The sequence below is a fragment of the Mesorhizobium sp. P171375 genome, assembly GCF_057786075.1.
In genome coordinates this window covers 2,032,359-2,090,029 of the sequence record NZ_JBYNWF010000001.1, presented here as the reverse complement: position 1 = coordinate 2,090,029, position 57,671 = coordinate 2,032,359, and the positions used below count along the sequence as shown (strand labels likewise).

The 57,671-nt window shown below is 59.0% G+C and carries 41 protein-coding genes and 6 pseudogenes (2 of these 47 cut by a window edge); 18 read left to right on the top strand and 29 right to left on the bottom strand.

Annotated elements, in window-relative coordinates:
• The 4 genes from ACYHH6_RS10015 to ACYHH6_RS10000 all read right to left on the bottom strand — a co-directional run.
• Window positions 1-1,191, bottom strand: partial view of a class I tRNA ligase family protein gene (locus ACYHH6_RS10015; RefSeq protein ID WP_352558869.1) — the 5' portion only. Its footprint begins 813 nt before the window's first position; 1,191 of the gene's 2,004 nt are visible here — the first part of the coding sequence; it begins with the start codon at window positions 1,189-1,191; its stop codon lies off the left edge, out of view.
• A 322-nt stretch (window positions 1,192-1,513) separates the two neighbouring features.
• A complete protein-coding gene (locus tag ACYHH6_RS10010; protein WP_352592409.1) occupies window positions 1,514-2,293 on the bottom strand; it encodes a phytanoyl-CoA dioxygenase family protein in 780 nt (259 codons plus the stop codon).
• Between the two features lie 493 nt (window positions 2,294-2,786).
• On the bottom strand, window positions 2,787-4,091 hold the full coding sequence (locus tag ACYHH6_RS10005; protein WP_352592412.1) for a lysine N(6)-hydroxylase/L-ornithine N(5)-oxygenase family protein: 1,305 nt from the start codon (window positions 4,089-4,091) through the stop codon (window positions 2,787-2,789).
• Window positions 4,092-4,100: 9 nt separating this feature from the next.
• On the bottom strand, window positions 4,101-4,484 hold the full coding sequence (locus ACYHH6_RS10000) for a hypothetical protein (protein ID WP_352592415.1): 384 nt from the start codon (window positions 4,482-4,484) through the stop codon (window positions 4,101-4,103).
• Between the two features lie 1,119 nt (window positions 4,485-5,603).
• Here ACYHH6_RS10000 and ACYHH6_RS09995 point away from each other — a divergent pair.
• Complete coding sequence (locus tag ACYHH6_RS09995) at window positions 5,604-6,005, top strand: hypothetical protein (protein ID WP_352592418.1); 402 nt, start codon at window positions 5,604-5,606, stop codon at window positions 6,003-6,005.
• A 147-nt stretch (window positions 6,006-6,152) separates the two neighbouring features.
• Complete coding sequence (locus tag ACYHH6_RS09990) at window positions 6,153-6,848, top strand: OmpW/AlkL family protein (protein ID WP_352522144.1); 696 nt, start codon at window positions 6,153-6,155, stop codon at window positions 6,846-6,848.
• A 373-nt stretch (window positions 6,849-7,221) separates the two neighbouring features.
• On the opposite strand, the gene ACYHH6_RS09985 is transcribed toward ACYHH6_RS09990, so the two are convergent.
• A complete protein-coding gene (locus ACYHH6_RS09985; protein WP_023690571.1) occupies window positions 7,222-7,440 on the bottom strand; it encodes a helix-turn-helix transcriptional regulator in 219 nt (72 codons plus the stop codon).
• Between the two features lie 122 nt (window positions 7,441-7,562).
• On the opposite strand from ACYHH6_RS09985, the gene ACYHH6_RS09980 reads away from it, so the two are divergent.
• The gene (locus ACYHH6_RS09980) at window positions 7,563-7,829 is read left to right on the top strand and encodes a DNA -binding domain-containing protein (protein ID WP_352522143.1); all 267 of its coding nucleotides are present in this window, start codon (window positions 7,563-7,565) and stop codon (window positions 7,827-7,829) included.
• Window positions 7,830-8,087: 258 nt separating this feature from the next.
• Here ACYHH6_RS09980 and ACYHH6_RS09975 read toward each other — a convergent pair whose 3' ends face one another.
• The 5 genes from ACYHH6_RS09975 to ACYHH6_RS09955 all read right to left on the bottom strand — a co-directional run bounded on the left by ACYHH6_RS09975 (window position 8,088) and on the right by ACYHH6_RS09955 (window position 15,168).
• The gene (locus tag ACYHH6_RS09975) at window positions 8,088-9,281 is read right to left on the bottom strand and encodes an IS256 family transposase (protein ID WP_352592423.1); all 1,194 of its coding nucleotides are present in this window, start codon (window positions 9,279-9,281) and stop codon (window positions 8,088-8,090) included.
• A gap of 930 nt (window positions 9,282-10,211) precedes the next feature.
• On the bottom strand, window positions 10,212-10,940 hold the full coding sequence (locus ACYHH6_RS09970; protein ID WP_435053462.1) for a LuxR family transcriptional regulator: 729 nt from the start codon (window positions 10,938-10,940) through the stop codon (window positions 10,212-10,214).
• 501 nt (window positions 10,941-11,441) lie between these two features.
• Window positions 11,442-12,461, bottom strand: a complete 1,020-nt coding sequence (locus ACYHH6_RS09965; RefSeq protein WP_352592427.1) for a GlxA family transcriptional regulator — start codon at window positions 12,459-12,461, stop codon at window positions 11,442-11,444.
• 35 nt (window positions 12,462-12,496) lie between these two features.
• Window positions 12,497-13,606, bottom strand: a complete 1,110-nt coding sequence (locus tag ACYHH6_RS09960) for a mandelate racemase/muconate lactonizing enzyme family protein (RefSeq protein WP_352522263.1) — start codon at window positions 13,604-13,606, stop codon at window positions 12,497-12,499.
• 8 nt (window positions 13,607-13,614) lie between these two features.
• On the bottom strand, window positions 13,615-15,168 hold the full coding sequence (locus ACYHH6_RS09955; RefSeq protein ID WP_352522265.1) for a trimethylamine methyltransferase family protein: 1,554 nt from the start codon (window positions 15,166-15,168) through the stop codon (window positions 13,615-13,617).
• A gap of 470 nt (window positions 15,169-15,638) precedes the next feature.
• Between ACYHH6_RS09955 and ACYHH6_RS09950 the strand changes: the two genes are divergently transcribed.
• The 3 genes from ACYHH6_RS09950 to ACYHH6_RS09940 all read left to right on the top strand — a co-directional run bounded on the left by ACYHH6_RS09950 (window position 15,639) and on the right by ACYHH6_RS09940 (window position 18,686).
• Window positions 15,639-16,574 carry a glycine betaine ABC transporter substrate-binding protein gene (locus ACYHH6_RS09950; protein WP_352592431.1) on the top strand — a complete coding sequence of 312 codons (936 nt, stop codon included), beginning with the start codon at window positions 15,639-15,641 and terminating at the stop codon, window positions 16,572-16,574.
• Between the two features lie 81 nt (window positions 16,575-16,655).
• A complete protein-coding gene (locus ACYHH6_RS09945; protein ID WP_352522261.1) occupies window positions 16,656-17,807 on the top strand; it encodes a quaternary amine ABC transporter ATP-binding protein in 1,152 nt (383 codons plus the stop codon).
• Window positions 17,808-17,840: 33 nt separating this feature from the next.
• Entirely contained in the window at window positions 17,841-18,686 is an 846-nt protein-coding gene (locus ACYHH6_RS09940; protein ID WP_023690615.1) for an ABC transporter permease, read from the top strand.
• A gap of 37 nt (window positions 18,687-18,723) precedes the next feature.
• Here the strand turns inward: ACYHH6_RS09940 and ACYHH6_RS09935 are convergent, their stop codons facing one another.
• Window positions 18,724-19,488 carry an SDR family NAD(P)-dependent oxidoreductase gene (locus ACYHH6_RS09935; RefSeq protein ID WP_352522260.1) on the bottom strand — a complete coding sequence of 255 codons (765 nt, stop codon included), beginning with the start codon at window positions 19,486-19,488 and terminating at the stop codon, window positions 18,724-18,726.
• A 9-nt stretch (window positions 19,489-19,497) separates the two neighbouring features.
• Window positions 19,498-20,265, bottom strand: a complete 768-nt coding sequence (locus ACYHH6_RS09930; RefSeq protein WP_352522259.1) for an SDR family NAD(P)-dependent oxidoreductase — start codon at window positions 20,263-20,265, stop codon at window positions 19,498-19,500.
• 330 nt (window positions 20,266-20,595) lie between these two features.
• Between ACYHH6_RS09930 and ACYHH6_RS09925 the strand changes: the two genes are divergently transcribed.
• Window positions 20,596-21,510 carry a LysR substrate-binding domain-containing protein gene (locus ACYHH6_RS09925; protein WP_352592437.1) on the top strand — a complete coding sequence of 305 codons (915 nt, stop codon included), beginning with the start codon at window positions 20,596-20,598 and terminating at the stop codon, window positions 21,508-21,510.
• Here ACYHH6_RS09925 and ACYHH6_RS09920 read toward each other — a convergent pair.
• The 4 genes and pseudogenes from ACYHH6_RS09920 to ACYHH6_RS09905 all read right to left on the bottom strand — a co-directional run.
• A complete protein-coding gene (locus tag ACYHH6_RS09920; RefSeq protein ID WP_352592440.1) occupies window positions 21,507-22,829 on the bottom strand; it encodes an NAD(P)/FAD-dependent oxidoreductase in 1,323 nt (440 codons plus the stop codon). The two genes, ACYHH6_RS09925 and ACYHH6_RS09920, sit on opposite strands and share 4 nt — an antisense overlap.
• A gap of 13 nt (window positions 22,830-22,842) precedes the next feature.
• A complete protein-coding gene (locus ACYHH6_RS09915) occupies window positions 22,843-24,369 on the bottom strand; it encodes an aldehyde dehydrogenase (protein ID WP_352592443.1) in 1,527 nt (508 codons plus the stop codon).
• The gene (locus ACYHH6_RS09910) at window positions 24,347-25,291 is read right to left on the bottom strand and encodes a dihydrodipicolinate synthase family protein (RefSeq protein WP_023690608.1); all 945 of its coding nucleotides are present in this window, start codon (window positions 25,289-25,291) and stop codon (window positions 24,347-24,349) included. The genes ACYHH6_RS09915 and ACYHH6_RS09910 overlap by 23 nt, the downstream gene beginning before the upstream one ends.
• A 463-nt stretch (window positions 25,292-25,754) precedes the next feature.
• Window positions 25,755-25,952: pseudogene (locus ACYHH6_RS09905) on the bottom strand (transposase); the annotation flags it as partial.
• 206 nt (window positions 25,953-26,158) lie between these two features.
• Here ACYHH6_RS09905 and gabT point away from each other — a divergent pair.
• The 6 genes and pseudogenes from gabT to ACYHH6_RS09875 all read left to right on the top strand — a co-directional run bounded on the left by gabT (window position 26,159) and on the right by ACYHH6_RS09875 (window position 32,544).
• The gene (gene gabT / locus ACYHH6_RS09900) at window positions 26,159-27,454 is read left to right on the top strand and encodes a 4-aminobutyrate--2-oxoglutarate transaminase (protein ID WP_352522255.1); all 1,296 of its coding nucleotides are present in this window, start codon (window positions 26,159-26,161) and stop codon (window positions 27,452-27,454) included.
• Window positions 27,455-27,816: 362 nt separating this feature from the next.
• Window positions 27,817-29,009, top strand: a pseudogene (locus ACYHH6_RS09895) (SAVED domain-containing protein).
• A gap of 13 nt (window positions 29,010-29,022) precedes the next feature.
• Window positions 29,023-30,165, top strand: coding sequence for a nucleotidyltransferase domain-containing protein (locus ACYHH6_RS09890; protein ID WP_352592448.1), 1,143 nt, complete (start codon window positions 29,023-29,025; stop codon window positions 30,163-30,165).
• Window positions 30,166-30,234: 69 nt separating this feature from the next.
• Window positions 30,235-30,618 (top strand): annotated as a pseudogene (locus tag ACYHH6_RS09885) (E2/UBC family protein); the annotation flags it as partial.
• A 670-nt stretch (window positions 30,619-31,288) separates the two neighbouring features.
• Window positions 31,289-32,017 (top strand): ThiF family adenylyltransferase, encoded by a 729-nt coding sequence (locus ACYHH6_RS09880; RefSeq protein ID WP_352592451.1) that lies wholly within the window; start codon window positions 31,289-31,291, stop codon window positions 32,015-32,017.
• A complete protein-coding gene (locus ACYHH6_RS09875) occupies window positions 32,014-32,544 on the top strand; it encodes a Mov34/MPN/PAD-1 family protein (RefSeq protein WP_352522251.1) in 531 nt (176 codons plus the stop codon). The genes ACYHH6_RS09880 and ACYHH6_RS09875 overlap by 4 nt, the downstream gene beginning before the upstream one ends.
• Window positions 32,545-32,949: 405 nt before the next feature.
• On the opposite strand, the pseudogene ACYHH6_RS09870 reads toward ACYHH6_RS09875, so the two are convergent.
• The 3 genes and pseudogenes from ACYHH6_RS09870 to ACYHH6_RS09860 all read right to left on the bottom strand — a co-directional run bounded on the left by ACYHH6_RS09870 (window position 32,950) and on the right by ACYHH6_RS09860 (window position 36,833).
• Window positions 32,950-34,144 (bottom strand): annotated as a pseudogene (locus ACYHH6_RS09870) (IS256 family transposase).
• A gap of 198 nt (window positions 34,145-34,342) precedes the next feature.
• Window positions 34,343-36,556, bottom strand: coding sequence for a N,N-dimethylformamidase beta subunit family domain-containing protein (locus tag ACYHH6_RS09865; protein WP_352593651.1), 2,214 nt, complete (start codon window positions 36,554-36,556; stop codon window positions 34,343-34,345).
• Window positions 36,546-36,833 carry a N,N-dimethylformamidase alpha subunit family protein gene (locus tag ACYHH6_RS09860; RefSeq protein WP_488481995.1) on the bottom strand — a complete coding sequence of 96 codons (288 nt, stop codon included), beginning with the start codon at window positions 36,831-36,833 and terminating at the stop codon, window positions 36,546-36,548. Before ACYHH6_RS09860 ends, ACYHH6_RS09865 begins: the two co-directional genes overlap by 11 nt.
• A gap of 638 nt (window positions 36,834-37,471) precedes the next feature.
• Here ACYHH6_RS09860 and ACYHH6_RS09855 point away from each other — a divergent pair.
• Window positions 37,472-38,758 carry an ATP-grasp domain-containing protein gene (locus tag ACYHH6_RS09855; protein ID WP_488481990.1) on the top strand — a complete coding sequence of 429 codons (1,287 nt, stop codon included), beginning with the start codon at window positions 37,472-37,474 and terminating at the stop codon, window positions 38,756-38,758.
• Window positions 38,759-39,021: 263 nt separating this feature from the next.
• Window positions 39,022-39,159, top strand: a pseudogene (locus tag ACYHH6_RS09850) (aminotransferase class III-fold pyridoxal phosphate-dependent enzyme); the annotation flags it as partial.
• Window positions 39,160-39,404: 245 nt separating this feature from the next.
• On the opposite strand, the gene ACYHH6_RS09845 reads toward ACYHH6_RS09850, so the two are convergent.
• The 7 genes from ACYHH6_RS09845 to ACYHH6_RS09815 all read right to left on the bottom strand — a co-directional run bounded on the left by ACYHH6_RS09845 (window position 39,405) and on the right by ACYHH6_RS09815 (window position 49,628).
• Entirely contained in the window at window positions 39,405-41,432 is a 2,028-nt protein-coding gene (locus ACYHH6_RS09845; protein ID WP_352522299.1) for a CocE/NonD family hydrolase, read from the bottom strand.
• 253 nt (window positions 41,433-41,685) lie between these two features.
• Complete coding sequence (locus ACYHH6_RS09840; RefSeq protein WP_352593483.1) at window positions 41,686-43,308, bottom strand: ABC transporter substrate-binding protein; 1,623 nt, start codon at window positions 43,306-43,308, stop codon at window positions 41,686-41,688.
• Between the two features lie 877 nt (window positions 43,309-44,185).
• Window positions 44,186-45,187 (bottom strand): ABC transporter ATP-binding protein, encoded by a 1,002-nt coding sequence (locus tag ACYHH6_RS09835; RefSeq protein WP_352593476.1) that lies wholly within the window; start codon window positions 45,185-45,187, stop codon window positions 44,186-44,188.
• Entirely contained in the window at window positions 45,184-46,197 is a 1,014-nt protein-coding gene (locus ACYHH6_RS09830; protein WP_352522296.1) for an ABC transporter ATP-binding protein, read from the bottom strand. Before ACYHH6_RS09830 ends, ACYHH6_RS09835 begins: the two co-directional genes overlap by 4 nt.
• Complete coding sequence (locus ACYHH6_RS09825; RefSeq protein WP_352522295.1) at window positions 46,194-47,087, bottom strand: ABC transporter permease; 894 nt, start codon at window positions 47,085-47,087, stop codon at window positions 46,194-46,196. Before ACYHH6_RS09825 ends, ACYHH6_RS09830 begins: the two co-directional genes overlap by 4 nt.
• Before the next feature lies 1 nt (window position 47,088).
• Window positions 47,089-48,027, bottom strand: coding sequence for an ABC transporter permease (locus tag ACYHH6_RS09820; protein ID WP_352522294.1), 939 nt, complete (start codon window positions 48,025-48,027; stop codon window positions 47,089-47,091).
• A gap of 17 nt (window positions 48,028-48,044) precedes the next feature.
• Window positions 48,045-49,628 carry an ABC transporter substrate-binding protein gene (locus ACYHH6_RS09815; protein WP_352522293.1) on the bottom strand — a complete coding sequence of 528 codons (1,584 nt, stop codon included), beginning with the start codon at window positions 49,626-49,628 and terminating at the stop codon, window positions 48,045-48,047.
• Window positions 49,629-50,443: 815 nt separating this feature from the next.
• Between ACYHH6_RS09815 and ACYHH6_RS09810 the strand changes: the two genes are divergently transcribed.
• A complete protein-coding gene (locus ACYHH6_RS09810; protein WP_352593471.1) occupies window positions 50,444-52,468 on the top strand; it encodes a CocE/NonD family hydrolase in 2,025 nt (674 codons plus the stop codon).
• A 695-nt stretch (window positions 52,469-53,163) separates the two neighbouring features.
• Here ACYHH6_RS09810 and ACYHH6_RS09805 read toward each other — a convergent pair.
• Together ACYHH6_RS09805 and ACYHH6_RS09800 are read right to left on the bottom strand one after the other, a co-directional pair.
• Window positions 53,164-53,328: a hypothetical protein gene (locus ACYHH6_RS09805; protein WP_352593468.1), complete on the bottom strand. Its 165-nt coding sequence runs from the start codon at window positions 53,326-53,328 to the stop codon at window positions 53,164-53,166.
• A 278-nt stretch (window positions 53,329-53,606) separates the two neighbouring features.
• Window positions 53,607-53,777, bottom strand: a complete 171-nt coding sequence (locus tag ACYHH6_RS09800) for a hypothetical protein (RefSeq protein WP_352593465.1) — start codon at window positions 53,775-53,777, stop codon at window positions 53,607-53,609.
• Between the two features lie 126 nt (window positions 53,778-53,903).
• Between ACYHH6_RS09800 and ACYHH6_RS09795 the strand changes: the two are divergent.
• A pseudogene (locus tag ACYHH6_RS09795) lies at window positions 53,904-55,033 on the top strand (IS256 family transposase).
• Window positions 55,034-55,180: 147 nt separating this feature from the next.
• Here the strand turns inward: ACYHH6_RS09795 and ACYHH6_RS09790 are convergent.
• Complete coding sequence (locus ACYHH6_RS09790; protein ID WP_352522290.1) at window positions 55,181-55,909, bottom strand: SDR family NAD(P)-dependent oxidoreductase; 729 nt, start codon at window positions 55,907-55,909, stop codon at window positions 55,181-55,183.
• 657 nt (window positions 55,910-56,566) lie between these two features.
• Between ACYHH6_RS09790 and ACYHH6_RS09785 the strand changes: the two genes are divergently transcribed.
• Window positions 56,567-57,671, top strand: the 5' portion of a protein-coding gene (locus ACYHH6_RS09785; protein WP_488481989.1) for an ATP-grasp domain-containing protein. The gene runs 185 nt beyond the window's last position; only the first 1,105 of its 1,290 coding nucleotides appear in the window; the start codon lies at window positions 56,567-56,569; the stop codon falls past the right edge of the window.

Below are 57,671 nucleotides of genomic sequence, written 5' to 3'. Positions count from 1 at the left end.
GCTGCCGGGCATCTCCGCATTCCAGTCGCGACCCAGCGAGCGGCCGAGCGCCTGGATGTTGTAAAGAAAACCGAAGGCCATCTCCGGCCAGACCCAGATCACTTGCCCCGGGAACCCTTCGGCCGGCAGGCCCCAGTCCGAGGGGTGGGTAATGGGTACTGAAAATCCGCCGCGTTGGCGTAGGCGCGCGAAGAGATCCAAGATGCGTAGCGGGACGCCTGATGCCCTTAGATGCCGGTCGATAAGGTCGTAGCAGCGGTCCAGGGCAAGTTCCGGACGGCGGAGGGAGCCGACCAGCGGCGCTTCGGCAGACTGCCGTGACCGCGCTGCACCCAGGTCGTGGCAAAGGTTTGGGGCGCCGCATTCCTCGCAGATGTTGCCGGCGGCGGAGCCGCCGCAATCGGGGCAGAGGCCTCTAACATCCGGCTCATAAAGATAGTGGCCTGTCACAGCATCGAAAAGCGCGGGGCTCTGGCGCAGATCTACCGCCGTGCTGCTCAGAAGAGTTCGGAAACACGCGGCTTGAAATTCGCGGTAACCGTCATCGCCCATTGTGGCTTGGAAGCTGTGGACGTCACAATCGAGAAGTGCGAGCGTGGCGCGAATCTCGTCGGAATAGTAGCGCGCCACGTTTGCAGGCGTCCATTGATCGGTAGCGGCGCGTGTCGCGACGTAGCTCTGGTAATCGTCGCTTCCGGTCAGGTGATACGCCTCGACTCCTTTCATGCGCAGGAAACGGGTATAGACGTCAGCGCCGAAATAGGGGCCAGAAAGATGCCCCAGATGCAGATCGCCATTTGGCGTTGGTGGCGCGGAGAAGACGAAGGTCGGCCCGCGTGGAGCCGTGGTCTTTGCAGCGGCATCAAGGGCGGCCTCGCCGTCCCGCCAGTAGACATCGACGAAATCCAGGTCTTTGTTCCCGTCATTGCGCAGCACATGCGCTTCAAAAGGATGGAACAGGACGACGTCGCCGGCCCCGACCGAGATTTCCCCAAGGTCGGTGGTGACCTTGCCCGCACCAGACAGGACCACGAAGGCCTCGATTTCGTCGTGCCGATGGGGCTCGGATGTGACCCCGGGTCCAACCTTTCCGAACGAAAACCCCGTGCGAGCGCTGCCCGTTCCAAGCGTGGCCGTGTCGATACCGAACGCTCGCGACAGCTCCGTTCGAGAAAACGTGTATTTGCGCATGACAACGAACCTAAGCTGTTGAAGAGTGGGACGGACCTTCGGCTGCCAACGAACAGCCTCAAGTGCACTTCATGGAGAGAAACGGCAGTCCGACCCGTTGGCGGCCCGGCCAGGATAGTGCAGCTCTGGGCCGGGAGGCGGGCGACCAAAGGGGGGCGCTAGTCAGGCTGTAGGCACACAGAAGACCGCCTGCGACCACCTCCACAATCCACGTGCCAAAGCGTCCGATGCTCCGCGAGCTCGCAAATCAGACCGCCATACCGTCCGCTTTTTTGAGCGGTCGATCAGTTTCGTGTGCATGCCTCCGCCTGGCTGCGTGAGCTCAATCGCGATAGAAGATCCCATTTGGGGGCTTGAGATTGTCGAGATCGGCCACTTTGCCCTCGGGCGGGTTAAGGGCGCGCTTAAGCACGTTATATTCAGCGCGGGTCGGCCCACCGGTTGAGGCACGCTGGAACACCAAGTAGAGTGTCCGCCGAGAACGATTGCTTTTGTTCGGTCGTGAGTAGTGCGGTGCGTAATCGTCGAAGATGAAGATGTCGCCAGCCTTCCATACTACGGGTTCCCAGGAGAACGTTTCGGCGACTTGAGGATAGATCACCCCACCGGCATCCATGGGAAAGACCCCCTTTTTGTGGTTGCCGGGGCTGAAGAAAAGCCCGCCGTTTTCCGGGTCGGAGTCGTCGATGCCTATGGCAACCACGGCATGGACCATCCGGTTGGGGAGTTTGTGTGGAATGTGATAAATGTCCTGATGCGGGAGATAGCCGCCGCTGTCGGGGTAGTGGAAAATAAGCAACTCCTTGAGCCTGCGCGAATCTTCTCCAAGCAAATCATCGACTGCTGACTTTATGCGCTGATCTTCTAAGAGCAAACGAAGCAATGGATCATGGAAGTCGAGAAAATTCTCGATCTTGGATACGATCTTTCGATTGTCCGTCGTCTTCTCGAACCACATGAGCCATTTATCATCGCTGACATCCCAGCGTGAAACATCTTCGGCAAAATTAGAGATATCTTCCTGAGCCGCTGGCGCAAAGAAGCTTTCGAGCCTGACGTATCCGTCTTTCTGCCACTTGTCTCTTTGAGTATCAGTCAACATGCGAAAAGCCTCTGTTGGAAAGACTGGTTGGTCGGACCCCAATTAGGGCAGTCGGGCGCTGGCTAGTTGCGGCACGGAGACGCCCACGCATGTGGGACGGCGATGCTAAGTGCGTTCCGCTCCGACGGATTTTGTCCGGTGAAGCTCGGCGCGAGACTGCCTATGTCATGCTCGGCCGGGTCCAGGGCTTCGGTAAACTGGGCCGGATCAACCGCTTCACCCGGTCCAGCCACGACACGCATCGCTAAAGGCCGGCACCATCCGCTGACCGCCGACCCAGCCATGGCCCCCAAGATCACGGCGCTCTTTCGAGTGCGCGACCTGCCACGGCCTTGACAACGGTAGGGGAAATGTACGCCCCCAGAATAATGCGATGCGCCGCTTTGTCCAAGAACTTGTTCGGTCACGATGATATCGGAGAAGCCTCCGGCCTTCGCAGCGGAGGCGGACATCATTCCCAGGATGCCACCGCCGATGATCAGAAGTTTACGAGTCATATCCCGCTGCCCATTTCTTCGGCTACGGGGGCGGGCCAGCTCTCGATCGACGTATGGCTGATGAAGCCAGGATGCTCGGGGTTCGCGCATGGCGCGCGCCCAAGAAGGCTATCGAGGATGCGGCGCGCGCGCCAGGCCAGCAGGCTTAGGTTCGGATCGGCCAGGCCGCGCTGCCCGAGGCTCGCGTTTTGTACGAAGATGCGTCTGTCACGCGGTCCGTCCCAGCTCACCGAAAAATCCTCGCGAATAGCTAATTCATTGTCGATATGCTCCAGCCGGTGCGCGATAGGTTCCAAGAAGTCTGGGATCGCGTTCTCGTAACCGGTGGCCAGCACGACGATATCAGCCCTGACTTCTTCGACCTCGACCATGCCGTGCTGCAGGGTCAGCCTGTGACCCGCGCCGGCGTTGATGCAGTGCGAGACGGTGCAGCCCGGCCGCAGTGTGATGTCGGATCGGTTTGGCTCGAAAAATGCGTGGCGGTAGAGCGCCTGATAGATCGCCCGCAACGTGCTTTCTGAAATGCCGTCCGAGGCAAGCACGAAACGCCGCAGGAGCAGCTTACGCTGCGACTCGCTCATGGCCGCGAAACGATCCGAAAAGCAGGGCATGAACAACTCGTTTGTGAACGGGCTGTTGTCCAGAGGCAGATAGTTTTCGCGCTGCGAGACCCAAGTGATCGAGGCAGGCCGCCGTTCTTTCGGCAGGCCGATAAGATGCAACATCACCTCGGCTCCCGATTGTCCTCCGCCGACCACGCAGACATGCTTTCTCCGCACCTCAGGGTTGATGTGCAGTAAAACAGATGAGTGGAACAGGTTGCGTCCAGTCCAGCCCTGGAACTGAGGCGGAATTTGCGCCTGCTTGCCAATGCCCACCACGACGTCTCTGGCGCCGAGAACCGCCTTATCCGTCCGCACCCGAAACTCGCCGTCAAAGCGGATTTCGCGTACTGTCTCACCGCCACGCACAAGTGGGTTCCTGTGGAAGACCCAGTTTAGGTATTGTTCGAACTCCATTCTGAGCACGGCTTCGAACTGTGCGTTCAGGAAGTGATACAGACGCCCGTTCTCGTGCAGGAAGTTTACGAAAGTGTAGGCTGATCGCGGATTCACTAGAGTGATCAGGTCCTTGAAGTGGCTGACCTGGAGCTCCGAGGAATCGAATGCACTGCCTGGATGCCAGCGGAAGTCGACCTGCCGATCCAGGAACACCGCCCCTTGCCCAACTTGCTCGTGTAGCTGACACGCAAGGCTCAAATTGGACGGGCCAGCACCGATCCCAACGCAAGATAACTCCACTGCTTCCTCCTATAGAGTCTTCCCACTGGACGGCTTGTTCGCGGCGAATATCGGCCACAGCCATTGGGCCCCCTCGCGGACGTTCGGAGCACCGGTCCCGACCGGGTTTGCGAGAATTTGCCCAGCGCGTTCGCGTCGTCGAATGTAGACCGGAGCATTCCAGCGCGGTGAAATCGAGGGGTCAGGCCGGCGACGTGGGGCAACGACGTATGTCTTTCCGTTCGTCTGGATGCCCGCGTCGCCGTCACGCGAGACGCTTTGCAGGCCCATTAAGGTGTTTGAAGCCGGCCCAATCGCCGGCCCGACCATGACGCGCCGGCCTTTCGGCGGCTTGATGGCAGGCGAGAGCGCGGTGTTCACTACGGCGACGGCATATTCGGTGCGCTTGATCATGGACGACGTCTCGCTGATGCGTTCGCAGAGTCCCATGCATGGGCCGTGCCAGAGAAGGATTCTTTATTAAACAACGGGTTGGCGGATTTACGATCCTGTCCGACATCCGACATTGAGGGGGACGCTTCAGGGCGGCGCCCGATTTCCACTTCGGATAAAATAGTTTTCCGAATAGCTAATCGGGCACCCTCTGCATCAGAATACTTCTATCTTATGGGGACCAGCACAGTCTTCATGAACGGACAGTGCAGAACCCTGCGTCTCTGTCGGACAGATCACGATATGCCGTGTCCATCGAGCTCAGCAGTTGCAAGAGCTGCCAGATCCTTCGCCCTATCGTGCCGTTGCAATGGCTCGATCCCGACATCCTCGGAGGCCGCGATCACGAAGAGTGACGCAAACTCATGTCCGCCGCGAGGCCTCTCTCATGGGAAGCAATTCTCTTTCTTGGTGAAGGATCGATGCTCATGCTCAGATGGTCGCGGATGGGCGGATGCCCGGCCTAAGCGCATCAATGAATCTCTGTACAGATAGCCGGAACAGAATTGGTTATTCTGCCGGTCCAAAGCACGACGCCATTCCATCCCTGCGGCTCAATCCAGGCGGAGGGATGAGGCAGCAGTCTTTTGCGCGCCTACCGGTCGGCCAGGAATGGGAGCCCTCGTAAACGCAGGCATTCGATGATCGCTGCCGCGGAGCTCCTCAGGCGGTGCCGTGCCCGACACCGGCAACGTGGTGGTCGTCAATCGTCCCGTCGCCGATGTCGATCCGAAGCTCGGCCAGTTCGCGGTGAGCTTCACTGCTATTCCGCAGTGCCCACGAGCTCGCACACGAGATTCTATCAGGGCGGTCACGGCTGCACTCGTTGTCGGGTCTGCGACAAAGTCGACATGAGGCACACGGCAGTCAGAGCCATGTCATTGTTGTGAAATGGTTTTCTCGTTTGGCACGACACGTGCAAGACTATCCGCAAACGCGCTGCGGCAAGGACTGAGGAGAAATCATATCATGATCGAGCCCGCCGAACATGCAGTCGCAGCTGCGAAAACTGGGCCTTTCCGAGCCGACATGACGTTGCGGTTATTTTCCAGTCGACACCATACTTCACGATATCCGGACATGACCGTATTCGATTTCCAACCAACGCTGAATGCCCCGCACGATGATCCCTATCTTTGGCTCGAAGATGTGGAAGGAGAACAGACAATTGCCTGGGCCGCCAGCCAGGCCAGGACCCTGGGGCAGCTCGGTGGAACACAGTTCAATCGTGACCAAGACGCGCTGACAGCGATCTTCGACCGTCCCGACAAGATTCCCGTGTTCATGCGGTGCGGTCAGTACCTCTACAATTCTGGCAAGACGGCCAGAAATCCGCCCTCGCTGTGGGGCCGGGACCACCATTGCCGCCTACGCAGATCCTGCTCGCCACCACGAAGCGAGCCGAACGCGCCCACCCAGGCCACGCGCGTAAGATGGTCGCAAAGCTGCAGGCCTCTGGTTATCCCGCTTACTTCTAAGTGAGTACAGGTGGATGATTGCGAGCACGGCGTAAATGTGTGTGCGCGGTCCCACGCACACTGCGCATGAGCGCTCCGCCAATATCACGCAATTCGAGCAAGACTTTTCGTAGTTCAATGCATTTTTTCTGAAGAGCAAGGAGACAATATCATGGCGAGAAACAAAATGCGGGCCGCGCGGGGAGTAACAGCGGCCGTTGTCCTCATCGTGATGGGACAGCAGGCCGTTGCGGCGGACCTTGCGCAAGCTGCTACCGTCCCGAAGGCAGGAGCCTTTGTCACGGAAGCGCCAAGCCCTTGGCAGATCCGGCTGCGTGGGTTGGGGGTCATCACTGAGGATTCGGGTCACGTCAATGCGGTGCCGGGCTCTGGTCTTTCCTATTCGGACACGTTGACGCCGGAACTCGATATCTCCTATTTCTTCACGGACAACATCGCCGCCGAGCTTATCCTCGGCACCACCTACGCCAACATCGAGGGCCAAGGAGCGATCGGCGCGCTGGGCAATATCGGCAAGGTCTGGCTGCTGCCGCCCACGCTCACATTGCAGTATCATTTTACCGATTTCGGGGCGTTCAAGCCCTATGTAGGCGCCGGCGTGAACTACACGATCTTCTATGACCAGGATGCCGGCAGCGCCGATGCTCTCAATGTTGAGAACACCTTCGGCACGGCGCTGCAGGTCGGATTCGACTACATGGTGGATCAGCACTGGGGTGTTAACTTCGACGTGAAGAAGCTGTTCCTCAAGCCAGACTTCGACGTCACCGTCGACGGCGCGAGGCAGACGGGGAAGGCGGAGCTTGATCCCTGGCTGATAGGCGCAGGTGTCACCTACCGCTTCTGATGCGCGACGCAAAGGTGCTGACAGCCGATCTGAGATGAAAGGGCGCCTCAGGCGCCCTTTCCACGCCGACTCTCCACGGGCGGAGTCGGCGTGGAACAGTAGAGGGTGGGGTGTAACCCCTCGGGCGGGGACAACGTCCGAACCTGAGGAACGGTCCTGATCAACTTTATGCAAATCTTCATCCAGCGCATAACAGCCGATTGTCGGGAGACTTGAAGAAGCCGTTATTCGGAGTCGGCGTCACCGATAGGCTGCCCGGCGCCAGGGGCCCGAAGCCGAACGGGACAAGATGGCTGGGCCTGCGAAGAAGACCGGCGCGGTTCCGCGATGTCACGCACGCGGGCCCGTAGCAATTACTTGAAAGTCGGGTGGGTCAGGTCTGTTTGTCGGGCCGAACCAGATCCGTGTGGCTGACGCCGAGAGCCAATGCCAGTTCATAGATCGTGATGATCGTCGGATTTCTTCGGCCTTTCTCTAAGCCGCTGATGTACTGCTGGCTGAACCCGGAAATCTCGGCAAGCTGCTCCTGCGTCAGACGCTTCCTTAGCCTGATGCTCTGCACATTACGTCCGACTAACCTGCGCATATCCATGCACGACAGCCAGCGGATTACGCAGCTTGAGTTTATCAACTATAATATGTAATCCACGTTGAGCATCTAAATCCGCTGGCGGAGGGCTTCGCGGAGGCCGTTTTCCGGAGGTATAACCAGCGATGTTACAGCCTAAGTCGAACACGCCAATTGCCGACGAAGTGCACTGGTCGGACAGCCTCACGGTCTACGATAAATCGCATTTCACGACTTATATGCGGCTCCTAGACGCCTCCGCCGATGATGCGAGCGAAGAAGAGATGGCCCACGTCATCCTCGGCATCGATCCAGCACGCGAACCGGAGCGCGCCAGGAAGGCTCTTCGTAGCCATCTCGACCGTGCGAACTGGATGGTCACTACTGGCTACAAGGAATTGTTCGCCGGCTGAACAATTACACCGTGCGCTCCATGTCCTGGATGGCGCGGCGAACGCCTCCACGCAGAGTCGGCAGGATGCTCACCGGCCGGCCTGAACCTGGCTCGCCGATCATGGTTTCGGCATTTCCCGTTCCACCCCCGGCAGGCGAACCGCCGAGGGCCCTGGAGGACGAGGCAGAGGCGACGGCCACGCGCTTGCGGTGGACACAAGGATCTGGCAGTCGGTTGTGTGCGTCAAGTTCTGCAAAATGGGCGATCATGAAACTGGTCATGCGGCTTGGCGTAGAGCGAGCTTCTTGTGCTCGCGCAGATCATCCATGTTGATATAGCGGTTGGCCTCCATCCAGTTTTCGTTGGTTTCGACGGCCAGCGCCCTGACCAGGCGCAGGCAGCTTTCGGCGTTCGGGAAGATGCGCACGACATAGGTGCGCCGGCGGATTTCCTCGTTGAGCCGTTCAAGCATGTTGGTGGACTTGAGGTGCTTGTGATGCTGACGCGGCAGCCGGAAGAAAGTCAGCGTCTGTTCTATGGCTTCTTCCGCCCAGGTGGTCAGCCGCGGGTAGCGGGCGGACCATTTGGACAGCCACGCGGCGAGATCGGCCTTGACCTCGGCGAGATCGCGCCGGTCGTAGAGCCAGCGCAGTTCCTGCAGACAATCGTCGCCGTGCTTCCTGGGCAGGTGATCGAGCGCGTTCCTGAGGAAGTGGACGTAGCAGCGCTGCCATGCTGCTTCCGGGATCACCTCGCCGATCGCCGCGACCAGGCCGGCATGGTCGTCGGACACGGCCAGTTCGACGCCCTTGAGACCGCGTCGTTTCAAGCCGACGAGGAAGTCCTTCCAGGCCGAGCGGCTCTCGCGATTGGCCATCTCCACGGCCAGGATCTGCCGGCGCCCGTCCCAGTCGATGCCGACCGCGATCAGCACCGCCTGGCTCATCACGATGCCGGCTTCGCGCACTTTCTCGTAGCGGGCATCGAGAATGAGGTAGGGGAATGGCTCCTGAAGCGGTCGTTCGGCAAACGCCTTCAGGCTCTCGTCCAAGCGCTTGTTGATGGCCGAGATCGACGAAGCCCAGAACGCATGACCGCACAGCTCTTCCGTGATCGCCTTGACCTTGCGGGTCGACACGCCCTGCACATACATCTCCGCAAGCGTCGCAACCAAGGCCCGCTCCGAACGCTGGTAGCGCTCGAACAGCTCGGTGGAGAAGTGACCCGCCCGGTCCTGTGGAACCCGCAGCTCAAGCTTGCCCACCCGGGTGACCAGGGTGCGGCCGTACCCGAGCGGATACCCAAGGCGCTCAGGCGTGCGTTCGCCCTTCGAAGCACCCAGCGCCTCCTCCATCTCGGCCTCGAGAACCTCCTGCATTACCGCACGGATCACTTCGTGCAGCCCCTCCGGGTTCGAAAGCAGAATGTCTTTGACGGCAGCGCTGGTCGATTTACCTTCTGTCTTGGTCATGGTGGCGTTCCTTCCAGGGAATCGGTGACGTTGAACATCACCAGCCTGCCATGACCGCCCTCTATCAGCGAATTTGCAGAACTCTCAGCACACTACCTGGCAGTCATCCGGGCGTAGCTAAGAAGATGATATACATTAAAGGCCCGCAGCCGGTGTCTCAACTGCCAGGCGGGCAGATCGATAGGGTCCATATGGCGACGTACGGATTGAGCACCACTCCTCGAAATCGGGGGTTGGAGATGTCGCCCATCACGCCTGAGAGAGTCCGCGAGACAGAATCGCCTCAACGCGCTAGGTCGACGCGCGACGCGACGATGGTGTGGTAGCCTTCCACCGGTCCGGCCGGCCGGCGGCGCTGCCTTCTGCCCAGTTCATGGCCCGGGCCCGCCAAGATCACGACGGCCCGACATCACATCGCCGCCTCATGAACCCGCCATAGCCGAACGGCATCCACCGTCTCGTTGGAGCCGTTGATATGCGGCCACGCCGCGGGTTTTTGTGTGGGTTCTCCGGTCCGCGCGGCCGGCGCGGCGAAGCATGCGCTCCATGGACAGATGGGTGACGGTGACAATTGGGCCGGCACAGCGGGACGGGCCGAACTCGATCATAGCTGTGAAGAGCATCGAGCGCACGGCGGTGCTTTCCCAGACGCTCGGTTCCTTGGGCGCCGTCTTTCCTTCCAACAGCACAAACAGTATCGCAAAACATGGTCGCCCCGCCCGACATTCGTCCGCACATCCGTGGGGCCTCCCCTTGAAAACGCGGTATCGTAGAGGGTGCATGTAATTCGTTGCCAAGTCAGTACCAACCAGCCGCAATAAGTGCATCATGATGCGTCTAGAGGAAGGGATGACCTTGCATTGGAGGCGAATGGCCAGCCGAAAACAGCCTTTGCTCATGCTCAATAGAACCAAAGACGAATTCAGCTTCTCAGAGAATTGAAGATCGTGATGAGGCCAGCAGGGCTACGGCCTGATCCTTGGTGTGCACGCCGAGCTTCTTCTTCACATTGTCGAGGTGGAAATCGACGGTACGCGGCTTGATGCCCAAGATGCAGCCGACAGCCCAAGAGGACTTGCCGCGCGCGGCCCATTGAAGGCATTCATATTCACGAGGTGTCAACGGAACGCCGTCCACTGTTCGATTGCCGGACAGCTTTCGACGAGCATAAATGTGAAAACATGTCGCCATGAGTTGGAGCGCCTGTTCGTATCGCCCAGCAACGCGCAGGGAGGCGGAATTGGGCTTATCAGCGGCAAAGGTCATAGCTGCAACACAGCCTCTGCGATCGATAATCGGGATTGTCAAACCGCACCGGATGCTGAACTGGGCCGCCTCATCGAATAGCTTCTCTTGAGCCGGCAACATCTCAATGCAACGCAAATCCGACCCCGGCCATTGAAACGGGGAGCCGCCACACCGCGCACGTATAATGACGGGATCGACTTTCTGATACTGGTTTTGCAGATAGTGAGCGGTCCAGGGAGGTGGATAATTTGAGATCAGCTTGGGCTCGCCACAAGACTGCAACGGCAAAGACAGATAGGCAAAGGTGAGTAGATCAAGTGCTGCGGCCGCCCCAGCCATGGCATCCCGGAAATCTGTTTCATCGACACTCTCCGACAACTTTTCAAGAAATGTCTCGAAGAGAGGCGGCATGTTCTTCGTCATTGTCCTCGCTCAATCGCTTTGTCCATCTGCTGCGCGCCATTCTGACCTGGAGACTCCGCCATAAGCCGAGCCTGCATAACTGCGGCCGGTCTTGGCGCTGCGTGATCTTCGCATAGTCGTCACCAACCGCAGCTGCGCTGGACTGTTCGAACGGCCGTCACGGAGAAGCTACAGCATCTTCCCAACGCAATAACGCAATCGGAGAGATCTTCTTGCGAAATGAAATCCTCGCCACCCCTGCATGGTACAATCGTGATCGTCCTGCGCCACCATCATCGGGGCGTTATCAAAAGCCCTCAATCAAATGGTCGCCCGGTGAACTTGGGTCGACAGAGAAGAGGACAACGGAGTAGGCGCATGTCGCCGTTTTGAGGCCAAAGATCCGGGCGTATTGTTGCAACGCTATCTGATTGTTGCTGGGCAGATCAACTCCGAACATTTGCCATGGATAGAGGGGCGCTGTTCTCCGCTAAATTCAAACACCAATTATCATCTTAAGCCGGGCCCAACCCAAGGCGGCACTATCGCTCGACACTGCTGCGGAGACATTCGATTGAAGGCTCTGAAGCACTTTGCGAAATGCGAAGCAGACGTAAACCCGCAGGCCATGGCAACGTCAATGATGGGCATTCGTGTGCCTTCGATCAGGCGCTTCGCATGGTCTGTGCGAATGCGGAGATAGTGACGCACTGGCGGAACTCCGATATGGGAAGCGAACAAGCGCTCCAGCTGGCGCCGCGATACTCCGGTCCGTTGCGCGACCTCCTCCATTGTCAGCGGGAACTCTACATTTTCCTCCATGATCCGCATTGACATCAGGAGCTTGTCGCTGACACCCGCAAAGGCTAGACCCGACGGCCCGGTCTGGCGGTTTGATCCTGAGCGCTGACCTTGGACAGTCGAGTGGCGGCAGACCTCCTGTGCAATATACCCGCCGGCATGGCTGCCGATCAGATCGACGGCCAGGTCAAAAGCTGCCAGTTCTCCTGCGCAGGTTGAAAACTGGCCGTCCTTGACAAACAGGGAATCGTTTATGCGGGGTTGGTTGAATACTTCGGCAAAAGCAGCGAGCCGCGACCAGTGTATCGTGCAGCGTGTACCTGCCAGAAGCCCCGTACGAGCGAGCAGCCATGTCGCTGTCCCCACCGCAGATATCGGCACCGCGCGACGCGCCATCGTTCGCAGAAATCCGTTGAGCTCAGGCGTCAGTTGCTGTTCTACCGGTTCGCCCGTTACGATAGCGAGCTGGTTCGGTCTTCGATCGTCGGAGCCGAAAACCAGTTCGTCTATCGTGACATCAACAGCAACCGAAAGGCCGTTGGCGCCCTCGATCGGCCGAGCGTCAAGCCCCGCGATGCGCCACCGGAACAGCGGCAGGCTCGACACCGTGTTTGCGATGCGAAAGGGTTCAATATAGGCGTGAAGCGACAGGTGCGAGAACCCGGGTAAGACCAGAACCACCAGGTCAAACGGTCGATCGGCCGCCGCCGGTTTCTTCGGCGTGGCCAACGACGTGATTGCTCTAACGTTGGCGGGTGCGTTCACTAGGATCCGTACGTGGCTACTGGCTGACCGAACATGCCGGGTTCCGGTTTGATGCCGAGGCCGGGCAGTTGCGGTACGGCGATGTGACCGTTTTCGATGACAATCGGATTCTTCGCGTCGAAATGTCCTTCGATATATTCCTGCGCGATCCAGGCGCCCTCAAAACGGCGCGGCTCCACAGTGGAACCTAAGTGCACGCAAGCCGCCGCGATTATGTCGCCACCCCATGCGTCATCACAACTGTGCGGTAGCGAGCGGATGGCGCAAACGTCGCGGATTGTCGCCATTTTGGTGAGGCCGCCGAGACGCGTGACCTTGAAGCCGAAGCCGTCCGCTATGCCGAGGGAGATCGCCCTGAGTACTGCGTTCTGATCTTCGGTGCTCTCGTCCAAATATACCGGATGCGTCACCCTGCCCTTCAGGGTGGCGATCTCATCCATAGTATTGCAGGGTTGCTCGAAAACGAAGGGGATCGCGTGGCAAAGCCGGTCAAGATGAATGGCGGCAGCGACAGTGAGCCCCCTGTTGCCATCCACTGCGAGACGCGCTTTGTAGCCTACCGTTTCCCAAACCTTGTGAATCGAGGCCACATCCTGTTCGAGATTCCGCCCCGAGATTTTGACCTGCAGGCGTGGATAACCTGACTTCACCTTGTCGGCGGCTATCCTGGCCGTTTCGTCAGGCGGGCCAACAATGAGCGAATAGTAGGCCGGAACACGGTCGACGAGCGCGCCTCCCAGCAGTGTCGAGACCGGCACTCCAAGCCGCTGGCCGAGAACGTCAAGGAAGGCTATGTCGAACGCTGCCTTGGCATAGCCATGCCCGTTCAAGCGCTCGTCCATGCATTTGGTGAGGAGCCTGATCGAGGCAATCTCGGCACCCATAAGACCTGGGGCGATCTCGGCAATCGCCGCGCGTGCGCCGAGCGCGTGATGCGGCTGATAAACCGGCCCGACCGGGCAGGTTTCGCCCCAGCCAGTCAGTCCGTCATCGGTGCCAATCTCGACTATAGTGCTGTCAAGCGCGTCTACGTCGTCGCTGGCCATTCGGTAGGTGCCACCTTTAACGGGTAGCTGGACCTTATAGACGTTGATCTGGTCAATGCGCATGAGGATGCTCAGTATTCCTCGTTGAGCGCGTCGACAGCGGGGATTTCCCGCGAGCGCCGATCGATATACGCGCGCAATTCCTCGTCCTTGGCGATGTCGAGCTTTGGTTCTTCATATTCGGCCAGAAGGCGGCGCGCATGCTCCAGGGCACGCTGCTTGATGTCCTTTGAGCCATCAGCGTACCACTGCTCAACCGAGTTATTGTCGAAGAGTTTCGGAATAAAGAAAGCCTTCTCGAAGTTCGCCTGTGTATGCGGATGGCCAAAGTAATGGCCGCCTGGCCCGACGTCGCGGATCGCAGCCAGGGCTTCATCGAAATCGTCCCACTGGATGCCTTGTGTCATGCGATAGCCCATCGCGCAGACTTCGGCGTCGACAACGAATTTCGCGATCGAGCAGTGCATGCCGGCTTCATTCCAGCCAGCAGAATGCCAAATGTAGTTTGCACCTGACAGCAGCACGGCCATCATGGTCATCGCACTTTCATAGCCAGCTTGCGCATCGAAGATCTTGGCGCCGCCAAGCAAGTTCGAAGTGCGCCATGGCACGTTATAGCGACGAGCCATCTGGCCGATCATGAAATTCATGAGCGAAATCTCTGGCGTTCCCGCCATCGGCGCTCCCGATTGCATCGACACGGTCGATAGGTAATGCCCATAAATCGCAGGGCAGCCCTCGCGCACCACCTGCGTGTAGGCAAGTGCGGAAAGCGCTTCCGCATTGAGCTGCGCCACTGCCGCCGCGGTCGAGGCTGGCGTGTTCGCGCCGCCGAGAACGAAGGGCGAGCACAAGACGGGCTGATTGCGCCGGCAGAAAGCTCGCATGCCGCCCAGCATGACCTGGTCCCACACCAGCGGCGAGTTGCCATTGCAGTTTCCGGTGGTGACTGCATGGTTCTCAAGGAAGCCTTCACCGAAAAGGATTTCGCACATGTCGAGCACGTCCTCGGCATTCTTGGGCGAGGTGGTCATGCCCATGAAAATCTTGTCGGAATGCTTTATTGACGAATAGGTGATGTGCAGGTGCCGGTGCGCGACGACAATGTCCATCGGTTCGACGATGTGGTGAGCCGACGAATGTAGCGCCGGCATCATATGGGCAAGCTTGTGGAAGGTCCCAAGGTCCGCGATCGTCGGGCCACGCCTCACATCATCGAGATCGCGCATGTACGGCGCGCCTGTCATGGGCACGAAGATTGATTTGTCGCCTCCGAGTTCGACATTCTTCGCCGGATCGCGCGCGAAATATTCGACGTTGGGGGGAATGGTCTTGATGAGCTCCATGACCAGGCCGCGGTCGAGATGAACGCGGTCATCGGCGCGCACGTCCGCTCCGACTCTCTTCCAGTCCTCAATCGCGATCGGATCGCGAAACACCACGCCTACTTCTTCCAGGATAGAGAGAGAAGCCTTGTGAATGCGTTCGACCTGCTCGGCATCCATCGGCTCTACCACCGGCAGGCCGCGCTTGAGCGTCGGCAACATGTCGACCTTTGGTGCGGTGCGGATCGTCCGCCTCGCTTCCCGCCCGCCTCTACGAGAGAGCTGTAGTTGAGCAGTCATGCCGGCCTCCAGACAAATATGTCGCGACCGAAACCGGACCGCACTCAACCATTGCCGGAGCTTTGAGCCTTGACCTACTGCAAAAGTCTCATGCGAGTGTTGACTAAAGGGCAGGCTGGGCCGCCGGCTCACTCACCCGGACTCGAGAGATGGTCGGGTGGAGCAGCGGCGGAGCTTTCCACGTCGCAGCTCAGCCTTACGGATACCGCGGAAACTTGGACGTAATCGGCCATGACCGTAGGCATCCCGACAGGCAGAGATGATGATGCATTGCCGCAAAGCGAGCGAACTAAAGTCAATCGGGAGGCGACTTTTTTGCGTCGGCTGGCTCCCGCGGTTCCGTGGTAGCACGTTTCTTGCTTGGTGCCGGGCAAGAACAGAATAGCCCATTCCCGGATCAGACGAGGTGAACAAAAACGACAACCTCGGACTCATCTAGGCATCAGATGGGTAGCGACAGGAGGATTTGAATGCCAAGGCCAAATCTCGTCAATAATGTACTCAGCGCGAGCACGTCGCGCAGAACCTTGCTGAAAGCAGGCGGCGCCGCCGCGCTTGTCATGAGCGGCCTGACGACGGGCGCCAGGGCCGACGCGTCCCGGCCGCTGGTCTATGCCTTCGCGGCATGGTCCGACGCGCTGGCAATCACCTATGTCGGCGCGAAGCTCATCGAGGACAATTTCGGCTACAAGGTCCAGCCGCTGCAGGCGGAGCCAGGCGTGATCTATGCCTCGCTTCAAACCGGGAAGGCCGACCTCTATTCGAACTCCTATATGCAGGGGATGGGCCCGCTGAAAGGCGCCTATCACGGCGGCCAGGCGGACTATGTAAAGAAAGTCGCCGGTTCCATCAAAGTCGTCGGCGTTGCGGAAGGCCCGATGACGCAGGGCCTTGCCGTTCCGGACTATGTAGACATCAAGAGCATCGCCGAGCTCAACGACCACGCCGACAAGTTCCCAGGCGGCATCATCGGCATCGACGCCGGCTCCGGCCTCATGCAGTCCGCGGATGCAACGGTGAAGGCTTACGGTCTCAAGCTCAATCTGGTCCCGGGCAGCGAAGCTGCCATGGAAGCGGCCTTCCAGCGGGCTTACTCGAAGAACGAACCAATCGTGGTCACCACTTGGGAGCCGCTCCCGATGTGGAGCAAATTCAAGATGAGGTATCTCGAGGATCCCAAGAAGACGATGATGTCAGAGCCCTTCTACTGTTTCCACGTTACGTCGAAGGACTTTGAATCGAACTTCCCGAAGGCCCAGGCATTTTTGACAAGGTTCCACATCCCGAATGGCGACGAAGCCAAGATCATGGGCTGGATCGACGGCGGGATAAAGCCTGAAGACGCCGCCTCAAAGTGGATCGGCGAAGTGAAAGGCAAGGGCATTATCGAGCCGTGGCTCGCCTGATCCCGAAGCACGCATCCTCCCAAGAGTGCGGGGTCCGCGCCGACCCTGCATCACCACCTGTATTATGCGCGGGAGCCTCGAATGAGCACGCGAAAGCCGGCCGTCGAGATCAAGGATCTCTACAAGATTTATGGCGGCAACCCCGAAGTGAAACTGGACAGACTGCGTTCGGGCGCCTGCGGCCCCGACGAGGGCGGCGGTTTCGTCGCGCTCAACAACATCAACATGACCATTGAAACCGGGAAAATCTTCGTCGTAATGGGTCTCTCAGGCAGCGGGAAATCGACCCTTCTTCGCTGCATCAACCGCCTTGTCGACCCCACTGCCGGCCAGATAGTGGTCAATAGGCAGGACATCACGAAAGCCGGCAAAAAGGAACTCCGCCAGATCCGCTCCAGCATGATCGGAATGGTGTTTCAACATTTTGCGCTCCTGCCGCACATGTCGGTCATCGAAAATGTTGCGTTTGGGCTCCGTGTCGCCGGGGTCGGACGCAAGGAGCGACGCGAGCGCGCAGGCAAGGCACTCGAACTCGTAGGGCTCAGCGGATGGGGCGACCGAAAGCCGTCCAACCTTAGCGGCGGCATGCGCCAGCGCGTTGGCCTGGCGCGTGCCCTGGTGATGGACACGCCGGTGCTACTGATGGATGAGCCGTTCAGCGCGCTCGACCCGCTCATTCGCGAGGAGATGCAACAGGAGTTGCTTCGGCTTCAGAGCACTCTGAACAAGACGATTGTCTTTGTGACACACGACCCAAACGAAGCGGCAACGATCGGTGACCGCATCGCTATTCTCCTCAACGGAGAGGTCGTCCAGGAAGGCCAGCCGATCGATATCGTGCTCTCCCCCGCCAGCGACTACGTCAGGGACTTCGTGCGGGGCATCGATGTCTTCAAGGTGCTGTCGGCTGGCCAAGCTATGGACGCCGTCTGCCCGCCGGTGGAACTGGCGAACAGGCCGATCTCGGAATGGACGAAACATCTGTCGAAAGACTTCGTAAAGCTCGCGCCCGACGATCTGGTCGCCCCCTATCTCGATGAGCTGGCGAAAGAGCAGCGCGCTTTTATCGTGGTTCAGAACGACGGAACGCCCGTCGGGACGGTTACCCCTAAGTCCGTTCTCAGAGCGCTCGCGGCCCATTCCTCGTTAGCCGGCGCGACGCCGAAGATCGAGAAACCGAAAGCTGCCGACACGACGAGGGCAAACGCCGTGGCAGAACGCGCGACACAATAACGATTCAAACGACTCTAGCTGAGGATCATGAGGATGGATTTTTCGGAGTTTGCAGGCACGGTTGCCGCGTCAATCGACGAGTTCACGTCCTACCTCTCAATGCATTTCGGATTTGTCTTCGATTTCATCTCGACCGTGATCCTGGGCATACAGCAGCCCTTGGCCACGGTCCTGACGAGTGCGCCGCCCTGGCTGAGCATCACGACCGTTATGGCCGCTGGTGTCCTGCTCGCGCGGCTCTCGCTGGCTATCCTCAGTGGATGTGGGCTGGCCTTCATCCTCGTCATGAATCTCTGGGCGCCGGCGATGGTGACACTGTCCCTGGTGCTTACGGCAGCCGTTGTCGCCCTGGCCATCGGGATACCAATCGGCATTCTCATTGCTGAATCGAAGCGCTTGAACGCGGTGGCTGAGCCAATACTCGACTTCATGCAGACGATGCCTCCGTTCGTGCTGCTCGTTCCAGCCGTGTTCTTCTTCGGCGTTGGAACGGTTCCGGGCATCGTTGCGACGATCTTCTTCGCCATGCCGCTGCCGATCAGGCTCACGGCCCATGGTCTCAAGATGGTTGAGCCGGAAATGGTCGAGGCGGGGGAGGCCTTTGGCGCAAGTCGCCTGGCCGTGCTGTTCCTGATCAAATTGCCGCTGGCGTTCCGCTCGATTATGGCAGGCGTCAACCAATGCGTGATGATGTCGCTATCCATGGTCATCATCGCCTCCATGATCGGCGCTGGCGGCCTGGGCGACGAAATCATTCGGTCGATCTCTCGTCTCCAGGTTGGGAGGGGCGTCGAAGCTGGCCTTGCGGTCGTTGTTTTGGCAATCCTGATCGATCGCATCACCAGGCGGATTAGCGAGAAAGTTGATCCGAGGGCCTGACAAACATGAAGCCCGGTCAATGGCGGGCTTCTCCTCGTCACGCAATCGGCAGTGGCAACTTCTTGGTGCGTCCCCCATCGATGACGTAGACCTGCCCGGTCACGAAGGAGCTTTCTTCCGAGGCAAGCCAAACGGCAAGGTTTCCGACATCAGTCGGCTCACCAAGACGTCCAACCGGATGCATTGCGAACAGTTCCCTGCGGACACGCGAACCGTCAGCCATGCTGTCGATGTAGATCTCACTGAGGTCAGAATTGATCCAGCCCGGCGCAATGGCATTGCACCGGATACCCTCGTGCCCATGGTCCACGGCGACGGCTGCTGTAAAGCCGTGAATGCCAGCTTTCGAAGCGGAATATGCAGGGTGACCCGGATTAGACGCCAAGCCTTCAATCGAGCCGATGTTAACAATGCTTGCAATGCCTCGCTTGCGAAGATGCGGCATTGCCGCCTTCGTTAACAAAAATGGGGCCTTGAGGTTGATCTTCATCATCTGGTCCCAGTCCGTCTCGGTCATTTCCTCGACGGTCTTCTCGAACATGATCCCGGCGTTGTTGACGAGGATGTCAAGGCCGCCAAATCGCTCGACGACGGCCTGAACGGCCGAAACGATGTGCTCGGAGTTCGCAAGGTCCGCCTTCACGTAAAAGGTGCGATCGTTGAGGATCTCGTCGGGTGGCGGGTTCCTCTGCACAATGGCAACCTTGGCCCCTTCCTCCACGAAACGTCGCGTGATGCCGGCGCCGATGCCACGGCCGCCGCCAGTGATGATGGCAATTCTTCCTGCAAGTCTGTCAGCCATGGGGTGTCCTCAATAGACCGGCTTGGCGCCGTTCACTTCAACGGCCGTGCCGGCGATGTAGCGGGCGGCATCGGAACTCAAGAAATACACCGCATCGGCGATGTCTTCCGGCTCAGCAATGCGCCCGAGCGGAACCGTCTTGTTGAGCTCCGCTATGGCAGTGTCGGGATTGAAGCCGCGCTTGGCGAAGCCCGTGCGCAGCATCGGCGTGTTGACCTCATTTGGACACACCGCGTTGACTCGTATCCGGTCACCGGCATGATCGCGGCCAAGGCACTTCGAGAACGCTGCTACTGCCGCCTTGCTGGTGCAGTAGGCGGGATGCCCGGGTCCGGGATAAAGTCCCCAGCACGATGCGATGTTCACGATCGCGCCGCCGCCGTGGCCCGTCATATGGCCGATCGCCCTTCGGCATGTGTAGAATATCGATGTGAGGTTGATGTCGAACGTCCGCTCCCAATCCTCATCGGTCGTCTCGAGGATATTGCCCCTCGTGATGATCCCCGCATTGTTGACGAGCACGTCCAGCCTGCCTGTGATCTGGATGGAATAGTCGATCAAATCTTCGCAATAAGCCTTGTTCCTGAGGTCGCCGGCCTTGCTCCAGACATTCTGTCCGATTCGATTGAGTTCGGCCTCGAGCTGGTCTAGGCCAGCCTGGTCGGCGTCTCCGGCAATCACATGAAAGCCGTTCGCGACGAACTGCTTGGAGATCGCTTGGCCGATACCTCCCGCCGCGCCTGTGATCACCGCCGTTTTCTTTTCAATGCCAGTCATAGCTCAAGCCATCTCTGAGAGGGAAAGTTAGGCTCATAATCTCTCAACGGCGGGCGAAGACCAGTGGGGCGGCCCTGCAAAAGTCTCACTCCCTTGTTGAGTAGTTGAGCCCAGATATTGCCATGGACATGCTAAGGTGTAGCTGCGTCGGACATGGGCTTGGGCAGCGTCGCAGATCGCGCAGCAGGGTGCGTACCGTTTCCCTATGTTGTGGAGATGGCTCGGGGATCGCAGCCATAGTCCGTCACTTATAAATGATTTGCCGATATCTTGGGGTTCGCTTGCCCAATCTGTCGCGCCGGGCGAATATTGAAGTGTTTGGAGCTTGAGATGGTCCGCCGCTACTATGACCTTCCGTCCCTGACTGCTTTGGCTGTTTTCGAGGCGTCTGCCCGGCACTTGTCATTCAAATTGGCTGCTGCGGAACTGAACGTTACTCCCGGCGCCGTGAGCCGGCAGATCAAGGCGATCGAGGACGAACTCGGAGTTCCGCTGTTTACCCGATTAGGAACCGGTGTGGCGCTGACAAGCGCCGGCGAAGACCTTTACGGCGTGTTGGCTACCGGTTTTTCGCGGGCCGCAGATATCGTCCGAAATGTGAAACACGGTGACCGTTCCAAGAACGTCACGCTGGCATGCACGGACGCCTTCGCGTCAACGTGGCTGATCCCGCGAATGCCGGATTTTTGGACGAGGTACCCGGATATCGCTGTTGACCACCTTATCTCGGACAATCCCCGCGATTACCGCCGCGCCGAGGTCGAATTGCGCATCCGCTACGGGTTCGGATCGTGGTCGAATGAAGATGCTGAGCTCCTTTTCAATGAAACAATCTACCCAGTATGCGGGCCTGGGTTTGCAAGCAGGCACCGCGATGCAACGGCGGAATCCTTGGCCGATCTTCCCCTGCTGCATGTAGATTGGGTGGATCCCGACTGGGCTGGCTGGGACGAGGTCCTCCGACGCGCGGGGGTCTCGAATGGTCCGACCCGCGGTCGGCGCTTCGGCAAGTTCTTCGTTGCGCTTCAGGCAGCTCAGGCCGATCAAGGGGTGGCTGTTGGGTGGCATCGCCTTGTCAAGGCGCAGATTGACGAGGGAAAACTCGTCAGACTGACGGATCTCGAGCTCCCAGCCCCTGGCAGCTACTATCTCACATGGTATCAAAATCGTACGCTTTCCCCTGCCGCCCAGAGCCTGCGTAGCTGGATCCGGGAAGTGGCGGCGCAAGAACGAGAAAGCTACTAGAGCTCTCTGCCGGCGCGCTTCTGCATCGCCCACAACTTCACCGGCGCGCCGATCGAAATCAGCGGTTCTGGATAAAGCTGAATCGGGCTTGGCTCTTTCAGGGCGTCTGCAACCATTGGCTCGTTACTGCCAACGGCAAGATCGGCAGCCAGCATCCCGTAGAGGGTGCCCTGAACCGTTCCCAGGCCATTGCAGCATCCGGCAACGAAGACTCTGTCTTCAATCTCGCCGAATGCTGGCGCGGAATTGAGAGAGAGACACAAGTGGCCTCCCCAGCGAAATTCCATCGGTGCTTGACCCAGCATCGGGAAGCGCGACTGGAATGATCGGTCGTGCACGGCGCCGATCCGACGGATCTGCTTCTCACTGGTGGACATGTCCGGATTATAGGTGAAGGTGTTGCGGACGACGATCCGATCGCCGATCCTCCGGATGGTTGATCCCATCGGATCGGCCGGGATCAAGCCCCAATGCGGCTCACCTCCGACCGCTGTCTGTTCGCTCTTGGAAAGCGGCCTCGTCATGCTAGCGTAGGTGAACACGTGCAGCAGGCGATTCTTAAAGTAACCAAAACTTTCGAGATGACCATTGACTGTCAGTATCAACCGCGGCGCGGTGATCTCGCCCTCAGCCGTCTTGGCAGTATGCAGTTTGCCGGTCTGTAAAGATGTGACCGGGGAATTCTCGAATAGCTGCACACGCCTCGACAAGCCTTGGGCGAGTCCACGTATGAAGCCGGCCGGCTGTGCCATTACCGTTCCCGGCGTGAAGGTGCCGCTGAGGAAGAAGTCGGTACCGGTGATTTCCTTCAACTGCGGCCCGTCGAGCCGCTTGAATGGCTCGCCTAGCCCGGTCAGGTGCTTTTCGAATTCGCGCAGGACCGCAACACCGTGATCAGTTGCAGCTCCATGGTACTTGCCGGCTCGAACGAAGTATTTCTGCAACCCGTATTCGTCCGCAGCCGAAGCAGAGAATTCGATCGCGGCCCGGTTCATGCGGATGCGCTTGCGGTCTTGATCCTGCCTTCCGCCGTAATGCTCCCCACCGAGCTCGTGCGGAAGGTCGATCATGAAGCCGGAGTTGCGCCCGGCAGCACCCCAGCCGACGCGCTGAGCGTCTAACACCACTATGCGCTCGTTCGGCACCAGTTGTGAGAGGCGCCGCGCGGCCGCCAAGCCAGCAAATCCAGCTCCTACAATGAGCCAGTCCGCCTTATGACGGCCGCGCAGCACCTCAGGTGCCTTGGGAGGCGGCAGAATACCGTACCAACCGGGCATGGATGTATCCGCAGGCGTGCGGACAGCCTCATAATCGCTCATCGGTGCGACCAGGCTAGTCTACCGAACGAGAGACTTTAGGATCGGAGATGTCCGCCCAGATGGTCTTCAGTTCAGTATATTGGTCATGGGCATGCAATGACTTGTCTCTTCCCCCGAAGCCCGAAAGCTTGAAGCCGCCGAAGGGAGTCGAGACATCCCCTTCGCCGTAGCAGTTGATCGTCACCGTCCCGGCGCGAATGTCCCTTGCGATGCGATGCGCCTTGCCGAGATTGGCGGTAAAGATTGAAGCTGCAAGCCCGTATTGAGTATCGTTAGCGACCCGGAGCGCCTCGTCAGCGTTGGCCACTTTGATTACCGACAGCACTGGACCGAAAATCTCCTCTCGCGCAATCGTCATTTCGGGCGTGACATCGTCGAATACGGTCGGCTCGATGAAATAGCCTTTGCCATGCTTGTGGGCGTTGCCGCCCATGACGATCCTGGCGCCTTCCGCCCGCCCCTTCTTGATGTAGCCCATGATGCGGTCGAACTGCTCCTTGGACACAATGGCGCCCAGCCGATTGCCCGGATCCAACGGCTCGCCCATGGGCCATTCCTTGAGCTTGTGGAGGACCGTTTCCACCAAGCGGTCCTTGATCTTCTCGTGCACGATCACGCGGGAATTGGACGAGCAGTTCTCGCCCATGTTCCAGAAGACGGCCTGGGTGACATGCTGCGCCACAACATCGAGATTCTCCGCGTCTTCCAGCACGATGCATGGGTTCTTTCCCCCGCATTCGAGCACGATGCGCTTAAGATTGGACTTGGCGGAATATTCCAAGAATTTCCGGCCGACGTCAGTTGAACCGGTGAAGGCAACCATGTCGACATCGGGATGCACGCCGAGTGCCTTGCCGGTCACTTCGCCCGGACCAGTGACGATTTGCAGGACGCCTGATGGCAACCCGGCCTCATGCGCCAGTTCGGCGATCCGCAACGTCGACATGTTGGTCTGCTCGGCCGGCTTGACAATGACGGAGTTGCCCGTCGCAAGTGCCGGACCGATCTTCCAGGCCAGCATGAGGATCGGGAAATTCCAAGGCAGAACGCAGGCGACTACGCCCAGCGGCTGGCGCACGATCATCGACACGACATCGTCGCCCGAAGGTGACGTCTGGCCATAAAGCTTATCGGTGGCTTCCGCATGCCATTCCAAGCAATGCAGGGCTTCGGGGATGTCTATGGTTTCGACGTCGTAGATCGGCTTGCCGCTTTCGAGCGTCTCAAGCACGGCAAGCTCATGGGCGTTGCGTTTTATCAGCTTTACCAGGCGCCGCAGCACGCGCTTGCGCTCGCTCGGATGCGCACGCGACCAAGCGCCCGATTCGAAGGCCAGTCGTGCCTTCTCGACAGCGAGATCGACATCGGCCTGGCCGCAGGAAGCGATCTTGGCGATGACCTGCCCTGTCGCGGGATTGATGGTCTCGAAAGTATCCCCAGATTGTGCCGCCCGCGCTTTGCCGTTAATTACTGCGCTGGTCGGCAGTGGCAGGCTGTCGGCTAGGTTCTGGTACTCATCACGCGTTAATAGCGATGACATTCTCGGAAGCCCTCTTCTGGGATTTTGCAGTGATTGACGCGATGACTGCCTTAAGGGTGCGGATCGTCGACTCGAGTTCCCGCTTCTGTTCGTCGCCGAGTGCCCGCATCGGCAGGCGCACGGGCCCAGCGGGCAATCCAGCCAGCTCGCACCCGAACTTGATGCTCTGGACGAATTTGCCGCCCTGTTCGAGAAGCCTCATCAGTGGCAGAAGCGCCGACATGATCTGCCGGCCCTTGGTGAAGTCCTTCTCGATCACGCAGGCTTCGTACAGCGCGAGGTGCTCTGCCGGCAGGCAGTTGCCGGCGCCACAGACCCACCCTTTTGCGCCCCAGGCGAAGAATTCGAGCGCCTGATCATCCATGCCGCAGAACAGGTCGATATGCGGATAGTCGCGAGCCAAGGCATGCAGCTGGTTCATGCTGCCGCTAGATTCCTTGATGGCACAGAAATTGGAGCTGCGACCGACGCGGTCCAGGAACTCTAGATCCATCATCGTTCCAGTGCGACCGGGGTAGTTGTAGAGCATCACCGGTAGATTGGCGGCCTTGTCGATCGCAAGTGCATGATTGGCAAGTTCGAGCTGCGTGGGAACAGCGTAATACGGCGAGCCGATTAGAATGCCGTCGTACTTGAGGTCCTTTGCAATTAGCCCGTATTCAATGCAGTCGTCGGTGCGAATGGAGCCGACGCCGGCGATCAGGGGCATCTTCCCCTTCACCACGCTCCTCGCAAGCTTAAGCAGGCTAACACGCTCGTCGCGTGACTGGGCGTAGTACTCTCCTGTCGTACCACCAACGATGATACCGTGGACCCCAGTTGAGACCAAGTGCTCGACCATGACGCAGAAGCCTTCACGGTCGATCGATCCGTCCGCATGAAAGGGCGTTGTGACGGGCGGAATAACGCCTTTGAACGACATCTGCCTGACTCCAATTCGGGCTATTGGCCAGTGTTATATGCAAGCTGAGGAGCGGCGGCAGTCGAATTAAATTCACCTGGCAGGGAACTTTTTTGCGGCTCGGGCTGATCGAGCATACCTGCGAGAACCGGCGTATGGCCGCAGCCGCCTGACACGAGCAAGTCGCTCATCGACGGCTACTAACCCTTGGCCAATCGGGGATTATGATGGTACATCGTCTTGGCTCGAGACTGTTGAGAAACTCCAGAAGGTGGTATCGTCACCTCAAATCCGGGGTTTTGTTTGATATCTAGTCACGAGAGCACGCAGTATCGTTCGATTGTCTCGAGCCGCGATCGAAGTACGCTTGAGAGCCTGTTGAAAACAGTCCCATGCCGCGGCGAAGCGTGAGCTCATAACGTGTCATTGGAGCATCGACCAATTCGATGCGTAGCAACTCCGCGAGCGCTCCGCCGTTCGTCGCTTACGGCGACGGTGAAAGGTCGCGCAGGTCGTCCATATTGATGTATCGGTTGGCCTCCATCCAGTTTTCATTGGTCTCGACGGCCAAAGCCCTGACCAAGCGCAGGCAGCTTTTGGTATTGGGGAAGATGCGCACGACATAGGTGCGCCGGCGGATTTCCTCGTTGAGCCGCTCCAGCATGTTGGTGGGTTTGACGTATTACGCAATCTAATCTACCGATCCACCTCGAGGAGCCACTCGAATTAAACTCAATCGGCAAGCTATATTTTTGCCTCTCCGCAAGGTTTAGATACGTGCTAGTCGTCCCTAACCCTTTGATCGTGCGCTGCTAATCGGCGAGTCCAAAAGCTGACGACTAAACGGCCCGCAGCCAAGTAATTTGCCTGTTGGCAAAGGAACAAAACATGAGCGTCACAAACCGTGAACTTGATAGCAGGCGCAGAGCGGCGGTTCCCAGTGGTGTAGCGTGCGCGTTCCCAATATTTGCTGATAGAGCTCTTAACGCAGAGCTTTGGGACGTTGACGGACGACGTTACATCGACTTCGTGGGTGGAATGGGTGCCCTCGCTGTTGGTCATTCGCATCCTGGAATCGTAGCAGCGGTTCGCGATCAGTTGAATCGCTTCACTCACACCTTTTTTGGAACTGCCCCATATGAAGGCTATGTTGCCTTGGCCGAGCGACTAAATGCTCTTGCACCGATGGCTCCAGCCAAGACCCTGCTCGTTACAACAGGCGCGGAAGCAGTCGAGAACGCAGTTAAGATCGCTCGTTACCACACGGGCCGCCGGGGAATTATTGTGTTTAGCGGAAGCTTTCATGGCCGAACGCTCCTGACGCTAGGAATGACAGCCCAAGTAAACCCTTACAAGATGGGTTTTGGTCCATTTCCAGGAGACATTTATCGTGTTCCGTTCCCGTACGCTTATCGCGGAATCAGCACGCAAGACGCCCTGTCAGCCCTCCATGCTCTGTTTGAAACAGAACTCAATGCCTCAGAAGTAGCCGCAATTTTCATTGAGCCGGTGCAGGGCGAAGGTGGATTCCTGCCGGCGTCCTCTGAATTCCTTAAAGCCCTTAGACAGATCTGCGACACTCACGCCATAGTTTTGGTCGCTGATGAGGTCCAGTCGGGTTTCGGACGGACGGGCAGGCTTTTCGCCATAGAAAACTTTGACGTTCAGCCGGATTTGATAGCTGCCGCCAAGAGCCTTGCGGGCGGCCTGCCACTTGCAGCCGTGATCGGCAAGGCCGAGATCATGGACTCGGTTCACCGAGGGGGGCTTGGGGGCACTTACGCGGGTAATCCATTGGCATGCGCAGCCGCACTGGCAGTCCTAGACGTTGTTGAGAACGAAGGATTGCTCACTCGGGCGGAAGAAATCGGTGCGCGCCTACAAGCGGGATTCGAGCGCCTCCGAATTAGAAGCAACCATGCAGAGATCGGCGAGATCCGGAGGCTCGGCGCAATGATTGGCATAGAATTGGTTACGGATAGCGTCAGCCGCGAGCCGGCGACAGATGTCACCGCGAGAATCATCCAAGAAGCCGCTCGAAACGGCCTGCTGCTGGCCTCGGCAGGACGCTTTCACAACGTGATCCGCTTTCTTGTGCCGCTCACAACTTCGAACGACATTTTGGACGAAGCCATATCTATCCTTGGTCGATCAATGGAAGATATGTCTGAACTCCAAGCCTAGCGCGAAGGCGAGGGACGCGGAGGTAACCAGTGGAGCCGCCGACCGCCTCGTAATTCTGATCTGGCGGGTCGGATTCACACCGCCCCCTTTCGGCACAGTTGATCTATGAGTGCTGCGCCGATTTGGCAGCGCCCTGTCGTCGGGAAGCACGCCTTGGAGATCGGGCGCCCAAAGTTGTGTGCCCGGAAGCGAATGTTGTGTTCCTCCGACGCCGACCCAAGGTACGTCCCCTGTATTGAGGCAGGGCAACGTAAATTCGCTACTCGGCGCGCCGAGTAGCGGAGGAATAACTGGGGTTTCGCGGCTGGCTCAGGCTTGCCGCAAACAAACGAAGCGCAACATCAACCGCGAGACGAAAAAACATGAGTCTGGTTGCAGAACTCGAGATGAAAGATCGCGTGCCAGCAGAGCCGCGTCGCGGACGTCGGCGACCGCTACCCGACAAGGTCAAGAACATCGTATGGGGCCGCGCTGCGGGACGGTGTCAATATGCGGGATGCAATGCCCTATTGATCGGCGACGAGGTGTCGGGAGCTGTCAACGCTAACGCGGCTTATATCGGGCACATCATTGCGGACTCGGAGGATGGGCCGCGAGGCGATCCGATTCAATCACCGAAACTTGCCCAGGAGCCGGATAACCTGATGCTCGTCTGCGACCGTCACCACCGCGTTTTCGATCGCGAGATGGTTGCTGAGCATCCCGCCGATCTCTTGATGGCAATGAAGCGTCGCCACGAAGACCGAATCCGGACGGTCACAGCCATCGACGAGGATATGAGCAGTCATGTCATTCGATACGCTGCGAAGATCGGGACCAACGAATCTCCCGTGGCCAAAGGCGACCTCAAATGGTCGATGATCCCGGATCGCTATCCGCTTGACGACGGCTGGATAGATCTCGATCTCGCGACGCTCGATCTATCCGATCACGAACCGGATTTCTGGCGCATACAGATCCGCAACCTGCGGGCCGGCTTCGCCGAGAAAGTTCGTGGGCGGATGGAGCGGCAGGAAATCCGTCGCCTAACAGTGTTCGGATTGGCGCCGATCCCGCTCCTGATCGAGCTAGGGCGTCTGATCTCCGACATCGCAACTGCAGACGTCCGGCAGTTGCTGCGCAGCCCCAAGGGCTGGAGGTGGGACCCGAACGCTCCGCCGCTCAAGTTCAACGTCCTGCGGCCGTCCGGTCTGGCCGGAAAGGTCGCGCTGAAGCTGGCGGTCAGCGCACCCGTCGTAGACGATCGGATCCACGCAGGCTCGGCAACGATGCGGCGATCTGGTCCATCACGGCCGACGGCGCTCATAATGACATCATGCGCAGCCAGGCTGATCTGGCCGAGTTCGCGCGTCTTTTCAGAACAACGCTGGATGCCATAAAGATCGCCCATGGCGAGAACACGATGGTACACGTGTTTCCCGCCGTTCCAATTTCCGCGGCTGTCGAAGCTGGTCGCGCTTCGCAGCCGAAGGCGCACCCCGCTCTCAAGATCTACGATCAAAACAAGAAGCTCGGCGGCTTCATTTTCGCCCATGAACTTGGACACGCCAGCTAATCAGGAGTTTTTTATGAACATGCATTTGAGCCCGACGATCACCCCAGAGGCTGACGAAGTTCTCGAAAACCTCGCCAAAGAACTCGAGATTCCCGAACATCGATACGAACAGGCGGAGACGAGCTACAAATCGCTGGGTGACTGGCTCAACCGACCGGAGTCGACAATTCGGAAATACGGGCCCCAAGTCCACGTCCAGGGGTCGTTCGGTCTCGGCACCGTCACGCCACCGCTCACCGCGGACGAGCACTACGACATCGATGCCGTCTGCGAGTTTCAGCGCCTGACGAAAAACGATACCACGCAGGCCAATCTAAAGCGCCTGCTCGAAATCGAGATGAGGCTGTACGCCCGCAGCAAGAAAATGATCAAGCCGTTGGAGGAGCATCGCCGCTGCTGGAGGCAGCCGTACGCGGACGAAGCTCAATTCCACATGGACGTCACGCCCGGAATTCCGAGTGGCGGCGAACTGACCCAACTCCTGAAAACGCGCGGCTTCGATGTTTCGCTCGCCGAGACCGCGATTTCGATCACCGACAACCGCCACCCGCACTACCAGATTATCGCGGCCGATTGGCAGCGTTCGAATCCACGCGGCTATCTGAAATGGTTTCTGACACGCATGGCCAAAGCCTACGAAAAGCGCAAGAATGAGCTTCTTCAGAAAGGCGTGAGGGCCGGCACTGAACCGATTCCGGACTACCGGATCCGCACCGCGTTGCAGTACGCAATCATGATCCTGAAGCGCCATCGCGACATCATGTACACCGACCGCAGCGACGACGACAAGCCGATCTCGATCATCCTGACGACGCTCGCCGCCCACTCCTACGACGGAGAGGAGAAGATCGCTGAGGCGCTGTTCGTGATCGTGACGAAGATGGACAGCTTCATCGGTACCGCGGCGGACGGCAGCCGTCTCATCGCCAATCCCAGCGATCCGCTGGAGAACTTCGCCGACAAGTGGAAGGAGCATCCAAAGCGGGAGAAAGAATTCCACAACTGGCTGCGAAAGGCCCGCGCCGACTTCACGGCGTTGGCGCAGTTGTCGAACAAGGAACTGATCACCGAGCAACTTGCCAAGGCGTTGGTGTCGGCATTGCGGACCAGACGCGGCGACGTTCGGCCGCTCGGCTCAGTACACCGGCCCTGCTGACCGCCGGTCTCGTCCGCAGCGAGGCGCAGGCGCGGAATTCGGCCGTCCGGATCGAGGGAGATCGCCGGAATGCCTGAGGGTGTCGACCCTCTCGCTCAGCGCTTCAACTCAGCCGTCAACGTCGTTGAATCATGCTGGCAGCAAGCTGGCTTGCGCCCGCTAAGGCTCGACGCCAGACAACTCGCTAGCTACGGGGGGCGCTTCCCCATCGGCTGGCGATTCGACTGCGACTTTTCCGATCGGCGGCGCCGGCTCGACGTTCTGGTGACCGCGGCCTTTCCCTTTGCGCCCGCGCGGATCGCGCTGGTCGACCGTCCTTCCTTTTTGACTTGGCCCCATGTCGAACGCGACGGCGTGCTCTGTCTGGTGCCGGATCACGCCACGTTTCCCATCGACGATCCGTACGCTGGAATCGCCGAACTGCTTGAGATGACGTTCGATCTGATCGAAGCGCTGATCCGCGGCGAGCGCAAGGGCGACTTCCGAAGCGAGTTTCTCACATATTGGCATCATGCAGGACGCGGACGGGCCCGGACCATCCTGTCGCTGATCGAACCCGCGCCGCCATCGCGGATCGTCAGGATCTGGGAATGCGCACGAAGAACTATCATCGCCGACAATGACGACACGTTGCGCGATTGGCTTCGCAATTTCGCTCCGGCAATCCCCGCAGCCGAGCTCCGCTTCAATAGCGGCTTGCTGGTCTGGATGGACGTCGTCCTGCTGCCGTCCGAATATCCTTCCTCGGCGAAGGACGTCCACGATATCGCCGCCCGCGCCGGCATCGCCGACCATCTCGACGAACTTGCCCGCGAGATGCGTCAACAGCTGATCGTGATGCTGGGCTCGAGAACCGAGAACGGGCCGGCGCTCGCAACCACGGTCGTCAATCGACCGAAGATCGTTCGTGGATCGGATCCGCTGATCGCCGGGTTTCGCCCCTCGTGCGTGCCCTATAACGTGCTGCACGCCCGACTGTTCGGGGGAAATGCCGCCGAGCGCACCTTGGTCGAACGCGTCGATCCGACGGGTCCATGGGCGCGACCGCGATCCGCGGATTCCCACGCTGCGCGGGGCGACCGTCGCCGTTCTCGGATGCGGATCAGTCGGCGGACCGGTTCCGATGACGCTTGCCCGAGCCGGCGTCGGCAAGGTCATCCTCGTCGACAAGCAGACCTTCACGGGCGCCAATGTCGGCAGACACCCTCTCGGAGTCGGCTCGGTCGGCGCAGCCAAGACAATCGAACTCGCGAAGCGTATCCGCTCGGACCTTCCGCACATCAATGTGGAGTGTCATAACTCGCTCGTGCAGGACCTTCTGCTTCGCGCCGACTGTCCCCTCGCCGGTGTCGACCTCATCGTCTCGGCACTTGGCGATTGGCCGAGCGAATCCCTTCTCGACGAATGGCAGGCTGTCCAAAAAACGCGACGCTTTCCGATCGTTTACGGTTGGACGGAGCCGCATGCCGCCGCCGGACACGCGATCGTCATCTCCGGCGTCGAAGACCGCTTGCGCGACGGGCTGGATGCCACTGGATTGCCGCACCTCGTCGCCACGCGCTGGGCACAGGAAACCCGGCGGTACGAGCCCGCCTGTGGAGCGGCGTTCGGTCCCTACGGCCCTGTCGAGTTGGGGTTCATCACCTCGATGGTCGCGCAGACCACACTCGACGCCCTTCTCGGTCAGGCTCCATCGGCTACACATCGCATCTGGCTCGCGCGCCGCACCTTCGTTGAAGCTGCGGGAGGCGCATGGAGCGACGAACTGCGAGCCATCGCTCCGCAAGCGCTCGACGGCGCAACCATGGTCGAAAGACGATGGAGCCGGGCCGCGAAGGATCTGGCGGCGTGATCTCCTTCGACATTGGACAATCGGGACAATCGCTCGCGTTTAGTGACAGCGTTCTGGAGCACTTCAACCAACACCGTCAAACCCGCTTTTGGCACAAGGAGGCCGGTGGACTGCTATTTGCACGATTTCAGCTTCCGGTGATCGACATCGACGTTGCTACCGGCCCGAGGTGCGGAGATCGACGGACCCGCTATTCTTATCGGCCCGACGAGCGGGCCGAACAGCGTGAGGTCAATGACATGTTTTCGCGAGGGCGGCATTTCGTAGGCTGCTGGCATACGCACCCAGAGGATATCGCATCGCCTTCGTGTATCGACCGCCGAAACATCGCCGATTCCGTGCGCCGCTCCTACCACGCGTTGAATGGCTTCATCATGGTGATCGTCGGCAGGAATCCAATTCCGGACGGAATGTGCGTTTCTGTGTGCGACAAATCTTCCGTCTACGAGTTGGCATTTTCGCGAAACGCCGCGGCGATCGATTCTTCATTGACTTCATCTACCCGCAGCTTGGCGCACCTTGAATGAAGCTCGGCAGATCTCGAATGCAGATGGCAGAGATATAAACCGAACGACAAACCTCCACCTAGAGCAATAGCCGTTCGTCACTGGCGAGTGTGTTCTTGCGAGGCTCAGTAGCGTATTTTTTCCGGTGCCACGCGGGCCGCGCCATAAGGACCAGTGTTCCCTTCTGACAAGAGCTTCAGTGCACTAACCATGCCCTCCAATAATATTTGGCGAAAGCTCGCGCCGGGACGTGGCTACGAAATGGGCGTCAGGACATTTCTGTTCTGTCGACGTGAAAAATCCCCGTCGAGCAGCGGTTCGAAGTGGTCCAGAACAGGGGATAGGTGCCTGCCTCCTGCCTCAGTTGTAGTGTCGTCAGAGGTTGTGTGCGTCAAGTTCTGCAAAATGGGGCAGCCATGATGCTGGTCATGCGGCTTGGCGCAGAGCGAGCTTCTTGTGCTCGCGCAGCTCGTCCATATTGATGTATCGGTTGGCCTCCATCCAGTTTTCATTGGTCTCGACGGCCAAGGCCCTGACCAGGCGCAGGCAGCTTTCGGTATTGGGGAAGATGCGCACGACATAGGTGCGCCGGCGGATTTCCTCGTTGAGCCGCTCCAGCATGTTGGTGGATTTAAGATGCTTGTGGTGCTGTCTCGGCAGCCTGAAGAAGGTCAGGGTTTGTTCGATGGCATCCTCGGCCCAGCCTGTCAGGCGCGGATAGCGTGCCGACCATTTGGCAAGCCATGCGGCAAGATCAGCCCTGGCCTCTGCGAGATCGCGCCGGTCGTAGAGCCAGCGCAATTCCTGCAGGCAGTCGTCGCCGTGCTTCCTCGGCAGATGATCGAGCGCGTTCCTGAGGAAGTGCACGTAGCAGCGTTGCCAGGCGGCTTCGGGGATCACCTCGCCGATCGCTGCCACCAGGCCGGCGTGATCGTCGGACACAACCAACTCGACGCCCTTGAGGCCGCGCGCCTTGAGGCCGACGAGGAAGTCCCTCCAGGCCGAGCGGCTCTCGCGATTGGCCATCTCCACGGCCAGGATCTGGCGCCTTCCGTCCCAGTCGATACCGACCGCGATCAGCACCGCCTGGCTCATGACAACACCGGCTTCACGCACCTTCTCGTAGCGCGCATCGAGGATGAGGTAAGGAAACGGCTCTTGAAGGGGGCGCATGGCAAAGGCAGCGAGGCTCTCGTCCAGCCGCTTGTTGATGGCCGAGATCGACGAGGCCGAGAAGGCATGGCCGCACAGTTCTTCCGTGATCGCCTTCATCTTGCGGGTCGACACGCCCTGCACATACCTCCGCCAGTGTCGCCACCAAGGCCCGCTCGGAACGCTGGTAGCGCTCGAACAGCTCGGTGGAGAAGCGCCCGGCCCGGTCCTGCGGAACCCGCAGCTCGAGCTTGCCGACCCGCGTCACAAGGGTACGGCCGTAATAGCCCGAGCGATAGCCAAGCCGTTCGGGCGTGCGCTCGCTCTTCGAGGCACCCAGCGCCTCGTCCATCTCGGCCTCAAGCACCTCCTGCATCACCGCACGGAGCACTTCGTGCAATCCATCCGGGTTCGAAAGCAAAATGTCTTTGACGGCAGCGCTGGCGGTCTTAACTTCAGTCTTGGTCACTGGCGGCGTTCCTTCGCGGGAATCAGGTGACGTGAACAATCACCAGCCTGCCATGACCGCCCCCTCTCAGCGAATTTGCAGAACTCTCAGCACACTACCTCGTCAGAGGCGGCTCATCGAACGCGATCTGGCACCCGAAGGGTCATGAGAGGTTGACAATTAGGCTACCAGATATCTGCCTTAAGCGACTGCCGCGATTCAGTCAGGCATTTGGAAGGGTGTCGGATCGCGAAAGCGGCGTAACACGTTCTCAGATATGCGTGCGACATTGTTGAGATAGCCGGCGTGCGGGAGGCAACTGCCCCAAGCTATCGAGCCTACAGAAAAGACCCCGCCGCCTGCGGGTGTCTCAAAGAATGTCATATCCGCACGAATGGGCTCCCTTGGGGCATCATTCCATAGTCTGGTGAAATAGTTAAGGCCACCAAGTATGCGCGCGTAAGAACTGCCGTGCTGCTCGGAAGCGGCTACCACGAGTGCGTGACGTGGTGTACCGAGCTCCTCATTGACCACATCGATCTCAAGCCCGGCGGCTCCACCGATGATGCCGAAATCGCCAATGACATCTTCTGTTACCCCCTCGAAAATGAAACGAGCTCGGGCATCGTCACTGACGGCGAGACGACGATAATAACTACCCCGATCGAAAGCTTCTGTCAGATATCCCACGCCTACCAGCGATTGTTCGGGTCTGCCTAAGTCCGGCCACATGCCGCAGAGGCGGCCAGTAAAACTGCTATGGGCTTCGCCAGCACCAAAGCGGCCGTTTCCTGAATGGCGCCGCCTGAATTCAACCAGGCCTTTTCGTTTAGGATGATAATCGATCGCACTGGTAAACCCGTTCCCGCCGAGGTACATGAGCCGTCCACCTCGATTGAGAAAGTCATCGAGGGCTTGCAACATCGGCAGCGACCAATATTCAGGATGACTCCCGGTAATAAGTACCCGACATTTGTCCAGTGCTGCCAAGCCCTCGCGGTCGAGGTCCTCGTCCGTCAGTGTCTGGTGATCCGGAGCCACGCGGGCGAGCCAGCCTAGCAAACAAAGGTCAATCTGGAAATTCCAAAGCCATCCTCCAGGCTGGAGATTCACCACCGGACGTCGCAGCGAGCCAATGCACCGCTCGCTGCCATCCTCGTGCGGATCGTAGAGCGACTTACCAATGCCGGGGTGTTCGAAAGCCAGCAGATCGAGCGGCGTGTACGAGGATGCGATGCAACCGAGGTTATACTCGTTCGTTTGCCGCTGCATGGTCAAGTTCGCGTAGCACGCATATGTTGCAGTCGGTGCCAGAAAAGCAACATCGCTGGTGGCGTCGGCAGACTGTCGTACAAAAAACGGAACAAAAAACTCTGCATCCGCGCCGCGCAGACGCGCGGCGTAGCAGCCGCTGGGCCAATCGGTCGGCACGGTAAGCCTCAGGTCTTCCTGCCAGCCGGGGGTTTCAATATCGTCGTGGTGGAAGTGAGCCGCGCCGTACTGCTCAGGCGCGCGGCGCCAATCCATCGTTGGGCTTTCCCAAGCCGATCCCTGGACAGCGCGGGTGGGCTGATTGATGCACACGCCGTCGTGACCAGAGCCTGATTCATCTGGAACAACTTCTGATACTGGCTCGCCCATCAAATTCCAATCGCCCAGACAGGGCCAATTCAAAGGTTCAGTCGGTTTGCGTGATGCCAAATCGCTGAGTTGTTCGAGCGACAGTGCCGCAGCCAGAATCCGGGGGCGCTCGATTTTGCCATTAAAATGGTGGCAAGGAAATCCGTCGCCATCCCGCTCGGCGGCTATTAGAAGGCGGCCATCGCCATTCGCGGGCGGCTCTACGTCATCTACAGTAAGCCAATTCGCGCCAACATGGTCATGCGTCCCGGAAGCGAGGCGATGGACCACAACCAACAAATGTCGGCGCTCGGCATCATAGCTCAGAGCAACGAAACTCCAGAGCCACAGAGGTAAGGGGCGATCCAGGCGGTAGATCCGCGGCTCGACTGTATTTCGGAGGATTGCCGCCAGGCAGCCGTCTGCCTCCAGACGCAATGCTACTCCCCCACCCCCACGGGGGGTCAGAGTACTGAGCAGGCAACGTGGCTGGCCGGCTATAAGGGTCGGCATGACGTAGGCACAAACCGTTACCGATCCAAGATCCGCCAACCGCTGCGATCCATCCACCTTGATGTAGGAGCCAGCGCAAATGGGTTGCTCGCGTCCTGGATAACGCTTGGCCTCCCGAACCGGCATGACGGGCGGCTGGAACGGTGGCATCTCCGGTCCGGCATCGAAGCCAAGGAGCCGCACGAAATCGCAGTCGAAGCTGTCGAGTTTCATGCAACTGACTGCGAAAGAGATCGTCTCGCCAGGTTTAACGCTGTCGCGATCGGCATAAGCGAGAATCGCTGGACGATCAGACATCATTGCCTCCCTCCTGAATTGGGAGCGCACCGATGAGGTGTTGCCAACGCTCCTTGAAAACCCAGCGCTCAACATCCTCGCGCGATTGAAAACGCGCGGGGGCCGTTTCGGCCACCCGCAAGGGTATGTCAAGTGACCACCGCGCAGCGCGCCACTCGCTATAGGGCCGTGTCATAATGGCTATCCATTTGCCAGCTAGCGGCTGTGAGCGCATGACGTCCAGAATGAGACGCAGCTCGGCGCTGTGGCGACCAAAAGGCGCGACCAAGAACTCGCCCACCAGGTCAGAACGCGCGGCAAACCCCGCCAAGGCAGATCGAGCCGCCGCCGTACCGGCACTCTCAGGCGGGCACTCCCATTGAGACTTTACGAACTTAGCGCTCGAACAGTCGATCGTCACAGCGGCCTCCTGGCATAGCGTGGCAATTCTTGGACCCGCGCATTTGTGAACCCTCGATGCTGACAAAATTTTCCGGTAACCTAAAATGAACTCGATCGCCTAGCCGGCTAAAGAGCTCATCGTTGTTGTTGCTTTAGTCGCCGAGGCGTCAGGAGCACCATCGTCTCGATAACGGCACGAAATAACATCTGCAGCGCCAAACACCAGCGCTATCGAACTGCAAAAATATCACCTCGCACCTGAGTCAACAAACAAACCCGGACCACCTTTTTTAGACCTCCGTCGAGCCAGTTCCGATCTCGTGGACCGGCCAGCAGCTGGCGCGACTAACGGCGCGATCGCGCGCGGCTTCATTGCCGCTACTTGCAACAAAACCTTCAAATAAGTTTGCAGGATCTTCGCGCCCGCAAATCACCGACACTGCTATTGTCACAGCCAAGTCTGAGGTCGTCACGGCTAAACAACCGGGTGGCGACAGGCGCTGACCACACAATACGCAAAGGTAGGCTCAACAACCAATGGCAACGAGAGCACTCATTCTGGTCGAAGGCGATCCAACGGGTACTGGTCTCCTCTACATCCAAGCGGCCCAGCGTCTTGGTCTTCATCCAATTACGCTGTCGGCTGATCCAGCTCGGTACGAGTATCTGGCGGCAGAAAAGTACGAGGCAATCCGTGTCGATACAGACAATCTCGATGCGCTGATCCGTGAATGTTCCCGTCTAGGGGCCACTTATGACGTTGCTGGAATTACGTCCTCCCTGGAGGCGTTCTACGCGACAATTGGCAAGCTCTGCCAGTATTTCGATCTACCGGGACCGAACCCCACATCGATTGAACGATGCTGCGAAAAATTCAGTCAACGTCAGCTCCTTGCGGAGGCCGGCGTTCCAGTACCTGCGTATCGCTTGGCAGCGAATGCGGCGGACGTGCAAAGCTCTGCCGCGGAGATCGGCCTGCCGGTGATTCTTAAGCCGGCCGTGGGCGCAGGAAGCTGCGGTGTCCGATTGTGCCGCAACGCCGATGAGGTGGCCGAACATACGACCTATCTGTTGGGCGGGAAGCACATATGGCGGTCGTCGCCAAGGATGCTGGTTGAAGAATTCGCCGGAGGCCCCCAGTATAATCTTGAAGTAATGGGAAATGAGGTCATTGGGGTTGCCGCCGCTGACTACGGGCCACCGCATTTCGTCTGTCGTGAGCGCATCTATCCGGCCCTGCTGACCGATGACGAGCATGAGCGGATCGCCGATGTTTCGCTGAGCTGTTTGCGAGCTCTCGGCCTTGGTTGGGGGCCAGCGAACATTGAACTCCGGTGGACGGAGCGTGGTCCAGTCGTCATTGAAGTCAATCCGCGTCTTGCGGGTTCGCCCGTTCCTCAACTGGTTCAGGCTGCTTACGGTGTTGATCTCGTTTCCGAGCACATCAAGCTTGTCATCGGGGAGCAATGGAATTTGCGCAAAAGGCGCTCGCACACTGCGGCCGCGCGGTACCTAATTCCCGATTGCGATGGCACTCTCGATTGGATCGATGGCGACAGCAGGGCGGCTGCTATATCGGGTGTCGCCGAGGTCAAATTTTTTGTTGAAGCCAAGACGCTGATCATCAGGAAAGGCGATTACCGAGACCGGATCGGTCAAATCCTCGCCGCTTCCCCCAGCCGTGCTCTGACCGAGGCGACACTTCAGCGTGCCGTCGACTTAATCGACTGGTCCATCACACCATTTCCGACCGTTGGCGAACAGGAACAGTCCCTGGGCCCAACCCTCTCTGCTCCAGCGTCGGCGGCGCCCGATGAAAGATGATCGTTGTCAAGCCCGTTAGAGTTAGCAAACGGACAGCGCACCAACGGAGGAGCGGCCATGACCACGCTAGGGCAAATCTCACTGACGAAGCTGGCAGCCGATCTAACGCGTGTTTGTACAAGGGAGTGTATTGCAGCATGATGGCACGATCGAGCGCAGAACTCCACGCGAGACGTGAGCGCGCGCTGCCGCGCGGCGTTGCATGTGCGTTTCCGGTATGCGCGGAGCGCGCCCAAGGCGCGGAGATTTGAGACACGGAGGGGCGCCGGTATATCGATTTCATCGGCGGCATGGGCGCGCTTGCGGTCGGACATTCGCATCCGCAGGTGGCTGATGCAGTCAGAACGCAGTTGCAGCGCTTCACCCATACCTTCTTCGGCAGCATTCCTTATGGCGGCTAGGTGCGGCTCGCCGAACGCCTCAAGAGCGCCTTGCGTGTGACGCGGATAACCCGGCATGTTCCTCAAGTAGATCCCAGGAGGTTGCGAGCGATAGACGGATGTGGGCTGAGATCGAATGCTCCGCCACGGACGCCACGTCCGCTTGAACGAGAAGATAGCGTAGAAACCGCACGGTCGTAAGTCAGCACATCCCTGGACGGTCTCGACGAACCAGCAGTCCTGCGCAGGAGGGGCATCGTTACCGGTCAATTGAGATCGCGAAGGAAGTCCTTGACCTCGTCGCGTTCGAGGACAAGCTCCTCACCGTCATGCGCGACGATGCGTGTCTCGATGCGCCATACGTCGCGCAGGGCACGCGCGGTGGCCGAGACCGCGATGCGAACCTTCCAGTCATCGCGGGCGTAGGACTTCTCCCAAATGCAGGTTCCGCGCGCCGTATTCGGGTCGTCCGGATGCACGGTGAATGTGTCAGTGTGCTTTGCGGAAACAATCAAACCACTATGCGGGTGCAGCACGGCACCCGTGTCGCTCGAAAGGCGGAACGTTGTTTCGCCGGTCACCTGATCCGTTGTGATCTCTTGACGCGAAGGTTCACCAGGCCCGATGACCTCCCGTGCCATGGGCCGCGCGCCTTCGGGTTCCGCGAAAGGCGCCAGTTTGACGTCCAGATCATTCGCCTTCCGTACCGGCAAGATCAGGCTGCTGGCGCCGCAATAAATCGAGAGAGTTGCCCTCTCCGGACTGGGAAAAACGATAGGCCAATGGCCGGTAGCGATAGCGAGCCGGATACGTTGTCCTTTTTCGAAGCGCTGTCCGCAGCAACGCAACTTCATGCGTACCGTTTCGGGTTTGCCCGGCGTCATCGGTGCCAGTTCAAGGTCGTCGTGTCGATGGGTCAAGTTCAGGACACCATAGCTGACCAGCACGGCTGCGCCGTCTTCCAGCCCGAGCGACAGCGTGGCCGACAGAATTGCCACCGGCTTATCAGAGGCGAGTGTCACCTCGAACTCCGGGAAGCCGAGAATTTCCACCGCCTCGCCAAGAGGCTCGGTTTCGAACACCAAAGCGCTGTCGGCTTCCATGTGCCGGTCAACCGGCAGCGTCGGCGTCATGCCCTCGGCGCACCAGGCACCGGATGACAGCCCAGCGGTGGACGGCGAACAGATCGTGAGGACGGCGTCGCTGCCGTCCCCTTCTGCAAGACGGCCCGGTGAAAGCGCTAGCCGGCGTTCGACAATGCCCGGCGCGGGCCAGGAGTGCTCTGCCACCCAACGCCCAGATCGCTCTTCGTGGAGCGGCGCGGGATGCGCCGGATCCTGAATCCAGGCGCGCAACATGGGCTCGTCGGCGATGCCGGTATCGATGTCCTTTAGATAGCGGTTCCACCAACGCAGGCATTCCTGGAGGAACCCAATCCGTGGCCCAGGTATGGCGAAGTGCGGATACTTATGGCCCCAAGGACCGATCAAGCCTTTGCGAGGTCCCGGCAGGTTCTCGAGCATGCGGAAGACCGGGTTGGGATAGCCGTCCGCCCAGCCGCTCACGGCGTAGACAGGAACGTCGACGTCGGAATAGTCCTCGCAGATGGAGCCGTGCTTGTAGAAATCGTCTCGGCGCTGGTGTTCAAACCAATCCTGCAGCCAAATGCCGTTGCCGTTGAGCCGCCGCTCCCACATCTCGCGCCAGCGCTCCCCGACGAGCGCGGGGTCGGGCGGGGTCATGGCGATCGTCCAGGCTATCGCGCCCCACGACAAATTGCTGCACATCTGCGCACCGCCGAGATAGTGGCAGTCATCATTGTAGCGATCGTCGGTGGAGCAAAGCGAGATCACAGCCTTGAGTGCCGGCGGGCGGCGGGCGGCAACCTGCAGGCCGTTGAAGCCACCCCAGGAGATGCCGATCATGCCGACGCTGCCCGAGCACCAGGTTTGTTTCGCGAGCCATTCGATCACCGCCAGGCAGTCGTCCTGCTCCTGCTTGAGGTATTCGCCCTTGCAAACGCCTTCGCTATCGCCTGAGCCGCGCATGTCGACGCGCACCCCGGCAAAGCCATGGCCGGCGAAATAGGGATGAGTGAGCGCGTCGCGTTCCACCGTCCCGTCACGCTTGCGGTAGGGCAGGTATTCCAGGATCGCAGGTACCGGGTCTGCCTCAGCGTCCTCCGGCAACCAGATGCGGGCAGCGAGCTTCACGCCGTCCGGCAGCGGGATCCAGATATTCTCGATCTCCCGCACTTTGCGGGGGAAGTCGGAGACGACGCGAGTATCGTCCATGTTGAGACCCTTCTATGCGCTCGCGCCTGCGGCAGGAGCTTCGATGTTCAACGGAAATGGCAAGTCAACCGGCTGGCGCCGATGGTCACGGGGGGCGACACCTCGCTCGCACAAACTGGCTATGCAAACGGGCAACGCGTGTGGAACTCGCAGCCGGAAGGCCTCGCGACCAGCGAACGGCGCTTCCGCGGGCACCCAGATGCAGGGGCTTCGTCGTGCCCGACGAAGCTCCCATGATTATACCAGCAGTTTCTCAAGCAGCCTCGTCGAGCCAAACCTTCCCGAGGTCGATCTCGAATGTCGGGTGCATTGCGTAGCCTCTAACTTGCTTTGTAGAATGATTGAACAAGGTAAGCCAGTAAGGCTGTATTATGATGCCAGAATCCTGCAGGAGCGTTTCAATATCCTTCATGAGCCCCTTGCGCTTCTCCGGGTCGGGCATCGTCAATCCCGTATCGAGTTTTTTATCGAATTCGGGGTTTGACCATGCCGTCTCATTCCATGCTGCGCCACCGCGATAGGCAAGCACCAACACCTGAACACCCAAGGGGCGCATGTTCCAGTTTGTTATCGAAAGAGGGTATTTCAACCATCCATTCCAAAAAGTGCTACTGGGCAAAACCGTACGCTTCACCTTAAATTCGGCCTCGCGCAACTGCGCGGCAATCGCATCGCCCGTATCCTTATGCCATTCCTCGTCACTAGTGATAATCTCGTGTTCGAAATCCATCTGCCCAGCTTCGCTCATAAGGCGCTTGGCAGCCTCAACGTCCCGCTTCTTTTCCGGTACCGGGTAATACTCGGGTTGTAGTGGCGCTACATGATAATTCGCAGCAACGGTGCCGTAGCCATTGGCAGCAATTTGTAGAACAGCACTGTTGTCGACTGCCAACTGCAGAGCATTGCGCACGCGCTGGTCATCATACGGCCTAGTGGCAACCCTGGTGCGGCATACTAGCGTTGTCGACGTCTTCGCTTCAGATCTCACCAAGCCGATATCATCAAGGGCGCCGACATAATTTGCGAACGTCTGATACGTCGCGTCGATTTCACCTGATTCGAAGGCGCTCTGAACGACGGACGGATCGCCGCCATAGTCAATGAATTGCACCTCGTCCAGGTAGGCTTCGCCGCCCCACCAGCTTCCGTTTGTTCGACGCTTCAGGACTGCCTTTTGGCCGACGTCGTAGGACGCTAGTTCAAAGGGTCCCGTACCTATCGGATGCGCAACGATATCCGACCCGTTCTTTTCATAGTCACGGTGAACGATTAGCGCGGGATAATCGGCAAACCCCGGAATGATCGTAATATCGGGTTTTGGCAGCTTGAGTTTAATCGTGTGGTCGTCAACTTTTATAATGGCGCCTTCTATTGCTTTGCCCGTCTTTTCATCAACGAGCGTGGCCAGGCGCGCGGCCATTGAGTTCCCAGGCACGTCCCTTTCACACCAGCGCAGCAGGTTAAACACCACGTCATCTGCAGTGAAGTCGTCGCCATTGTTCCACTTGACGCCCTTCCGCAGTCGCAGGACATATTCTCTCGCGTCGTCATTCGTGTCCCAACTCTCAAGAAGCCTGGGTTCGAACGTGTATTCAGTAGTATACTTGACCAAAGGTTCGAGGAACTGGCGGTAGATGTTAGATAGTTGCGGATAATCACTCAGACGTGGGTCTTTCGGACCAAAGATCAACATGGATATTCGCAGAGCTCCGCCTTTCTTAGGCGCTTCTTGGGCGTGCGCTGGCGGCATTGTATCCAGCATCGTGTACGCCATAGCTGTCGACGCACCAAAGATGGAAGCGAGCGCCAGGAACTCGCGCCGATCCAATCCGCCCTTTTTTGCTTCCTCTGCGAGACAGTCGAAGAGCTTAGGCATCGGCTTGCACTTGGTAAAATACCCCACCCGAACCTCCCAGTATTGGTTGCTGATTGCAGTTTCGTATTTTTGGCATTGTAAGACGTGTGAAAGAGCTTGACTTTCCGCCGGAATGTTCAATTCAGGTACGCCGTAGGCTACAGAAAAGGGCGCATCTGAGCACTCGAATTAAAGTCAATCGACAGGCGATTTTTTTTGCGATTCGGCCGCTGATTGGTTTGACCTTACCGGGTGGATGACCGGTCCGGTTTCCTCGTTCTGGCTAAACCCGACGGAACTCTTATCCGGTCGATACCTTGCCGCGCCTGATTTTCGACCTATCGCGCGCAGCGCGACGATTTGAACTTGGTCGAGACCGTTGTCTTGCCGCCGCGCGATGCAGCTCCATGGACGTATCAGCTGGCCACTTCACCCGGATCGTCTGCAGCAAGGGGCCGTAGGGTGCAGACTTCAACCTATTCAAGCTGAGCGGCCTCGACGAGGAGTTCTACAGCGGAAAGACCCGAGCGTTGAATGGCACCCATGGTGGTCTCAAGGACCCAACCGGGCTCGACGAAAGAAATAGCTGTCGGTATCGAGACGATAGCCCTTATACAGGCGACTTCCTTTTTCCTGGAGGCGGCCAGCTTCAGAAGTGATCCGTCACCTTCCGAGGTAATGGCACACCATTGAAGAGCCCAGCATCCGCGTCAGCAACGGTCTCAGCGTCGTCGTAAAATTCGATTACGGCATTGATGCGAGGATAGACCTCGTCGTGGGCTTCGCGGGCCAAACGCGTCAGTTCCACAGCAGTCACCTCGCCCCCGTTCACGAGAGAGGCCAGACCGGTGGCGTCGTGCTATGCGTGTTCCCTTAGCTTCATTGGAGAGATCTTTCCTTAAACTGCAGCTGGTTCATGCTTCAGCGGGAAATGGCATTTGAAGCTGTGCTCCGCGTCGTCCCGGCTTGCTGACGGTTCGGGAAAGACGCGGCTGCAGATGTCTTGCGCGTAAGTACAACGTGTGTGGAACTCACAGCCAGCTGGCCGCTTCATCGGGCTGGGGACCTCGCCCTTGAGTTCGATGCGATTGAGAACGGCATCCGGGTCTGGCTCCGGGTTGGCCGATAGCAACGCTTCCGTGTAGGGATGACGCGGGTGCTCAAAGATACGCGCCGTCGAGCCGATCTCAATGAAACGACCTAGATACATGATCGCCATGCGATCGGTCATGTGGCGCACGACATTGAGATTGTGCGAGATGATCAGGATCGCCATGCCGAGTTCATCCTGAAGCCGCGCGAGCAGGTTTAGCACCTCGCCCTGTACCGAGACATCAAGGCCCGCAGTCGGCTCATCGGCGATGATCAAATCGGGTTTGAGCGCAAGAGCCCGCGCGATACCCACGCGCCTGGCCTGACCTCCGGAAAGCTGATGGGGATAGCGGCGAGCAAAATCCGCCGGCAAGCCGACCATGCGCAGTAAGCGCTCGGCTTCGCTTCCGGCATCGCGATCCTTTAATTTATGGATCCGGAAAGGTTCAGTTATAAGCGATTGGACGGTCAACCTGGGCGAGAGTGAGCCGATGGGATCCTGGAACATCATGGCCATGCGCCGCAAGTAAGGCTTGCGTTCGGCCACCCTAAGCTTCTCAATTTCCTGTCCATCGAAGCTGATGCTGCCGCTCACAGGCCGCTGCAGGCCGATTATCGTGCGCGCAACAGTGGATTTGCCCGAGCCACTTTCGCCGACAAGGGCCAATGTCTCGCCGTTGTGGATCTCAAAGGAAACACCGCATACTGCGTCGATAAAGGGGCCTTTTGTACCGGTGGCAAGTGCTTTCAGCGGACTCATAGTGCGGAAGCGGACGCGCAAATCCTGGACGCGAAGCAACGCAGTCATGCCGGAATCAGCCGCTCTTCACCCAGAAGGTGGCATCGGGCGACTTGGTCCACGCCGATGCGGTACTCGACCGGGTTCTCTTGCGCACAGCGATTAAATGCCTGGGGGCACCGCTGGCGGAAGATGCATCCTCTCTTGCTACCGAGGAGACTCGGCACCTCACCGGGAATGGTCGGCAAAGTGCGTGTCTTTTTTCTGATCCGCCCTGGGTCGCACTCAAGCAGCGCGCGGGTGTAGGGGTGAGCAGGATTGTGGAAGATGTCCCGTACCGCCCCTTGCTCCACCACCTCGCCCGCATACATGACGGCGACCCGGTCGCACAGCTCAGCCACAACGCCGAGATGGTGAGAAACAAAGAGGATCGAACATCCGATCTCCTTCTGCAGATCTTTGAGTAGATGAATAATCTGCACTTCCAGCGTTGCGTCAAGGGCAGTGGTCGGCTCGTCGGCGATGAGGAGCGCCGGTCTCACAAGTAGCGCCATGGCGATGCAGATGCGCTGACGCATGCCACCTGAGAAGTGATGTGGATAGGCAGCGATCCGACTTTGCGGATCGGGAATTCCGACTCGGTTAAGCATGTCGATGGCACGACCGCGCTTTTCGCTCCGGCTGCTTTGTTCGTGGTGCTGGATGTCGATCATCTGCCTCTGGATTGTCCGCACCGGATTGAGTGCGGTCATCGGATCTTGGAAAATCATCGAAAGACGGTCACCGAGTAGACTCCGACGCGCTGGAGCGGACATTTTGAGCAGGTCTCGACCTTCGAACACGATGCTGCCGGCTGTGACATCTGCATTTTCGGGAAGCAGGCCCAACACCGCATAGGCGAGCGTCGATTTTCCAGAACCGCTTTCCCCGACGATGCCAACTACCTGCCCGGCTGGCACATCGAGCGAAACGTTCCGCAGCGCATGAATACGCCCGCGCGGCGTACCGAAATCGAGATCGAGGCCGCGGATCTCAAGCGGCCGGGAGGCCGTACGGGATATGGAATCCTCGCGTCTCATAGGTCTTTCCGCAGTTTGGGATCGAATATGTCGCGAAGCGCCTCACCCAGGAATGTAAAACCTAGCGTTGCGAGGACGATCGGAATGCCGCCGGCAACGACCAACCAGGGCGTCAGATTGATATAGTTATATCCATCGTTGAGGATAGCCCCCCAATCAGGAGTCGGTGGGCGCACGCCCAAGCCGAGAAAACTGAGACCTGCCTCTACGGCGACGACAGCCGGCACATCCATGCTCACGAGGATGAGGAGCGGCCCGATAACGTTGGGCAGTACGTGCACGGCGAGGATGCGCGTCGTGCTGGCGCCCATACTGCGCTCCGCGGCAATATATTCGCTGTTGCGAAGCGCCTCTGTCTGGGTGCGCACGACGCGCGCATAGATAGGCATGGAGGTTATTGCGATGACGAAAATGACGCTGCCCAGACTGGGTCCAAGTAGCCCAATGACAGCCAGCGCAAAGATAATTCCGGGAAAGGAGCGGATTGTATCGAAGAACACCAGAAGCAAGTTGTCGAGCCAGCGCGGCCCGAACCCTGCGATGAGACCAAGCACGAGGCCGACTGCCAGTGAACTGCCGAGAGAGGCGAATGCGACAAGCAGTGGGATGCGGCCGCCAATGATGACGCGCGAGAATGTATCACGGCCCAGTTGATCTGTGCCCAAGAGAAAATTTAGCGAAGGGTCGGCCAGACGCGGCCCGACCATGATGCGAGTGGGATCATGTGTAATAAAGAGGGGAGCAAAGATCGCGCTTGCGAATACAAGCACTACGAGCACGGCTCCAAGTACGCCCAGACGGTTCTTGCGCAATTGCCGTAGGAAGGTACGAAACGCGCAGAGGACCCCCCCCTTATTGGATTCGAAGTGGATGGATTCAACGCTCGCCATGCTAAAGGCTCTCGCGGGTTCGAGGATCAAGCGTTGCAGCGATCAGATCGGAGACCGTTGTTGCGACGACCGTGAGAAAGGTTGTGACGAGCACAACTCCCATTGCGACCGGATAGTTGCGCGTATTGACAGCGTTCACGATCAACGCGCCGATGCCGGGCCTCGCGAAGACCACCTCGGTAAAAACAGCGGATGAAAGAAGCCACGCTATGCCCACGCCGAGGATGGTTACTGTCGGTAGGATTGCCAAGGGCAGCGCGTAACGCGTAACGATGCGCCATTCCGAAATTCCGAAGGAGCGAGCCGTTCGTAGATGGTTTTCACCCAGGATCTCGAGCATGGATGCGCGTACCAGTCGCGAGATATAGCCAACCCAGCCAATTCCGATGGCGAAGGCCGGCAGAATGAGATGGACGATGCTGTCCGAAATACCCTCTCCGACCCCGACCGCTGGCAGCCAGCCCAGGATGACAGCGAATATCAGAAGTGCGTAGACCGCCATGACAAACGAAGGAATGGCAATCGTGGCGACCGCCGCGACCCCAACGACTTGGTCGATCACAGCGTTACGCCTCATGGCCGAGTAACAGCCGAGCGGCACGGCAACCAAGACCGCCCATAAGATCGAGACCAGGACCAGTTCGATCGTGTAAGGCAATTGATCGAACACGATGTCGGCGACAGGTCTCTGGCTGAACACGTCAAAACCGAGATTGCCGCTGAGCAGCCCGCCGAAGAAGCTAGCTAACTGCACGATTAGCGGTTTGTCCAGCCCCATCTGCTCATGGAGTTGCGCCTTCATTTCCGGTGTGGCGCGTGGGCCGAGTAGGGCCGCTGCGGGGTCACCCGGCACCGCATGAATCATCAGGAACACAAGCGTCACCGCGATCACAACAATTGTGACCGCGAGGACAACCCGCTCGAGGAGGTAAAGCCACATGCTCCCGTCCCCTAAAGCTAAATCGGCTTGAAATCGAGGTACAGCGGATCCCCGTCCGGACGGGTTGCGGGTTCGATTTGCGTGGTGCGATACATGAGTGGATTGCCCTCATGGGTCAGGAACCGGTAGGCGCCGGACTCCTCCATCAGGTCCTGCATCTCGTAATAGAGCTTGGCGCGCTCCTCCGGGTCGCTGACGGTGGGCGCCTTGGCGTTGAGCTCGTCGAAACGCCCGCTGCGGAAGCGTTCCCAGTTCCAGAGGCCCACTTGATCTTGCACGAACCACGACGTCATGTAATGCGGATCCGGCAGACCATCGAACCACATTACGGTGAGCTGCAGGTCCTTCCATTGCTCGCCCTCCGATTCCATGCCGAGAGTCCAGAAGGAGCCCGGATCCTGGACATTGACCTCGAGCGTGATGCCGATCTGCGACAATTGGGCCTGCACCGTCTGGGCGATAGTCGAAAACGTGCTATCGTTCGAGCAGTCTATCCTCAACGCTAGATCGCTCACGCCGGCCTTTTGCAGAAACTCCTTTGCCTTTGCGAGATCGCCTTCTGGTGGGACGAGTGCCTTCGTACGGTGCCCGACAATACCTGGAGGAATGGTACCTGTTGCCACGTCAGCCTGGCCAGAATAAGCAGCATCCAGGATCTGCGGCACATTGATTGCCCATTGAATCGCTTTACGAACATTAATGTCTTTCAGCTTCGGATGCTCCATGTTCATCCCGATCCAGAGGTAATGGAGCGAGGGCCATTCCTCGACCCTGGTATCAGCGGGCGGATTGCTCTTGTACGTCGCAAGTGAATCCAGACTGATACCAGTGAAACCGATGTCGCCCGCCTGGTAGGCGCGTTCTGCCGTCTTGACGTCGGCCAAAGGCAAGATGCGGATTTCGTCAAAACCCGGCTTCGGACCCGACCACTCCGGATTGCGTGTCAAGAGCAAATACTGGTTCCGCTTCCAGTCGGCAAGCACATACGGGCCGGAGAAAGCCGGCGGCTTCATGCCGAAATCACCGCCATCCTTGGTTGCCTTCATTACCGCATCTTCGGAAACTATATGGCCGACCCCATAGGGGAATGCGATGTTCCAAACCGGCACGAACGGCGCCCTGAATACGATGACGCCCGTATAATCATCCTCGAGCTCGACACGGTCGAGCGGACCCCAATCGGGCTTCGCCGGCGAATTGAGTTTGATGACTCGCTCAAAGGAGAATTTAACGTCCTTGGCGGTCAACTCGCCGTAACCGCCGGTGAACTTGATGCCTTTCTTCAGGCGGAAGCGGATATGCGTCGGATCGACCTGTTCGATCTTTTCTGCCGCTTCTAGTTCCCAGGTCCATTCGGAACCGGGCTTATAGCGAATGAGCTTCGAATAGATACAGTTCATCACCTGTACTTGCTGGACTCCTGTGTAGAAGCCGGGATCGAGTTTGCTGAGTTCCGCAACGGCGCGCACCTTGAGCACCTTGCCTTCGGCTGCCCAGATGGCTTGCGACAAGGGCATGCCGGCAGCGACGATACCCCCGCCGAGCGCGGCACCGGTTTTGAGGAACACACGGCGGCTCACCCCCCCCATCATAGCTTTCATGAAACATTCCCCTTTCAGTTGGGCGAATTTCCGCTTGCAGCGGGTCGCTTTCGTTACTTATTCGTCGACTATAGAGCCCACGTCTCCGCGCCACAGTCGAAATAATCTCAATCGCAGGGTGACTTTTCGTCGACTTTGGCCGGGTGTCGCTCGTGCGCAGCAGGAAACCGACTAGCTCGCAGTGAGTGTCTGGCGGCCGTCCCAAGCGCTGTGGTTCGCATCAGCTGCGCCAACTTGGCCAAGTCGTCGAGCGTGGAGATTATCCAGCGCGCCACAGCGGCTGCCCCAGGCACACGCCATCTTCGATGGTGGAGGTGCTCAATGAAGGCTCTCGTTCTTCCTAGCCTCACTGTCCAGCAGCGCCTCAAATGCGCGCAGCCGCTCTTCGAACAGACACATCTTGGAACTGTGGACTGACGTGCGGCCGCTATCTCTCCCCCGCTCAAGAGCCACAAAGGGGTTCGGAGAAGCCACAGTCACTCATCCGAGCAGCGCTTGATCACGGCGATACAGGGCTGCCGAAAGCAGACCGCTTGGATAGCGAAGTGCACAATAAGTAATCCGCCGGTTGACTTAATTTCGGCTGTCCGGCAAGGCGTCTTCGAATAAGACGAGTGGCCTAAAGTCGAATTGGAGTCAGGCGCACGTCGTTCGAAGGCGTCAATTCGCCGCCACGAGCCTTTACACTTGAGCGAGAGATTGCCCGACCGGTTCGGGTCGAAATGTCAGGTTTTCGACCGGTGGGAAGTGGTTCGTCTCAATAAATAGGTCTCAACCATGGAAAACCGGAAGTTTACCAACATCGACGGTCAAATATGAAGACCGGCCTCGGACCGCTACCCGTCACATTAGTGGATAATGTCTGGATTCCGCTATCCGACGGAACACGATTGGCTGCCAAGATCTGGCTCCCGGAGGATGCGACATCCAACCCGGTTCCGGCAATTGTCGACTACATTCCTTACCGCAAACGTGATGGCACCGTTCTAGAGGACGAACGGATGTATCCCTATTTCGCTTCGCATGGCTACGGGAGCATCCGTATAGACATCCGGGGCACCGGCGATTCCGAGGGCCTGTTCGAGGATGAATACGTCAAGCAAGAACAGGACGATGCTGTCGAGGCCATCGACTGGATCACACGGCAAGTTTGGTGCAGCGGCAGTGTGGGAATGATCGGCATCTCATGGGGTGGGTTCAGCGCATTGCAAGTCGCGGCGCGCCAGCCCAAGGGTCTGAAGGCGATTATCACGACCTGCTCGACTGACGATCGTTACGCCGATGATGCGCACTACATGGGCGGATGCGTTCTCAACGATACATTGGTTTGGGGTACGTCGTGTTTTGTGCGCATGGCTCAGTCGCCAGATCCCGAAATTGTTGGCGAGGACCACTGGCGCGCGATGTGGATGAAGCGGTTGGAGAATGCCCGGCCGACGTTGATTGATTGGCTCACGCATCAGCGCCGAGATGATTTCTGGAAACATGGTTCGGTCTGCGAAGATTACGGCGCAATTGATTGCGCGGTCTTCGCAGTCGGTGGATGGGCAGATGGCTATTCCAACGCCATATTCCGGCTTCTCTCGAAGCTAGAGGGGCCACGGAGAGGGCTGATTGGGCCGTGGGGTCATAAATACCCTCATGAGGGGGTCCCAGGTCCCGCCATCGGTTTCCTGCAGGAATGCCTCCGCTGGTGGGATCACTGGTTGAAGGCCAAGGATACCGGCATCATGCAGGAACCGATGCTGCGTAGCTGGATTTTGGACAGGGCGGAGCCCGCGGCGCATTATGAGGAGCGGCCGGGACACTGGGTCGCGGACCCCAGTTGGCCGTCTCCGCATGTATCCTCACGAGTCTACCGCCTTGGCGCTGGCATGTTGTCCGAGCAGCCGCTGCCGAGAGCCACTCTTGAAATCAGCTCGCCCGCGACGGTCGGAATCGCGGGCGGTGAGTGGTGCGCCTATGGGCTGGGGAGAGTTGGTCCAGAGATGCCGCTAGATCAGCGGTGGGATGATGGGGGCTCGTTAATCTTTGACAGCCATCCCCTGACGGAAGCCACACCGATCCTGGGGTCGCCTGTTCTCGAATTGGAGATTACTTGCGATAAGCCGACGGCGATCCTGGCGGTGCGTCTTTCCGATGTCAGCCCATCGGGCGAAGTCACCCGAGTGACATACGGCCTGCTCAACCTGTCGCACCGCGACAGTCACGAAAACCTGCAGCCGATGGAAGCTAGGAAATCATACAGCATCCGCCTCCCGATGAATGAGATCGGCTATGCCTTCCCGCCCGGGCACCGGATCCGGCTGTCTGTTTCCACCGCATATTGGCCGATTGCATTTCCCGCGCCGGAGCGCGCCACATTGGGGATATATGCGCATGCAAGCCGTCTGCATCTACCGGTCAGAATGCCTCAGCCAGGTGACCATGAGTTGCCCGCGTTTGGCGCAGCGGAAGGGTCTCCGTCGATGCCGACGACGGTAGTCAAACCCGGCAATCTTGAGCGGTTCATTCGCATGGACATATTGCGGAGACAGGTCACCGTCACAGTAAAATGTGACGACGGCTCCGTGCGTCTCGATCCCATCGGCACCGTTGTTGGCCATGACAAATACATGTTCTATTCGGTCACCGAAAGCGATCCCTCGACAGCCCGCACGGAAGTGTACGAACGCTATGAGCTGGGCCGCGGCACTTGGCAGACGGCGGTTGAAGGGAGGACAGTTATGACAGCTACCAACTCGACCTTCCACCTCCAGATCGATTTCGGCGGTTACGCAAACGGCGAGCGCATCTTCGACAGATCATGGTCAAAAGACATTCCGCGTGACTTTGTCTGACCGGATGGAGGTGACTGCGGATATTGCAGGAGAGGGACCACGACACCGCGGCCGGTAGGCGCAACGGCCACGGCGCGTAACACCATCTTGAGAGCCAACGTCATTGCCGAAAATGGGGGCGGGCTATGCAACAGTCTGTCCCTCGTCACCTTGCGCACGTCGAGTATTCGCTCGGAGGCTTGCAACGGGCTTCAGAGGATTTGGTTGAATGCTAGCGTCCTTGAGCCCCAACAGTACTGAGGCCACCCGCACAATATCGAAATGATAGGATTTGCTAGCCACACATCGGCGGCGGGAGCGAGACCGTCACGAGTTGGCTTAAGCAGATCTCAGATTACCCGGCAGCGGTTCCTTTGTAAGACGTTAGTTGCGTCCGCAACGCATTCCCTGCAAGAGAGGTGAGCCATTCGACTTTCGTCCTCACAGCTCCCGGCGGCCTGCGCCCAAGTGCGAGTAATGCCTGGAGTTGGCATGCGGAAGCGTGCTGGCAGGGTTTCGAACTCCGACCAGCTCATGCGCCGGCTTTCTGGCTACGCCGGTCTCAGGCACCGTAGCCATGTCCGGCACACTTCCCGGTAGAGCCCGCTGAGCGCTAGTCTATAATAGATAGTTGTGAGGCCTGCCGTGTTAGCCGCATTGTTCACGCAGAGCGGCGTGGCCAGTGCATTAACCGCCTAATCTCCTGATGCAATGCCTTAAGCTTGCGTTAGCCGCTTCCCTTCCGTCGATGAACCGGCCGTCCCGATTCGCCCGCTGATGCGAGGGGTGCCGCGAACCGCGCCAAACTCGACCAGCCGCGTCTTATCGTCATGGAGCATCAGGCCGAAGTTGGTCAGCCGCACATTGAGGGCAAAGAGCATTTCTCACGTGTCCGCTTGCCAGGGCCTTGATGGGGAGCGGTGCCGCACGCGCCGCCCTTGGCGTGCGAGCAGTCGAAATACACCCGAAACTGGACGAAGTTCTGATACGCATCGCGGCGGCCGGCATCAACAATACCGATATGAACACACGGATGGCTGGTCTTCCGTCGTCGCTGGGGGCGACGGGTAAAAGGCGCGCCGCGATCGTGTGGTCGTAGTCGCATGAGCCCGCCCGATGCATATCAGCAGGTCGATCGCGCACACGTTTGGGCGCCGATTCATGTCGTTCGAAGCTCTGATGAGAGCTGTGCGAGAGGTTCCGCAAAGCCGGCGCCGATGATCCCCGCCAGGTCGTGTCCCATCAGGTGGTGTAGCTCGGCGGTAGCGAAGCCGCTCACGAGCGCGCCGTTATTAGCGCTGTAGCGAGCGAGCGGCGCGTGGGTGGTCATCGGCGCTTTCCGGTAGGGTTTGGTTGTTGACGCCAACCCATTTCGGAAGGACCACCGATGACCGACGACATGATGAACCTGCGCACGCTCGTGGAGAAGACCCCGGATGCCGATCTGCTGCGGGAGATGATCGGCTTTGCAGCCGAGCGACTGATGGGAATGGAGGTGGGCGCGGCCACCGGCGCCCGCTATGGCGAGAAGAACCCGCTGCGGCTCGCCCAGCGCAATGGCTACCGCGACCGGGACTGGGAGACGCGGGCCGGCACGGTCGAGCTGCGCATCCCGAAGCTCAGGAAGGGAAGCTACTTCCCAGGTTTCCTCGAACCGCGCCGCATGGCCGAGAAGGCGCTAACCGCCGTCATCCAGGAAGCTTATGTGCAAGGCATCTCGACCCGGTCGGTTGACGACCTGGTCAAGGCCATGGGTATGAGCGGCATATCCAAGAGCCAGGTCTCGCGGCTGTGCGAGGAGATCGACGGGAAGGTGAAGGCCTTCCTCGAGCGGCCGATCGAGGGCGATTGGCCATACCTGTGGATCGACGCCACTTACCTGAAGGTCCGCCGCGGTGGGCAGATCGTCTCGGTCGCCGTTATCATCGCCGTCGGTGTCAACGCGGACGGCCGGCGCGAGGTACTGGGCATGGAGATTGGCACCTCGGAGGCCGAGCCGATCTGGACAGAGTTCCTGCGCAAGCTGACACGTCGCGGCCTGCGCGGCGTCAATCTCGTCGTCTCCGATGCTCACGAAGGCCTCAAGGCGGCCATCACCAAGGTGCTGTGCGCGACATGGCAGAGGTGCCGCGTCAACTTCATGAGGAACGTGCTGGCCCATGCCGGCAAGAGCGGCCGCAGGGTCGTCTCAGCCTTCATCGCCACCGCTTTCGCCCAGGAAACGCCCGAGACCGCGTCCGTACAATGGCGCGCCGTCGCCGACCAGATGGGCCGAAGGTGCCAAAGCTGGCGACAATCATGGACGACGCCGAGCCCGACGTGCTGGCCTACATGACCTTCCCCAAGGAACATCGCGCCAAGCTCCACTCGACGAATCCGATCGAACGTCTCAACGGCGAGATCAAGCGGCGCACCGAGGTCGTCGGAATCTTCCCGAACGACGATGCGATCGTGCGCCTCGTCGGCGCAATCCTGCTCGAACAGAACGATGAATGGGCAGTGCAGCGGGCCAGATATATGACTCTGGAAACGATCTGCCAGATGAGCAATGATACCCTAATCAGCCTGCCAGCCGTGGCGCGCTGATCAGCCCGGCCCAAATGCCGCCAGCTACACCACGCCGCGGGACACGATCTCCCGCCAATCGAATGCGAGACCGTCCTCCGCTCCCGCTCCGCCGGAGAATTGCTTTCCACACCGCCGGTCCGAGGTCCTTCGGAAGACGACTTACCTTCACGGAAGACTTAGTTTGGCAGTGCGGCCCCCATCCACGACGAAGATCTGGCCGGTGACGAATGCAGCTTCGTCGGAGGCAATCCATGCGACCATAGCCGCGACTTCCTCAACCCGGCCGGTTCGACCCAACGGATGAATGGCACCCAGCCGTCCCCGCGCCTGCTCGGTCAACGCGGCCATGAAATTGACATTGAGATCCGTATCGATCCAGCCAGGAGCTACGCCGTTGCAACGCACCCCGTCTGGCCCACCATCGACCGCGACGGCACGCGTCAGGCCATGCAGCCCTGCTTTCGACGCGCAATAGGCCGCGTGCCCCGGGTTGGACGCCAATCCCTCAATCGAGCCGATATTGACGATCGCTCCCCGGCTTCTTCGAAGATGAGGCATGGCGCGACGGATCAGCAGGAAAGGAGCATCAAGGTTGAGCGCCATTGTGCGTCGCCACTCGTCCAGCCCCGTCTCATCTATCTTCGCTTCAGCCATGCGCCCAGCGTTGTTGACGAGGATATCGAGCCGGCCGGCCTGTTGAACGACATCGTCAATGATCACGGCCGGAACGTCGGGGTCGCAAAGGTCCGCGACTATCGTTTCTATACGGCAGGCCTCCTCAAGCTGAACCGCAAAGACTCTGGCTCCCTCGCCGGCAAGCCTGTCGGCGATTGCCGCCCCAATGCCGCTGCTGGCGCCCGTCACCAGGGCGACCTTCCCCACGAAGCGGCTCATGCTACAGCCTTTCCGCCGTCCACGTCGCCCACAACAATCCATCTCATTCTAGAAGACCCTCGGCGAACACGGCGTGCCGACCGCGCATCGCTCTGTGAATTCCCCCAAAGCCGCGCGCAGCGCGCCTGAGTTTCACCATCTGCCGGGGAAGGCATCCTCTCGTCCATTAGGCTTCCTCTGGCCAAGTGCTTGGAAAATACGCCGGGCGCTTTCTGCAACCCGTCGCCGGCAGTTCCTGTTGCCTAGCTACAAGGAGGTTCAAAAGCCGTGCCAACTGAGAAGTAGGAGCGCCAAAAAAAGAGTTCTACAGGTTATTCAAAGCCTTAAACGAGAGCGCATCAGCAGCGAAGCCGACCGCCACCGTGTCCCGGACTCGACAAAGCCGACAATCGGCGTCGGCACCCTGCGTTTTCCCAGAAAGTGGGCAGGATTTTCTCGGAATCCGTCGCTCTTGGAGACCGTTCCAAATCTCGTAGACTGACCAGCAACTGGCCAATCCTACTTGCAACAAAACCTTCAAATAAGTTTGCAGGATCTTCGCGCCCGCAAATCACCGACACTGCTATTGTCACAGCCAAGTCTGAGGTCGTCACGGCTAAACAACCGGGTGGCGACAGGCGCTGACCACACAATACGCAAAGGTAGGCTCAACAACCAATGGCAACGAGAGCACTCATTCTGGTCGAAGGCGATCCAACGGGTACTGGTCTCCTCTACATCCAAGCGGCCCAGCGTCTTGGTCTTCATCCAATTACGCTGTCGGCTGATCCAGCTCGGTACGAGTATCTGGCGGCAGAAAAGTACGAGGCAATCCGTGTCGATACAGACAATCTCGATGCGCTGATCCGTGAATGTTCCCGTCTAGGGGCCACTTATGACGTTGCTGGAATTACGTCCTCCCTGGAGGCGTTCTACGCGACAATTGGCAAGCTCTGCCAGTATTTCGATCTACCGGGACCGAACCCCACATCGATTGAACGATGCTGCGAAAAATTCAGTCAACGTCAGCTCCTTGCGGAGGCCGGCGTTCCAGTACCTGCGTATCGCTTGGCAGCGAATGCGGCGGACGTGCAAAGCTCTGCCGCGGAGATCGGCCTGCCGGTGATTCTTAAGCCGGCCGTGGGCGCAGGAAGCTGCGGTGTCCGATTGTGCCGCAACGCCGATGAGGTGGCCGAACATACGACCTATCTGTTGGGCGGGAAGCACATATGGCGGTCGTCGCCAAGGATGCTGGTTGAAGAATTCGCAGAAGGCCTCCATTATATCGCTGAGATAATGGGAAATGAGGTCATTGGGATCACCGCTGCTGAATTCGGCCCCCCACCGCATTTCGTCTTTCGTGAGTTCATCTTTCCGGCCCTGCTGACCGATGACGAGCATGAGCGGATCGCCGATGTTTCGCTGAGCTGTTTGCGAGCTCTCGGCCTTGGTTGGGGGCCAGCGAACATTGAACTCCGGTGGACGAAGCGTGGCCCAGTCGTCATTGAAGTCAATCCGCGTCTTTCTGGCGCGCCCGATCCTCAACTGGTTCAGCTGGGCTACGGTGTCGATCTTGTCACCGAGCACATCAAGCTTGTCATCGGCGACGAATGGGATTTGCGCAGAAGGCATTCGCACATTGCGGCCGCGCGGATTCTGGTTCCTGATCGCGATGGCACCCTCGATTGGATAAGTGGCGACAGTCGGGCGGCTGCTATATCAGGTGTCGCCGAGGTCAAATTTTTTGTTGAATCCAAGACGCCGATCGTCAGGAAAGGCGATT

Coding starts and splice junctions, on each gene's coding strand:
- ACYHH6_RS10010 (WP_352592409.1), bottom strand. CDS start 2,293: ATGTTGACTGATACTCAAAGAGACAAGTGGCAGAAAGACGGATACGTC.
- ACYHH6_RS10000 (WP_352592415.1), bottom strand. CDS start 4,484: ATGATCAAGCGCACCGAATATGCCGTCGCCGTAGTGAACACCGCGCTC.
- ACYHH6_RS09995 (WP_352592418.1), top strand. CDS start 5,604: ATGACCGTATTCGATTTCCAACCAACGCTGAATGCCCCGCACGATGAT.
- ACYHH6_RS09990 (WP_352522144.1), top strand. CDS start 6,153: ATGGCGAGAAACAAAATGCGGGCCGCGCGGGGAGTAACAGCGGCCGTT.
- ACYHH6_RS09985 (WP_023690571.1), bottom strand. CDS start 7,440: ATGGATATGCGCAGGTTAGTCGGACGTAATGTGCAGAGCATCAGGCTA.
- ACYHH6_RS09980 (WP_352522143.1), top strand. CDS start 7,563: ATGTTACAGCCTAAGTCGAACACGCCAATTGCCGACGAAGTGCACTGG.
- ACYHH6_RS09975 (WP_352592423.1), bottom strand. CDS start 9,281: ATGACCAAGACAGAAGGTAAATCGACCAGCGCTGCCGTCAAAGACATT.
- ACYHH6_RS09970 (WP_435053462.1), bottom strand. CDS start 10,940: ATGCCGCCTCTCTTCGAGACATTTCTTGAAAAGTTGTCGGAGAGTGTC.
- ACYHH6_RS09960 (WP_352522263.1), bottom strand. CDS start 13,606: ATGCGCATTGACCAGATCAACGTCTATAAGGTCCAGCTACCCGTTAAA.
- ACYHH6_RS09955 (WP_352522265.1), bottom strand. CDS start 15,168: ATGACTGCTCAACTACAGCTCTCTCGTAGAGGCGGGCGGGAAGCGAGG.
- ACYHH6_RS09950 (WP_352592431.1), top strand. CDS start 15,639: ATGCCAAGGCCAAATCTCGTCAATAATGTACTCAGCGCGAGCACGTCG.
- ACYHH6_RS09945 (WP_352522261.1), top strand. CDS start 16,656: ATGAGCACGCGAAAGCCGGCCGTCGAGATCAAGGATCTCTACAAGATT.
- ACYHH6_RS09940 (WP_023690615.1), top strand. CDS start 17,841: ATGGATTTTTCGGAGTTTGCAGGCACGGTTGCCGCGTCAATCGACGAG.
- ACYHH6_RS09935 (WP_352522260.1), bottom strand. CDS start 19,488: ATGGCTGACAGACTTGCAGGAAGAATTGCCATCATCACTGGCGGCGGC.
- ACYHH6_RS09930 (WP_352522259.1), bottom strand. CDS start 20,265: ATGACTGGCATTGAAAAGAAAACGGCGGTGATCACAGGCGCGGCGGGA.
- ACYHH6_RS09925 (WP_352592437.1), top strand. CDS start 20,596: ATGGTCCGCCGCTACTATGACCTTCCGTCCCTGACTGCTTTGGCTGTT.
- ACYHH6_RS09920 (WP_352592440.1), bottom strand. CDS start 22,829: ATGAGCGATTATGAGGCTGTCCGCACGCCTGCGGATACATCCATGCCC.
- ACYHH6_RS09915 (WP_352592443.1), bottom strand. CDS start 24,369: ATGTCATCGCTATTAACGCGTGATGAGTACCAGAACCTAGCCGACAGC.
- ACYHH6_RS09910 (WP_023690608.1), bottom strand. CDS start 25,291: ATGTCGTTCAAAGGCGTTATTCCGCCCGTCACAACGCCCTTTCATGCG.
- gabT (WP_352522255.1), top strand. CDS start 26,159: ATGAGCGTCACAAACCGTGAACTTGATAGCAGGCGCAGAGCGGCGGTT.
- ACYHH6_RS09890 (WP_352592448.1), top strand. CDS start 29,023: ATGAACATGCATTTGAGCCCGACGATCACCCCAGAGGCTGACGAAGTT.
- ACYHH6_RS09880 (WP_352592451.1), top strand. CDS start 31,289: ATGACGCTTGCCCGAGCCGGCGTCGGCAAGGTCATCCTCGTCGACAAG.
- ACYHH6_RS09865 (WP_352593651.1), bottom strand. CDS start 36,556: ATGATGTCTGATCGTCCAGCGATTCTCGCTTATGCCGATCGCGACAGC.
- ACYHH6_RS09855 (WP_488481990.1), top strand. CDS start 37,472: ATGGCAACGAGAGCACTCATTCTGGTCGAAGGCGATCCAACGGGTACT.
- ACYHH6_RS09845 (WP_352522299.1), bottom strand. CDS start 41,432: ATGGACGATACTCGCGTCGTCTCCGACTTCCCCCGCAAAGTGCGGGAG.
- ACYHH6_RS09840 (WP_352593483.1), bottom strand. CDS start 43,308: ATGCCTAAGCTCTTCGACTGTCTCGCAGAGGAAGCAAAAAAGGGCGGA.
- ACYHH6_RS09835 (WP_352593476.1), bottom strand. CDS start 45,187: ATGACTGCGTTGCTTCGCGTCCAGGATTTGCGCGTCCGCTTCCGCACT.
- ACYHH6_RS09830 (WP_352522296.1), bottom strand. CDS start 46,197: ATGAGACGCGAGGATTCCATATCCCGTACGGCCTCCCGGCCGCTTGAG.
- ACYHH6_RS09825 (WP_352522295.1), bottom strand. CDS start 47,087: ATGGCGAGCGTTGAATCCATCCACTTCGAATCCAATAAGGGGGGGGTC.
- ACYHH6_RS09820 (WP_352522294.1), bottom strand. CDS start 48,027: ATGTGGCTTTACCTCCTCGAGCGGGTTGTCCTCGCGGTCACAATTGTT.
- ACYHH6_RS09815 (WP_352522293.1), bottom strand. CDS start 49,628: ATGAAAGCTATGATGGGGGGGGTGAGCCGCCGTGTGTTCCTCAAAACC.
- ACYHH6_RS09810 (WP_352593471.1), top strand. CDS start 50,444: ATGAAGACCGGCCTCGGACCGCTACCCGTCACATTAGTGGATAATGTC.
- ACYHH6_RS09805 (WP_352593468.1), bottom strand. CDS start 53,328: ATGCTCTTTGCCCTCAATGTGCGGCTGACCAACTTCGGCCTGATGCTC.
- ACYHH6_RS09800 (WP_352593465.1), bottom strand. CDS start 53,777: ATGACCACCCACGCGCCGCTCGCTCGCTACAGCGCTAATAACGGCGCG.
- ACYHH6_RS09790 (WP_352522290.1), bottom strand. CDS start 55,909: ATGAGCCGCTTCGTGGGGAAGGTCGCCCTGGTGACGGGCGCCAGCAGC.